General features: G+C 55.1%; 50 protein-coding genes, 2 tRNA genes and 1 pseudogene (1 of these 53 running past the window's edge). 16 read left to right on the top strand and 37 right to left on the bottom strand.

Going from position 1 to position 57,671, the window contains the following annotated elements:
• Nucleotides 1-13 precede the first annotated feature (13 nt).
• The 8 genes from BM373_RS20140 to mltB all read right to left on the bottom strand — a co-directional run bounded on the left by BM373_RS20140 (nucleotide 14) and on the right by mltB (nucleotide 7,179).
• Nucleotides 14-90, bottom strand: a tRNA-Arg gene (locus BM373_RS20140).
• 4 nt (nucleotides 91-94) lie between these two features.
• Nucleotides 95-187 (bottom strand) — tRNA-Ser (locus BM373_RS20145).
• A gap of 347 nt (nucleotides 188-534) precedes the next feature.
• On the bottom strand, nucleotides 535-720 hold the full coding sequence (csrA, locus tag BM373_RS20155) for a carbon storage regulator CsrA (RefSeq protein WP_000906486.1): 186 nt from the start codon (nucleotides 718-720) through the stop codon (nucleotides 535-537).
• 242 nt (nucleotides 721-962) lie between these two features.
• Nucleotides 963-3,590 carry an alanine--tRNA ligase gene (alaS, locus tag BM373_RS20160; RefSeq protein ID WP_090465632.1) on the bottom strand — a complete coding sequence of 876 codons (2,628 nt, stop codon included), beginning with the start codon at nucleotides 3,588-3,590 and terminating at the stop codon, nucleotides 963-965.
• Between the two features lie 130 nt (nucleotides 3,591-3,720).
• The gene (gene recX / locus BM373_RS20165; RefSeq protein ID WP_090465637.1) at nucleotides 3,721-4,221 is read right to left on the bottom strand and encodes a recombination regulator RecX; all 501 of its coding nucleotides are present in this window, start codon (nucleotides 4,219-4,221) and stop codon (nucleotides 3,721-3,723) included.
• A 72-nt stretch (nucleotides 4,222-4,293) separates the two neighbouring features.
• A complete protein-coding gene (gene recA, locus BM373_RS20170; RefSeq protein WP_090465640.1) occupies nucleotides 4,294-5,358 on the bottom strand; it encodes a recombinase RecA in 1,065 nt (354 codons plus the stop codon).
• 88 nt (nucleotides 5,359-5,446) lie between these two features.
• Entirely contained in the window at nucleotides 5,447-5,944 is a 498-nt protein-coding gene (gene pncC, locus BM373_RS20175; RefSeq protein WP_090465642.1) for a nicotinamide-nucleotide amidase, read from the bottom strand.
• A gap of 149 nt (nucleotides 5,945-6,093) precedes the next feature.
• The gene (gene mltB / locus BM373_RS20180; protein WP_177220173.1) at nucleotides 6,094-7,179 is read right to left on the bottom strand and encodes a lytic murein transglycosylase B; all 1,086 of its coding nucleotides are present in this window, start codon (nucleotides 7,177-7,179) and stop codon (nucleotides 6,094-6,096) included.
• A gap of 212 nt (nucleotides 7,180-7,391) precedes the next feature.
• Here mltB and gutQ point away from each other — a divergent pair, with 212 nt between their 5' ends.
• A complete protein-coding gene (gutQ, locus tag BM373_RS20185) occupies nucleotides 7,392-8,357 on the top strand; it encodes an arabinose-5-phosphate isomerase GutQ (protein WP_090465647.1) in 966 nt (321 codons plus the stop codon).
• Here the strand turns inward: gutQ and norR are convergent.
• Nucleotides 8,354-9,868: a nitric oxide reductase transcriptional regulator NorR gene (gene norR, locus BM373_RS20190; RefSeq protein WP_090465651.1), complete on the bottom strand. Its 1,515-nt coding sequence runs from the start codon at nucleotides 9,866-9,868 to the stop codon at nucleotides 8,354-8,356. The two genes, gutQ and norR, sit on opposite strands and share 4 nt — an antisense overlap.
• Before the next feature lie 186 nt (nucleotides 9,869-10,054).
• Here norR and norV point away from each other — a divergent pair, with 186 nt between their 5' ends.
• Both norV and norW read left to right on the top strand, forming a co-directional pair.
• Nucleotides 10,055-11,491, top strand: coding sequence for an anaerobic nitric oxide reductase flavorubredoxin (gene norV, locus BM373_RS20195; protein ID WP_090465654.1), 1,437 nt, complete (start codon nucleotides 10,055-10,057; stop codon nucleotides 11,489-11,491).
• Nucleotides 11,488-12,618, top strand: coding sequence for an NADH:flavorubredoxin reductase NorW (gene norW, locus BM373_RS20200; protein WP_090465656.1), 1,131 nt, complete (start codon nucleotides 11,488-11,490; stop codon nucleotides 12,616-12,618). Before norV ends, norW begins: the two co-directional genes overlap by 4 nt.
• A gap of 74 nt (nucleotides 12,619-12,692) precedes the next feature.
• Here norW and BM373_RS20205 read toward each other — a convergent pair whose 3' ends face one another.
• The gene (locus tag BM373_RS20205) at nucleotides 12,693-13,712 is read right to left on the bottom strand and encodes a LacI family DNA-binding transcriptional regulator (protein WP_090465659.1); all 1,020 of its coding nucleotides are present in this window, start codon (nucleotides 13,710-13,712) and stop codon (nucleotides 12,693-12,695) included.
• A gap of 239 nt (nucleotides 13,713-13,951) precedes the next feature.
• Between BM373_RS20205 and ascF the strand changes: the two genes are divergently transcribed.
• Together ascF and BM373_RS20215 are read left to right on the top strand one after the other, a co-directional pair.
• On the top strand, nucleotides 13,952-15,406 hold the full coding sequence (gene ascF, locus BM373_RS20210; protein WP_090465663.1) for a PTS cellobiose/arbutin/salicin transporter subunit IIBC: 1,455 nt from the start codon (nucleotides 13,952-13,954) through the stop codon (nucleotides 15,404-15,406).
• A gap of 17 nt (nucleotides 15,407-15,423) precedes the next feature.
• The gene (locus BM373_RS20215) at nucleotides 15,424-16,845 is read left to right on the top strand and encodes a 6-phospho-beta-glucosidase (RefSeq protein ID WP_090465666.1); all 1,422 of its coding nucleotides are present in this window, start codon (nucleotides 15,424-15,426) and stop codon (nucleotides 16,843-16,845) included.
• Between the two features lie 117 nt (nucleotides 16,846-16,962).
• On the opposite strand, the gene BM373_RS20220 is transcribed toward BM373_RS20215, so the two are convergent.
• Nucleotides 16,963-17,307 carry a nitrous oxide-stimulated promoter family protein gene (locus tag BM373_RS20220; protein WP_090465669.1) on the bottom strand — a complete coding sequence of 115 codons (345 nt, stop codon included), beginning with the start codon at nucleotides 17,305-17,307 and terminating at the stop codon, nucleotides 16,963-16,965.
• Between the two features lie 178 nt (nucleotides 17,308-17,485).
• Between BM373_RS20220 and BM373_RS20225 the strand changes: the two genes are divergently transcribed.
• The 5 genes from BM373_RS20225 to BM373_RS20245 all read left to right on the top strand — a co-directional run bounded on the left by BM373_RS20225 (nucleotide 17,486) and on the right by BM373_RS20245 (nucleotide 22,491).
• Nucleotides 17,486-18,403 carry a metal ABC transporter substrate-binding protein gene (locus BM373_RS20225; protein ID WP_090465672.1) on the top strand — a complete coding sequence of 306 codons (918 nt, stop codon included), beginning with the start codon at nucleotides 17,486-17,488 and terminating at the stop codon, nucleotides 18,401-18,403.
• A 32-nt stretch (nucleotides 18,404-18,435) separates the two neighbouring features.
• A complete protein-coding gene (locus tag BM373_RS20230; RefSeq protein WP_090465832.1) occupies nucleotides 18,436-19,239 on the top strand; it encodes a manganese/iron ABC transporter ATP-binding protein in 804 nt (267 codons plus the stop codon).
• Nucleotides 19,236-20,096, top strand: a complete 861-nt coding sequence (gene sitC, locus BM373_RS20235; RefSeq protein WP_090465676.1) for an iron/manganese ABC transporter permease subunit SitC — start codon at nucleotides 19,236-19,238, stop codon at nucleotides 20,094-20,096. The genes BM373_RS20230 and sitC overlap by 4 nt, the downstream gene beginning before the upstream one ends.
• Entirely contained in the window at nucleotides 20,093-20,923 is an 831-nt protein-coding gene (gene sitD / locus BM373_RS20240) for an iron/manganese ABC transporter permease subunit SitD (RefSeq protein WP_090465679.1), read from the top strand. Before sitC ends, sitD begins: the two co-directional genes overlap by 4 nt.
• A 377-nt stretch (nucleotides 20,924-21,300) precedes the next feature.
• A complete protein-coding gene (locus tag BM373_RS20245) occupies nucleotides 21,301-22,491 on the top strand; it encodes an EAL and HDOD domain-containing protein (RefSeq protein ID WP_256214707.1) in 1,191 nt (396 codons plus the stop codon).
• Between the two features lie 43 nt (nucleotides 22,492-22,534).
• Here BM373_RS20245 and BM373_RS20250 read toward each other — a convergent pair whose 3' ends face one another.
• Entirely contained in the window at nucleotides 22,535-23,500 is a 966-nt protein-coding gene (locus BM373_RS20250; protein ID WP_090465685.1) for a sensor domain-containing diguanylate cyclase, read from the bottom strand.
• Nucleotides 23,501-23,727: 227 nt separating this feature from the next.
• Between BM373_RS20250 and BM373_RS20255 the strand changes: the two genes are divergently transcribed.
• From BM373_RS20255 to BM373_RS20265, 3 genes are all read left to right on the top strand, one after another.
• A complete protein-coding gene (locus BM373_RS20255) occupies nucleotides 23,728-24,492 on the top strand; it encodes a DeoR/GlpR family DNA-binding transcription regulator (RefSeq protein WP_090465688.1) in 765 nt (254 codons plus the stop codon).
• Between the two features lie 175 nt (nucleotides 24,493-24,667).
• Nucleotides 24,668-27,229 (top strand): DNA mismatch repair protein MutS, encoded by a 2,562-nt coding sequence (gene mutS, locus BM373_RS20260; RefSeq protein ID WP_090465835.1) that lies wholly within the window; start codon nucleotides 24,668-24,670, stop codon nucleotides 27,227-27,229.
• Nucleotides 27,230-27,326: 97 nt separating this feature from the next.
• Entirely contained in the window at nucleotides 27,327-27,755 is a 429-nt protein-coding gene (locus BM373_RS20265; protein WP_090465691.1) for an OsmC family protein, read from the top strand.
• Between the two features lie 174 nt (nucleotides 27,756-27,929).
• Here BM373_RS20265 and rpoS read toward each other — a convergent pair whose 3' ends face one another.
• The 13 genes from rpoS to cysG form a co-directional block, all read right to left on the bottom strand.
• Nucleotides 27,930-28,922 (bottom strand): RNA polymerase sigma factor RpoS, encoded by a 993-nt coding sequence (gene rpoS / locus BM373_RS20270; RefSeq protein ID WP_090465694.1) that lies wholly within the window; start codon nucleotides 28,920-28,922, stop codon nucleotides 27,930-27,932.
• 120 nt (nucleotides 28,923-29,042) lie between these two features.
• Nucleotides 29,043-30,179 carry a murein hydrolase activator NlpD gene (nlpD, locus tag BM373_RS20275; protein ID WP_090465697.1) on the bottom strand — a complete coding sequence of 379 codons (1,137 nt, stop codon included), beginning with the start codon at nucleotides 30,177-30,179 and terminating at the stop codon, nucleotides 29,043-29,045.
• Nucleotides 30,180-30,296: 117 nt separating this feature from the next.
• Nucleotides 30,297-30,923, bottom strand: a complete 627-nt coding sequence (locus BM373_RS20280) for a protein-L-isoaspartate(D-aspartate) O-methyltransferase (RefSeq protein WP_090465700.1) — start codon at nucleotides 30,921-30,923, stop codon at nucleotides 30,297-30,299.
• Nucleotides 30,917-31,678, bottom strand: coding sequence for a 5'/3'-nucleotidase SurE (surE, locus tag BM373_RS20285; protein ID WP_090465702.1), 762 nt, complete (start codon nucleotides 31,676-31,678; stop codon nucleotides 30,917-30,919). The genes BM373_RS20280 and surE overlap by 7 nt, the downstream gene beginning before the upstream one ends.
• Nucleotides 31,659-32,708, bottom strand: coding sequence for a tRNA pseudouridine(13) synthase TruD (truD, locus tag BM373_RS20290; RefSeq protein ID WP_090465705.1), 1,050 nt, complete (start codon nucleotides 32,706-32,708; stop codon nucleotides 31,659-31,661). The genes surE and truD overlap by 20 nt, the downstream gene beginning before the upstream one ends.
• Nucleotides 32,705-33,184 carry a 2-C-methyl-D-erythritol 2,4-cyclodiphosphate synthase gene (ispF, locus tag BM373_RS20295; protein WP_090465709.1) on the bottom strand — a complete coding sequence of 160 codons (480 nt, stop codon included), beginning with the start codon at nucleotides 33,182-33,184 and terminating at the stop codon, nucleotides 32,705-32,707. Before ispF ends, truD begins: the two co-directional genes overlap by 4 nt.
• Nucleotides 33,184-33,894, bottom strand: a complete 711-nt coding sequence (gene ispD / locus BM373_RS20300) for a 2-C-methyl-D-erythritol 4-phosphate cytidylyltransferase (protein ID WP_090465712.1) — start codon at nucleotides 33,892-33,894, stop codon at nucleotides 33,184-33,186. Before ispD ends, ispF begins: the two co-directional genes overlap by 1 nt.
• Before the next feature lie 20 nt (nucleotides 33,895-33,914).
• The gene (ftsB, locus tag BM373_RS20305; RefSeq protein ID WP_090465715.1) at nucleotides 33,915-34,226 is read right to left on the bottom strand and encodes a cell division protein FtsB; all 312 of its coding nucleotides are present in this window, start codon (nucleotides 34,224-34,226) and stop codon (nucleotides 33,915-33,917) included.
• Nucleotides 34,227-34,383: 157 nt separating this feature from the next.
• Nucleotides 34,384-34,707, bottom strand: a complete 324-nt coding sequence (locus BM373_RS20310; RefSeq protein WP_090465717.1) for a DUF3561 family protein — start codon at nucleotides 34,705-34,707, stop codon at nucleotides 34,384-34,386.
• A gap of 49 nt (nucleotides 34,708-34,756) precedes the next feature.
• Nucleotides 34,757-35,362 (bottom strand): adenylyl-sulfate kinase, encoded by a 606-nt coding sequence (gene cysC, locus BM373_RS20315; RefSeq protein ID WP_090465720.1) that lies wholly within the window; start codon nucleotides 35,360-35,362, stop codon nucleotides 34,757-34,759.
• Complete coding sequence (gene cysN, locus BM373_RS20320) at nucleotides 35,362-36,789, bottom strand: sulfate adenylyltransferase subunit CysN (RefSeq protein WP_090465723.1); 1,428 nt, start codon at nucleotides 36,787-36,789, stop codon at nucleotides 35,362-35,364. Before cysN ends, cysC begins: the two co-directional genes overlap by 1 nt.
• A gap of 9 nt (nucleotides 36,790-36,798) precedes the next feature.
• Complete coding sequence (cysD, locus tag BM373_RS20325; RefSeq protein WP_090465726.1) at nucleotides 36,799-37,707, bottom strand: sulfate adenylyltransferase subunit CysD; 909 nt, start codon at nucleotides 37,705-37,707, stop codon at nucleotides 36,799-36,801.
• Nucleotides 37,708-37,716: 9 nt separating this feature from the next.
• The gene (gene cysG, locus BM373_RS20330; protein ID WP_090465837.1) at nucleotides 37,717-39,132 is read right to left on the bottom strand and encodes a siroheme synthase CysG; all 1,416 of its coding nucleotides are present in this window, start codon (nucleotides 39,130-39,132) and stop codon (nucleotides 37,717-37,719) included.
• A gap of 238 nt (nucleotides 39,133-39,370) precedes the next feature.
• On the opposite strand from cysG, the gene BM373_RS20335 reads away from it, so the two are divergent.
• Nucleotides 39,371-40,417: an aminopeptidase gene (locus BM373_RS20335; RefSeq protein WP_090465729.1), complete on the top strand. Its 1,047-nt coding sequence runs from the start codon at nucleotides 39,371-39,373 to the stop codon at nucleotides 40,415-40,417.
• Nucleotides 40,418-40,600: 183 nt separating this feature from the next.
• Here the strand turns inward: BM373_RS20335 and BM373_RS20340 are convergent, their stop codons facing one another.
• The 5 genes and pseudogenes from BM373_RS20340 to cysJ form a co-directional block, all read right to left on the bottom strand.
• On the bottom strand, nucleotides 40,601-41,620 hold the full coding sequence (locus tag BM373_RS20340; RefSeq protein ID WP_090465732.1) for an acyltransferase family protein: 1,020 nt from the start codon (nucleotides 41,618-41,620) through the stop codon (nucleotides 40,601-40,603).
• Nucleotides 41,621-42,182: 562 nt separating this feature from the next.
• Nucleotides 42,183-42,454 (bottom strand): annotated as a pseudogene (locus BM373_RS20345) (tyrosine-type recombinase/integrase); the annotation flags it as partial.
• A 48-nt stretch (nucleotides 42,455-42,502) separates the two neighbouring features.
• Complete coding sequence (gene cysH, locus BM373_RS20350; protein WP_090465735.1) at nucleotides 42,503-43,237, bottom strand: phosphoadenosine phosphosulfate reductase; 735 nt, start codon at nucleotides 43,235-43,237, stop codon at nucleotides 42,503-42,505.
• Between the two features lie 121 nt (nucleotides 43,238-43,358).
• A complete protein-coding gene (gene cysI / locus BM373_RS20355; protein ID WP_090465738.1) occupies nucleotides 43,359-45,071 on the bottom strand; it encodes an assimilatory sulfite reductase (NADPH) hemoprotein subunit in 1,713 nt (570 codons plus the stop codon).
• On the bottom strand, nucleotides 45,071-46,876 hold the full coding sequence (cysJ, locus tag BM373_RS20360; RefSeq protein WP_090465741.1) for an NADPH-dependent assimilatory sulfite reductase flavoprotein subunit: 1,806 nt from the start codon (nucleotides 46,874-46,876) through the stop codon (nucleotides 45,071-45,073). Before cysJ ends, cysI begins: the two co-directional genes overlap by 1 nt.
• A gap of 305 nt (nucleotides 46,877-47,181) precedes the next feature.
• Here cysJ and queD point away from each other — a divergent pair, with 305 nt between their 5' ends.
• Nucleotides 47,182-47,544, top strand: a complete 363-nt coding sequence (gene queD, locus BM373_RS20365; protein ID WP_090465744.1) for a 6-carboxytetrahydropterin synthase QueD — start codon at nucleotides 47,182-47,184, stop codon at nucleotides 47,542-47,544.
• Between the two features lie 142 nt (nucleotides 47,545-47,686).
• On the opposite strand, the gene queE is transcribed toward queD, so the two are convergent.
• The 3 genes from queE to BM373_RS20380 are packed head-to-tail and all read right to left on the bottom strand — an operon-like array spanning nucleotide 47,687 to nucleotide 50,674.
• Nucleotides 47,687-48,358: a 7-carboxy-7-deazaguanine synthase QueE gene (queE, locus tag BM373_RS20370; protein ID WP_090465745.1), complete on the bottom strand. Its 672-nt coding sequence runs from the start codon at nucleotides 48,356-48,358 to the stop codon at nucleotides 47,687-47,689.
• A 55-nt stretch (nucleotides 48,359-48,413) separates the two neighbouring features.
• Nucleotides 48,414-49,121, bottom strand: coding sequence for an N-acetylmannosamine-6-phosphate 2-epimerase (locus tag BM373_RS20375; RefSeq protein ID WP_090465749.1), 708 nt, complete (start codon nucleotides 49,119-49,121; stop codon nucleotides 48,414-48,416).
• Nucleotides 49,118-50,674 carry a maltose/glucose-specific PTS transporter subunit IIC gene (locus BM373_RS20380; protein WP_090465751.1) on the bottom strand — a complete coding sequence of 519 codons (1,557 nt, stop codon included), beginning with the start codon at nucleotides 50,672-50,674 and terminating at the stop codon, nucleotides 49,118-49,120. The genes BM373_RS20375 and BM373_RS20380 overlap by 4 nt, the downstream gene beginning before the upstream one ends.
• Nucleotides 50,675-50,845: 171 nt before the next feature.
• On the opposite strand from BM373_RS20380, the gene BM373_RS20385 reads away from it, so the two are divergent.
• Complete coding sequence (locus tag BM373_RS20385) at nucleotides 50,846-51,670, top strand: MurR/RpiR family transcriptional regulator (RefSeq protein WP_090465753.1); 825 nt, start codon at nucleotides 50,846-50,848, stop codon at nucleotides 51,668-51,670.
• Between the two features lie 55 nt (nucleotides 51,671-51,725).
• Here BM373_RS20385 and eno read toward each other — a convergent pair whose 3' ends face one another.
• The 4 genes from eno to relA all read right to left on the bottom strand — a co-directional run.
• On the bottom strand, nucleotides 51,726-53,021 hold the full coding sequence (gene eno / locus BM373_RS20390; RefSeq protein WP_090465756.1) for a phosphopyruvate hydratase: 1,296 nt from the start codon (nucleotides 53,019-53,021) through the stop codon (nucleotides 51,726-51,728).
• Between the two features lie 78 nt (nucleotides 53,022-53,099).
• Nucleotides 53,100-54,737 carry a glutamine hydrolyzing CTP synthase gene (gene pyrG, locus BM373_RS20395; protein ID WP_090465759.1) on the bottom strand — a complete coding sequence of 546 codons (1,638 nt, stop codon included), beginning with the start codon at nucleotides 54,735-54,737 and terminating at the stop codon, nucleotides 53,100-53,102.
• Nucleotides 54,738-54,964: 227 nt separating this feature from the next.
• Nucleotides 54,965-55,756 (bottom strand): nucleoside triphosphate pyrophosphohydrolase, encoded by a 792-nt coding sequence (gene mazG, locus BM373_RS20400; protein WP_090465762.1) that lies wholly within the window; start codon nucleotides 55,754-55,756, stop codon nucleotides 54,965-54,967.
• 174 nt (nucleotides 55,757-55,930) lie between these two features.
• Nucleotides 55,931-57,671, bottom strand: partial view of a GTP diphosphokinase gene (gene relA, locus BM373_RS20405; protein ID WP_090465764.1) — the 3' portion only. The gene runs 503 nt beyond the window's last position; 1,741 of the gene's 2,244 nt are visible here — the last part of the coding sequence; the start codon falls outside the window, past its right edge; it ends in the stop codon at nucleotides 55,931-55,933.

Here is a 57,671-nt window from a genome sequence, read left to right on the forward strand (position 1 = left end):
ACACTGATGAAGATGGTGCATCCGGGAGGATTCGAACCTCCGACCGCTCGGTTCGTAGCCGAGTACTCTATCCAGCTGAGCTACGGATGCAAAATGGCGGTGAGGCGGGGATTCGAACCCCGGATGCAGCTTTTGACCGCATACTCCCTTAGCAGGGGAGCGCCTTCAGCCTCTCGGCCACCTCACCACACGCCTCTTGCGAGTGCTTCGAAGAACTTGTTTCTGCTCATCGTCGCTGCGTGGCGCACATATTACTTTCTGGGACTTATAAGTCAAACAATTTTTCCCACCCCTGAATCGATTGCACACTTCGCAGGCAATTCGGGCGTAAAAAGGTCAAAAAGGATGTTTTATCAGCAGAATATCTGCATCGTGAATACAAAAGACGACAGGCGCTGTGGCTTGTGGAAGGCAAGAAAAGCGATCGGGAGAAGAAGAAATTAAAGGTGAAATGCAGAAGCAATGAAAGTGTAACGGGAGAGGAGGACAATCTGAAAAGAGCCGCGTCTCGCGGTTAAGCGAGACGCGATAATATCAATAACTGGACTGCTGCGATTTTTCAGCCTGGATACGCTGGTAGATCTCTTCACGGTGAACAGATACTTCTTTAGGGGCGTTAACACCAATACGTACCTGGTTACCCTTCACGCCTAAAACAGTCACAGTGACCTCATCCCCAATCATGAGGGTCTCACCAACTCGACGAGTCAGAATCAGCATTCTTTGCTCCTTGAAAGATTAAAAGAGTCGGGTCTCTCTGTATCCCGGCATTATCCATCATATAACGCCAAAAAGTAAGCGATGACAAACACGCTACGTGTAAGCAGTCACGGCATTACATTCTGTTAAACGTAAGTTTAGCCGATATACACAACTTCAACCTGACTTTATCGTTATCAATAGCGTAGTGGCAATCACGCCACAACCCGAAGGTTATGGCGTTTGCATACGCTTTGTAATTATTACAACTTCGCGCTTACCCAGCCTTTTACAGTAGCAAGTGCTGCCGGAAGGGCTGACGCATCAGTGCCGCCAGCCTGGGCCATGTCTGGTCGACCGCCCCCTTTGCCACCCACTTGCTGAGCAACCATTCCTACCAGTTCCCCTGCTTTGACGCGATCTGTCACGTCCTTAGACACACCCGCAATCAGAGAAACCTTACCTTCTGCGACCGTAGCCAGCACGATAACTGTTGAACCAAGCTGATTCTTCAGATCGTCAACCATAGTACGCAGCATCTTAGGCTCAACGCCCGCCAGTTCACTGACCAGCAGCTTCACGCCATTGATATCTTCCGCCTTACCGGACAAGCTGGCGCTCTCCAGTGCGGCCTGTTGTTCTTTAAGCTGTTGCAGCTCTCTTTCTAACTGACGGGTTTTATCCAGAACGCTACGCACTTTTTCGCCCAGGTTCTGGCTGTCGCCTTTCAGCAGTTGCGCGATGTCGTGCAATTGATCGCTTTGCGCATGCAGACTTTCAATTGCCCCCTGCCCTGTGACGGCTTCAATACGACGTACGCCCGCTGCGGTGCCAGACTCAGACACAATGCGGAACAGGCCGATGTCACCGGTACGGGAGGCGTGGATACCGCCGCACAGTTCAGTTGAGAAATCACCCATGCTGAGTACGCGTACGCGCTCGTCATATTTCTCGCCAAACAGCGCCATTGCGCCCTTCGCCTTCGCGGCATCGAGATCCATGATGTTGGTTTCGATTGGCAGGTTACGGCGAATTTGCGCGTTAACCAGATCTTCTACCGCACGGATTTCCGCAGGCTTCATCGCTTCGAAATGCGAGAAGTCAAAGCGCAGTGCTTTATCGTTGACCAGAGAACCTTTCTGGGCAACATGCGTACCCAGCACTTCGCGCAGGGCGGCGTGCATCAGGTGGGTGGCGGAGTGGTTAAGACGAATGCGATCGCGGCGCGCGTTATCCACTTCCGCTTTCACACCATCGCCCACTTTCAGAGAGCCGTTCGCGAGCTTGCCCTGATGACCAATCGCCTGGCCGTATTTCTGTGTATCGTTAACGGTAAAGCTAAAGCCGTTACCGTTCAGTTCGCCTTTATCACCTACCTGGCCGCCGGATTCTGCATAGAATGGCGTTTCGTCCAGCACGACAACGGCGTCCTGGCCTGCGCTGATGGCATCAACCGCTTTGCCATCCACAAACAGCGCGGTCACTTTACCGGTCAGTTCAGTGTGATCGTAACCTTTAAATTCTGAGCTGCCGTCTACGCGGATCATCGCATTGTAGTCAGCGCCAAAACCGCTGGATTCACGCGCCCGACGGCGCTGCTCTTCCATTGCGGCTTCAAAACCGGCTTCGTCTACTTTCAGATTACGCTCACGGCACACATCGGCGGTGAGATCCACCGGGAAGCCGTAGGTGTCATACAAGCGGAAGGCGGTTTCACCGTCCAGCGTATCGCCGGTCAGTTTTGCCAGCTCTTCGTCCAGCAGCGCCAGACCACGCTCCAGCGTGCGGGCAAACTGTTCTTCTTCCGTTTTCAGGATCTGCTCGACCTGCATCTGCTGGCGTTTCAGATCCTCACCCGCGGCACCCATCACGCTAACCAGCGGACCAACGAGTTTATAGAAGAATGTGTCTTTTGCGCCCAGCATGTTGCCGTGACGAATCGCGCGACGAATGATGCGACGCAGCACGTAGCCACGGCCTTCATTGGACGGGGTTACCCCATCAGCGATCAGGAATGCACAGGAACGAATGTGATCGGCGATAACGCGCAGGGATTTATTACCCAAATCCGTTGCGCCCGTGACTTGTGCCACAGCTTTAATCAGCGTGCTGAACAGATCGATTTCGTAGTTGGAGTTAACGTGCTGCAGCACAGCCGCGATGCGCTCCAGACCCATGCCGGTGTCCACAGACGGCTTCGGCAGCGGTTCCATGGTGCCATCAGCCTGGCGGTTAAACTGCATGAAGACGATGTTCCAGATCTCAATGTAGCGGTCGCCATCTTCTTCCGGGCTACCCGGCGGGCCACCCCAGATGTGATCGCCATGATCGAAGAAAATCTCGGTGCACGGACCGCACGGTCCGGTGTCGCCCATCTGCCAGAAGTTATCTGAGGCATACGGCGCGCCTTTGTTATCACCGATGCGGATAATGCGCTCACGCGGAATACCGACTTCTTTTTCCCAGATTTCGTAAGCTTCGTCATCCGTTTCATACACGGTCACCCACAGGCGCTCTTTCGGCAGGGCAAACCAGTTTTCACCCGTCAGCAGTTCCCATGCGAACTGAATGGCCTCGTGCTTAAAGTAATCACCGAAGCTGAAGTTACCCAGCATTTCGAAGAAGGTGTGGTGACGCGCGGTGTAACCGACGTTTTCCAGATCGTTGTGTTTACCGCCCGCACGCACGCAGCGCTGCGAGGTGGTTGCGCGGGAATAATTACGTTTGTCGAGGCCAAGGAACACGTCCTTGAACTGGTTCATCCCGGCGTTGGTAAACAGCAGAGTTGGATCGTTGTTAGGGACCAGGGAGCTGCTGGCAACTACCTGATGTCCTTTACTATGGAAAAAGTCGAGAAACGCCTGACGGATCTCAGCGGTGCTCTTGCTCATAATTATCCTGAAATCAAGCTAACGAAATGTCGCAGCCAGCGTCTACCTCTTTACAGGGCAGCTGCCAACTACTGGAAAAAGTGGGAATAAGATAAGTTTTCTTTGATACGAAGTAAAATCCCGTATGCAGTCAATCGTCAAAATTTAGCCACACGGCCTGAATATCTTCCATCATAAAGCCGCGATACATCAAAAAACGCTGAACTTTCACTTTTTCCGCGAAGGTGGTCGGCAAGGGTTCACCAAATTTGCGGTACGCCTGTTCACGGGCAATAGCGACCCAGTCGATCTCGCATTCGCGCATCGCGGTTTCTCCCGCTTCGCGCCCGATACCTTTCTGATTTAACTCCTGGCGAATGCGCGATGGGCCATAGCCTTTGCGGCCACGGCTGGCGATAAACTGCCGGGCAAAGCGGGCATCATCGAGGTAGTTATTTTCATAGCACCAGTCGACAACTTTATTGATGTCGTCCTCGGTGGCGTCTACAGGTTCAGGGCCGGTTTTGGTGATGATGGGGGCGGTGAGTTTACGGCGAAACTCCTGCTCGCTGTGGTCGCGCATCGCCAGAATACGCATTGCCCTGTCCAGCAGACGGGCGTAGGCAGAACGGCGGGGTGAGGTCTCAGACATGGTAAACCTACCTGGAATTCAATAGCAAAAGGGCTGCAGAAGCAGCCCTTGTTTTAACAGAGTGTCAGAGTGTTAAAACTCTTCGTCGCCATCTTTAGCGTGTTCGTCTTTATCATCAACGGTGAAATCTGGCTTGGTGTCAGGATTAGTAAGCAGCATTTCGCGCACTTTTTTCTCGATTTCCTTCGCCGTCGCCGGGTTCTCTTTCAGCCAGGTGGTAGCGTTCGCTTTACCCTGACCGATTTTTTCGCCGTTGTAGCTGTACCAGGCACCCGCTTTTTCGATCAGCTTCTCTTTCACGCCCAGGTCAACCAGTTCGCCATAGAAGTTGATACCTTCGCCGTACAGGATCTGGAATTCAGCCTGTTTAAACGGTGCCGCGATTTTGTTCTTCACGACTTTAACGCGGGTTTCACTACCCACCACGTTATCGCCCTCTTTCACCGCACCGATACGGCGGATGTCGAGACGCACAGAAGCGTAGAATTTCAGCGCGTTACCGCCAGTGGTGGTTTCCGGGTTACCGAACATCACACCAATTTTCATACGGATCTGGTTGATGAAGATCAGCAGGGTGTTGGACTGCTTCAGGTTACCGGCCAGCTTACGCATCGCCTGGCTCATCATACGTGCTGCGAGGCCCATGTGAGAGTCACCGATTTCGCCTTCGATTTCCGCTTTCGGCGTCAGCGCCGCAACGGAGTCGACCACCAGCACGTCAACCGCACCAGAGCGCGCCAGCGCGTCACAGATTTCGAGCGCCTGCTCACCGGTATCCGGCTGCGAACACAGCAGGTTGTCGATGTCGACACCCAGTTTGCGGGCATACACCGGGTCCAGTGCGTGCTCGGCGTCAATGAACGCACAGGTTTTACCTTCGCGCTGTGCTGCGGCAATAACCTGCAGCGTCAGGGTGGTTTTACCTGAGGATTCCGGCCCGTAGATCTCTACGATACGGCCCATTGGCAGGCCGCCTGCGCCCAGTGCGATATCCAGTGAAAGCGAACCGGTAGAGATGGTTTCCACATCCATAGTGCGGTCTTCACCCAGTCGCATGATGGAGCCTTTACCAAATTGCTTTTCAATCTGGCCCAGTGCTGCCGCCAACGCTTTCTGTTTGTTTTCGTCGATAGCCATTATTACTCCTGTCATGCCGGGTAAAGCCGAAATGCTCACCGGGGATTACTGTTTTGTTGCCGCAATTATACTGTATGAGCATACAGTATCAAGTGTTTTGTAGAAATTGTTGCCACAAGGTTTTCAGGGCATAAGCTGTGGCCTGACGACGCACGCTTTCGCGGTCACCGGCGAAGCATTCGCAGCGCGTAATGCCCTCGCCTGCGGCGCTGGCAAAGCCAAACCACACGGTGCCGACAGGTTTTTCCGCGCTGCCACCGTCGGGTCCGGCGATGCCGCTAATCGAAATCGCATAGGCTGCGCGCGCGGCTTTAATGGCACCAATGGCCATCTCAACCACAACCGGTTCGCTCACTGCGCCATGCGCCTCAAGCGTCGTAGGTTTTACGCCAATCATTTGCGCTTTTGCTTCATTACTGTAGGTGACAAAGCCGCGCTCAAACCAGGCGGAACTGCCCGCCACATCGGTGATCACTTTCGCCACCCAGCCGCCGGTGCAGGATTCAGCGGTAGTAAGCGTAGCGCCGCGTGCCTTAAGCGCAAGCCCGATGCGCTCGCTCAGTTGCATTAACTCGCTGTCCGTCATCATGACTCCGTAAGTGAATAAAAACATGGCGCACAAGATAGCACCTTCTCAGTGTAGATGGGGACGGGATGCCGATTTTACGAGGAGGCTTCAGAAAAAAGGCCAGCAAGCGCTGGCCTTCGTCATTTTGTGCTGCGGGCGGGCAACGTTTACTTCACGCGCGACAACGCCACTGTTTGCCCCAGTTGCCAGACCGCCATCGCATAGTGCGTACTGTGGTTATAGCGGGTGATGGCGTAGAAGTTTGGCAGGCCGTACCAGTATTCGTAGCCTGTTCCCACGTCGAGACGTAACAGGCTGGCTTCCTGGTGATTGCCCAGCGACTGCTGCGGGGTTAACCCGGCAGCGGCCAGTTGCGACACGCTGTATTTGGTTTTGAAGCCGTTCTCCAGTCCCGGAGCCTGACCGAAAGCCGGTACCGCCACCACATCACCTTTCACCCAGCCGTGGGCTTTAAAGTAATTCGCTACGCTGCCAATCGCATCCACCGGGTCCCACAGGTTGATGTGGCCGTCGCCATTAAAATCAACCGCATACTCTTTATAGGAGGAGGGCATAAACTGCCCGTAGCCCATCGCCCCCGCAAAAGAGCCTTTCAAATCGAGCGGATCGTCACGCTCATCGCGCGCCATTAACAGGAAGGTTTCCAGTTCACTGGAGAAATATTCCGCACGACGTGGATAGGCAAAGGAGAGTGTTGCCAGCGCATCAAGAATGCGGGTTTTCCCCATCACGCGGCCCCAGCGGGTTTCCACGCCGATAATGCCGACGATAATTTCCGGCGGCACGCCATACACCTGCCAGGCGCGGGTCAGCGCATCTTCATATTGATTCCAGAAAGCGACACCGTTTTGCACGTTGTCCGGGGTAATAAACTGTTTGCGGTAGCGCAGCCAGGCCCCGTTCGGCCCTGACGGCGGCAGTCCGGTTGTCGGAGCCTGCCTGTCCATCAGACGCAGCACGGAATCGAGGCGCTTCGCCTGCGAGAGGATCTCCTGCAACTGCTGGCGATCGAAGCCGTGCTTGCTCACCATTTTATCGATGAACTGTTCTGCCGCCGGGTTATTGGCAAAATCACCGCCCAGCAGCATCACATTATGCTGCGGCTCCAGCAGGAATCCGCCAGAAGGTGCGGGACTGGTGGTGGTTTCTGCCTGAGTCAATTTGGGTTTGCTGCTACATGCGCTGAGCAACACGACGAGAGGTAAAAGAGCTGCGTAACGACGCTTAAACATGAGACATCCATATAACGAATTCGGCCAGAGAGAATTATGGTAAAGCATCTGACTATCCACAAGGAAGCGGCATCACAACGCAAATTTCTTTCATTCTGTAAGGCGAAGTCCGGGGATTACCCGATGATTTGATCTTTCCCTCTGATAAGCGCAGGCAAATCCACTATCATCGACAGCTTCAAAAATAAGGGACTTTTTTGCCGGAGAGAGCCATGAGTGAGTTTCTGTTAAATACCGCCCGTCAGACACTGCTGCTGGAGTTGCAGGAAGCCAGCCGCCTGCCTGAGCGCCTTGGCGAGGATTTTATCCGCGCCGCCAACGCCATCATCCACTCCGAGGGCAAAGTGATTGTCGCCGGGATCGGCAAGTCCGGGCACATCGGTAAAAAAATCGCCGCCACGCTCGCCAGCACCGGCACGCCGTCGTTTTTCGTCCATGCGGCTGAAGCCCTGCACGGCGATTTAGGCATGATTGAACCGCGCGACGTGATGCTGTTTATCTCTTACTCCGGCACCGCTAAAGAGCTGGATTTGATCATCCCGAACCTGAAAGACAAAGGCGCAAAACTGCTGGCGATGACCGGGAAATTACGCTCCCCGCTGGCGCTGGCCGCCGATGCGGTGCTGGACATTTCCGTTGAACGCGAAGCCTGCCCGATGCGTCTTGCGCCGACCTCCAGCACGGTTAACACCCTGATGATGGGCGACGCGCTGGCGATGGCGGTCATGCAGGCGCGCGGCTTTAACGAAGAAGATTTTGCCCGCTCCCACCCGGCAGGCGCGCTGGGTGCCCGGCTGTTGAATAAAGTGCATCACCTGATGCGCACCGGCGACGCACTCCCACAGGTGCAGGACAACACCAGCGTAATGGACGCCATGCTGGAACTCAGCCGTACCGGGTTAGGCCTGGTGGCGATATGCAATGCCGCGCGTAACGTCGAAGGGGTGTTTACCGACGGCGATTTACGTCGCTGGCTGGTCGGCGGCGGGAATTTAAACGCGCCGGTGGTGGAAGCCATGACCAAAGGCGGCGTGACGCTCCAGGCGCAAAGCCGCGCCATCGATGCCAAAGAGATCATGATGAAACGTAAGATCGCCGCCGCCCCGGTCGTGGACGAAAACGGCGTTCTCACGGGCGCAATTAACCTCCAGGACTTCTATCAGGCGGGCATTCTCTAGCCCTTCAGCCCCAGACGCTTCGCCAGCCGGTGCAGGTTGGCGACGTCTGTTTCCAGCGCGCGGGCGCAGGCCGCCCAGTTACCGCCGTGCTCACGCAGCGCCGTACTTATCATCTCCCGCTGAAAGGCTTCGGTGGCGTCACGTAAATTTTGTGCCGTCACCAGCGGCGCTTTCGGCGGCGTGACGGTAACCGGCGCATCACGCAGCGCAAAATGATTCACATCCAGCACCACGTCGTCATCGCGTGCGGTAGCACGGGCCAGCACCACCGCGCGATGTACCGCATGTTCCAGTTCGCGCACGTTGCCAGGCCAGCCATACTCCAGCAGTTGCGCCCGTGCGCCAGCACTCAGCACCACCCGTGCCAGCCCCAGCCGCAGACGGCACTGCTCGCAGAAATAGCCCGCCAGCAACACCACATCTTCCCCACGCTCGCGCAGCGGCGGCACCGACAGCGGGAACACGCTCAGGCGATGGAACAGATCGGCGCGAAAACGCCCGGCCAACACTTCGTCACGCAGATCGCGGTTAGTCGCCGCCAGCACCCGCACGTCCACGCGCAGGCTGCGATCGTCCCCGACGCGCTGAATATCGCCATACTGCAACACCCGCAACAGCTTGGCCTGCAACGCCAGCGACAGCTCGCCGATCTCATCGAGAAACAGCGTGCCGTTGTCGGCCATCTCAAATTTACCGCTGCGGTTGCTGATAGCCCCGGTAAACGCGCCCTTCACATGGCCGAACAGTTCACTTTCAGCAACGCTCTCCGGCAATGCGGCGCAGTTTAAATACACCAGCGGATTGACCGCGCGCGGCGATCCCTCGTGGATGGCCTTCGCCACCAGCTCTTTACCGGTACCAGTTTCGCCGCTGATCAGCACGTTGAGATCCGACGCCGCGACGATTTCAATCGCCTTTTTCAGCTCGCTCATGCCGGGCGACAGGCCGATCATCTCGCCGTGCGGCACAGGTTCAAACGCCGCTGGCGTGCCGGGCAGCATGTTCTGGCTCTCCAGTTGCTCGATGAGCAGCGCGTTATTCAGCGCCCCCGCCGCCAGCGCAGCAATCAGGCGCAGTTCTTCATTACTGAAGGTATCAAACTGGTCGGGGTCCATGCCGTCGAGCGTCAGCGCGCCAATCAGATGCTGTCCGGCAAACAGCGGCAGGCCGATACAGGCGTGCACCTTCAGACTTTCGTTACCGGGGATCAGGCCGTCATAAGGATCGGGCAGATCGCTGTCCGCCGGGAAGCGCACCACGTCCCCGGCGCGGGCGATAGCCTCAAGTCTGGGATGGCCCTCCAGAGTAAAACGGCGGCCTAAAACGTCGCGCGCCAGTCCGTCGATAGCGAGCGGAATAAACTGCCGCGCCTCATAGCGCAGCAGCGCCGAGGCATCACAGCCCAGCACCTGACGCAGTGTGGTGATCAGCCGCTGAAAGCGATCCTGATGCCCCACCCCGCTTTGCAGTTCAATGGCGATAGCCGCCAGCACCTCAACAGAAAAACTCATTATCGCCTCGCAGTCATTTTGACAATGCATAATGTCATATTGACTGTACTTATGATAGTCATTTTGACGTCACCCGTTTTGTCATAAATATATAAACCATTATAAATCAAATACTTAAAAAACTGGCACGCATCTTGATATAAGCAAGTTATCTGAAAAAATAACTGCACGGGAATTAAGACGATTATGACTATTCATGTAAAAAATAATATTCACTGGGTTGGCCAACGTGACTGGGAAGTGCGTGATTTTCACGGCACCGAATACAAAACCCTGAAAGGCAGCAGCTATAACAGCTACCTGATCCGCGAAGGGAAAAATGTGCTGATTGATACCGTCGATCATAAATTCAGCCGCGAATTCGTGCAGAACCTGCGCAATGAAATCGACCTCGACGCCATCGACTACATCATTATTAACCACGCCGAAGAAGATCATGCGGGCGCGCTGACCGAGCTGATGTCATACATCCCGAACACGCCGATTTACTGCACCAACAACGCCATTGATTCTATTAACGGCCACCATCATCACCCGGAATGGAATTTCCACGTGGTCAAAACCGGGGATTCGCTGGATATCGGCAACGGCAAGCAGTTGATCTTCGTTGAAACACCGATGCTGCACTGGCCGGACAGCATGATGACCTACATGACCGGCGACGCGGTGCTGTTCAGCAACGACGCGTTCGGTCAGCACTACTGCGACGAGCGCCTGTTTAACGACGAAGTGGATCAGGCCGAACTATTCGAGCAGTGCCAGCGCTACTACGCCAACATCCTGACGCCGTTCAGCCGCCTGGTGACGCCAAAAATCATGGAAATTCTCGGCTTCAACCTGCCGGTCGACATGATTGCCACCTCGCACGGCGTGGTCTGGCGCGATAACCCGACGCAAATCGTCGAGCTGTACCTGAAATGGGCGGCGGATTATCAGGAAGATCGCATTACGATTTTCTACGACACCATGTCGAATAACACCCGCATGATGGCTGACGCTATCGCCCAGGGCATCAACGAAGTCGATCCGCGCGTGGCGGTGAAAATCTTCAACGTCGCCCGCAGCGATAAAAACGACGTCCTGACCAATGTGTTCCGCTCCAAAGGCGTACTGGTGGGCACCTCCACCATGAACAACGTGATGATGCCGAAAATCGCCGGGCTGGTGGAAGAGATCACCGGGCTGCGCTTCCGTAACAAACGCGCCAGCGCTTTTGGCTCGCACGGCTGGAGCGGCGGCGCGGTAGACCGTCTTTCCACCCGTTTGCAGGATGCCGGGTTTGAAATGTCATTAAGCCTGAAAGCGAAATGGCGACCGGATATGGACGCGCTGGAAATCTGCCGCCAGCACGGGCGTGATATTGCACGTCAGTGGGCGCTTACCCCGCTGCCGGAAGCCGCTCCGCAACAGGAAGCCTGTGCCTGTGCTGCCGCCGCTGCCGCCGAACTGGGGCCGCAAATGCAGTGCAGCGTCTGCCAGTGGATTTACGATCCGGCAAAAGGCGAACCGATGCAGGATGTCGCCCCCGGCACGCCGTGGTCAGAGGTCCCGGATTACTTCCTCTGCCCGGAATGCTCGCTGGGTAAAGACGTGTTTGACGAACTGGCGATGGAGGCAAAATGAACGCAGGCATCGTGATTATCGGCTCGGGCTTCGCCGCCCGCCAGCTGGTGAAAAACATCCGTAAACAGGATGCGAACGTGCCGGTGACGCTGATCGCCGCCGACAGCATGGACGAGTACAACAAGCCTGATTTAAGCCATGTGATTAGCCTTAACCAGCGGGCGGGCGATCTCACCCGCCAGTCAGCGGGAGAATTTGCCGAGCAGTTTAACCTCAGCCTGCACCCGCACACCCGCGTCACCGATATCGATGCGGGCGCACAGGTGGTGAAAAACGCTGATAAAACCTGGCACTACGACAAGCTGGTGCTGGCCACAGGCGCGGCGGCGTTTGTGCCGCCGGTGCCGGGCCATGAGCTGATGCTGACGCTAAATAGCCAGCAGGCGTACCAGGCCTGTGAAGGGGAATTACGCGATGCGCAGCGGGTACTGATTGTGGGGGCGGGACTGATTGGCACCGAACTGGCGATGGATTTTTGTCGCGCGGGCAAAGCGGTAACGCTCATCGACACTGCCGCCAGCCTGCTCCCCTCGCTGATGCCACCGGAAGTGAGCAGTCGCTTACAACATCGCATCACTGAGATGGGCGTGCATCTGCTGTTGAACTCGCAGTTGCTGTCGCTTGAGAAAACCAGCACAGGCATCCGGGCGACGGTTAACGGCAATCGCCATGTGGAGGTAGATGTGGTGATTGCCGCCACCGGCCTGCGCCCGGAAACCGCGCTGGCACGGCAGGCGGGCGTGACAATCCATCGCGGCGTGGCGGTAAATCGCTATCTGCAAACCAGTGACGCGAATATTTACGCGCTGGGCGATTGTGCGGAGATCGACGGCCAGCTACTGCCGTTTTTGCAGCCGATTCAGTTAAGCGCGATGACCCTGGCGAAGAACCTGACCGGCAGCAACGCCCCCCTGACCCTGCCGCCGATGCTGGTGAAAGTCAAAACGCCCGCCCTGCCGCTGCATCTGGCCGGTGAAACAGCGCGGGGCGATTTGCACTGGCAGATTGAAACCCGCCCGGACGGGATGCTGGCGAAGGGGTTTGACGGTGAGCAGTTGCGCGCGTTTGTGGTGAGTGAGGATCGGATGAAAGAGGCGTTTGGGTTGTTGAAGCAGTTGTCAGTGTAGTTTCACCCTCACCCCGGCCCTCTCCCTGAGGGAGAGGGGGAAAGGCGGGATTGTGCTCGATCTGTCCCCTCTCCCTAAGGGAGAGGGTTAGGGTGAGGGGTCATCGACTCCCGCTGCATTAACTCCCCTGCGAAAATCTGCTGATATTTAAACTCCCCACCATCCAGCATAAAGATTAATCGGTTGATGGTTTCTTTAATCATCTCCGTGACCGGAATACGCACGCTGGACAGCGCCGGGACAATATAGGGCGCGAGCGCGATATCATCAAAACCAATTACCGAAACATCCTCCGGCACCTTTATTTCGCAGGCATGCAACTGTTTTATCGCGCCTATCGCCATATCGTCATTGCTGGCGACCAGCGCAGTGAAATCCACACCGCGGGATAATAACGTCGACACCCCGGCGGCACCGCTGGCGGGGGTCCATTTCCCTTCGGCAATCAATTCATTACGCACGTTCACGCCGTGCTGCGACAGCGCATCTTTATAGCCTGATAAACGCTCGATGCCGGTCGGGGAATCCAGTGAACCGGTAATAAACGCAATATCCCGATGCCCCTGCGCTAATAACGTCGACACAGCCATAAAACTTGAGGCTTTCTGATCGGAATAAATACAGTGGCTGCTATTTTTACGCAGGCGGCGATTGAGCACCATAATAGGCTGAGAATGGCTGTCGATAATCTCATCCATTTCATCGACGCTGAGAAAACGCGGATAAATAATAATCGCGTCGCAGCGTAAATCGAGTAAATACTGAATCGCCTGGCGCTCTTCCTCCGCGCTGTGTTTCCCGTCGGCAAGAATAAGCTGCCGCCCGCTGTCTTCAGTCATTCTGGCGGCGTGAAATAACAGCTCGCTGAAATAAACTCCGTGATAGAGGGTGTTGGTCACCACGAGACCGAGCGTCTGCGTTTTTTTGGTCGCCAGATTACGCGCCAGCAAATTGGGCCGATAGCCGCTCTCTTCGATGGCCTGAAACACCCGGTCTTTGGTTTCCTGGCTGACGTAGCCGTTGCCCGTCAGCACCCGGGAAACCGTCGCCTTAGACACTCCCGCCCGCTTTGCGACCTCAAGCATCGTGGTCATTATGATCGTCCCTTTAATTTCGATAAGCCGAAGTGTACGCAGATTGCCGATTGCCCTGCAACATTTTGCCTGGACAACAAATCTTCAAGTTTTTGGTGATGAACCTCACGAAACCAAATCACGTTTATTGAATCATTTTTTAGATCTCATCATGCTTTTGTGGAACCGGTTTCCTATGTAATGTTTCATCGCTTGCGCGGTGCAACGGTATCTTCTTGATAAAACAGGATAACAATCCGATGGCAAAGAATTACGCAGCGCTGGCCCACTCTGTGGTTGACGCTCTGGGCGGGGTGGACAATATCGCCGCCGTCACGCACTGCATGACACGTTTGCGCTTTGTAGTGAAGGATGAAACCCGTATCGACGCGTCAGCGCTGAAAAGCATCAGCGGCGTAATGGGCGTGGTGCGCAACGATAACCAGTGCCAGGTGATCATCGGCAACACCGTATCGCAGGCGTTCAGGGAAGTGGTGAGTCTGCTGCCGGAAGGTATGCAGCCGGTTGAGGTGCAGAGCACGCAAAAACTGACGCTGAAACGCATTGGCGCAGGCATTCTGGATGCGCTGATCGGCACCATGTCGCCGCTGATCCCGGCGATCATCGGCGGCTCCATGGTCAAGCTGCTGGCGATGATCCTCGAGATGACCGGTGTGCTGGAGAAAGGCGCGCCCACGCTGACCATCCTGACCGTGATCGGTGACGGCGCATTCTTCTTCCTGCCACTGATGGTGGCGGCCTCGGCAGCGGTGAAATTCAAAACCAATATGTCGCTGGCGATTGCCATTGCGGGCGTGCTGGTGCACCCAAGTTTTATCGAGCTGATGGCGAAAGCTGCCCAGGGTGAGCACGTGGAATTTGCCTTTATCCCGGTGACGGCGGTGAAATACACCTACACGGTGATCCCGGCGCTGGTGATGACCTGGTGCCTGTCCTACATCGAGCGCTGGGTCGATAAAATCACCCCGGCGGTAACGAAAAACTTCCTCAAACCGATGCTGATCGTGCTGATTGCCGCCCCGATCGCCATTGTGCTGATAGGCCCTGTCGGGATCTGGATCGGCAGCGCGATCTCAGCGCTGGTGTACACCATTCACGATTATCTCGGCTGGCTGTCGGTCGCCATTATGGGTGCGCTGTGGCCGCTGCTGGTGATGACCGGGATGCACCGCGTATTTACCCCGACTATCATTCAGACTATCGCCGAAACCGGCAAAGAAGGCATGGTAATGCCGTCGGAAATCGGCGCAAACCTGTCCCTCGGCGGCTCGTCGCTGGCGGTGGCGTGGAAAACCAAAAACCCGGAACTGCGCCAGACGGCGCTGGCGGCGGCGGCCTCTGCCATTCTCGCCGGGATCTCTGAACCAGCGCTGTACGGCGTGGCGGTGCGGCTTAAACGCCCGCTGATCGCAAGCCTTATCAGCGGCTTTATCTGCGGCGCGGTGGCGGGGATTGCGGGGCTGGCCAGTCATTCCATGGCGGCACCAGGGCTGTTTACCAGCGTCCAGTTCTTCGATCCGGCGAACCCGATGACCATTGTTTGGGTGTTCGGCGTGATGGCGCTGGCGGTGGTACTGTCGTTCGTACTCACCCTGCTGCTGGGCTTTGAAGATATTCCGGTTGAAGAAGACGCGGCGAAGGCGCGCGCGTTGCAGGCGGCACAGCCGACCCCGGCAACAGAAGCCCGGGCCTGATAAAAAAGAGGTAGTGAATGTCTGTATTTCCCGAAGGATTTTTATGGGGCGGCGCACTGGCCGCCAACCAGTCGGAAGGCGCGTATCGTGAAGGCGGAAAGGGCTTAACCACCGTTGATATGATCCCGCACGGCGCAAACCGTTTGCCGGTGAAGCTCGGTCAGGAAAAACGCTTTGCCCTGCGCGACGATGAGTTTTACCCAAGCCACGAGGCGATCGATTTTTATCATCGCTACAAAGAAGACATCGCCCTGATGGCGGAGATGGGCTTCACGGTGTTTCGCACCTCGATTGCCTGGGCGCGTCTGTACCCGAACGGCGATGAGCTGACGCCAAACGCCGAGGGCATCGCCTTCTATAAAGCGGTGTTTGCGGAGTGCAAAAAGTACAATATCGAACCGCTGGTAACGCTGTGCCACTTCGATGTGCCGATGCATCTGGTGGTGGAATATGGCTCCTGGCGCAACCGCAAAATGGTGGAGTTTTTCACCCGCTATGCACGCACCTGTTTTGAGGAATTCGACGGGCTGGTGAAATACTGGCTGACGTTCAATGAAATCAACATCATGCTGCACAGCCCGTTCTCCGGCGCAGGTCTGGTGTTTGAAGAGGGCGAAAATCAGGACCAGGTAAAATATCAGGCTGCGCATCACGAACTGATTGCCAGCGCGCTGGCGACCCAAATCGCCCATGAGGTGAACCCGCAAAACCAGGTCGGCTGTATGCTGGCGGGCGGCAATTTCTACCCGTACTCCTGCAAGCCGGAAGACGTGTGGATGGCGCTGGAGAAAGATCGCGAGAACCTGTTCTTTATCGATGTGCAGGCGCGTGGGGCGTACCCGTCTTACTCCGCCCGCGTGTTCCGCGAAAAAGGTGTCAGCATTGAGAAAGCGCCGGGCGATGATGAGATCCTGAAAAACACCGTCGATTTTGTGTCGTTCAGTTATTACGCCTCCCGCTGCGCTTCGGCGGAGATGAATGCGGGCAACACCAGCGCGGCGAACATCGTTAAATCGCTGAAAAACCCGCACATTCAGGCCAGCGAATGGGGCTGGGGCATCGACCCGCTTGGGCTGCGTATCACCATGAATATGATGTACGACCGCTACCAGAAACCGCTGTTCCTGGTGGAAAACGGGCTTGGCGCACGCGATGAAATGATTGATGGCGAGATCAACGACGACTACCGCATCAGCTACCTGCGCGAGCACATCCGCGCGATGGGCGACGCCATTGAAGACGGCATCCCGGTGATGGGTTACACCTCCTGGGGCTGCATCGATCTGGTCGCCGCCTCCACCGGGGAGATGAGCAAGCGCTACGGCTTCGTGTACGTGGACCGCGACGACGCGGGTAACGGCACGCTGGCGCGCACGCGTAAGAAATCGTTCTGGTGGTATAAGAAGGTGATTGCGAGTAACGGGGCGGATTTGGAGTGATGGTGGCGTAATACCCCTCACCCCGGCCCTCTCCCCAAAGGAGAGGGAGAAAATCAAGTCCGTGCTCGGTCTGTCCCCTCCCCTGCGGGAGAGGGTTAGGGTGAGGGGAAACCCGCCCTACTTCTTCGCCCGGTACTTCTCCGGTAACGCCGGCACCGGGCGCTTATCATCAATTAAATGCCGCACCGTCAAAATCGGGTGACGCCACAGCATTCGCGGCCCCGCCCAGCGCATAATCGTTTTCATCTCTTCGCGTTTTGCCGGTTGATAACAGTGCACCGGGCACTGCTTGCAGGCGGGCTTTTCCTCACCAAACACGCACTTCTCCAGCCGCTTTTCCGCATACGCGTACAGCGCATCGTAGTGCCCTGCCTGCGTTGAAGCTGCCGGGGATTTTGCCTGATACAGCGCAATCATTTTCCGAATGGTGAGTTTTTCACGCGCGATGCGTTTGCCGCTCATGACGAAATCACTCCTTAAAGAAAGATGCATTCATTCTACGCCTTTATATATTCCGGCAAAAGACGCCCTTTTTAGCGTGCAGATAGAATATTTTTCGCTCAGTGCCATAGCGTGTGCTATATAACTTAGCAAAGGCTATATCTGATGATTAATTAACCATAATGTAAAGAGGGACACTATGCCGCATTTGCCACGCCTGACCGTCGCGCTTTTTGCCGTTGCGTCTTCATTCATATTTATGCATTCCGCACAGGCGAAAGAGAAATTCAACGTCATCACCACCTTTACCGTGATCGCGGATATGGCGCAGAACGTGGCGGGCGATGCGGCGGAAGTGCACTCCATCACCAAACCGGGGGCGGAGATCCATGAATATCAGCCGACGCCGGGGGATATCAAACGCGCGCAGGGTGCACAGCTTATCCTCACTAACGGGCTCAACCTGGAGCTGTGGTTCGCTCGCTTTTATCAGAATCTGAAAGGCGTGCCGGAAGTGGTGGTCTCCAGCGGCGTAAAACCGATGGGGATCAGTGAAGGCCCCTATAACGGCAAACCGAATCCCCACGCGTGGATGTCGGCGGAAAACGCGCAGATCTACGTCGATAACATTCGCGATGCGCTGGTGAAATACGATCCCGACAACGCGGCGATCTATCGCCAGAACGCGCAGGCCTATAAAGAGAAGATCCAGCAGACGCTTGCGCCGGTGCGCACAAAACTCGACGCGCTGCCGGAAGACAAGCGCTGGCTGGTGACCAGCGAAGGCGCATTCTCCTATCTGGCGCGGGATTACGGACTGAAAGAACTCTATCTGTGGCCGATCAACGCCGATCAGCAGGGCACGCCGCAGCAGGTAAGAAAAGTGATCGACGCGATCAAGAAAAATCACATCCCAACGATCTTCAGCGAAAGCACCGTGGCCGATAAACCGACGAAGCAGGTGGCGCGCGAAACGGGAGCGCACTACGGCGGCGTGCTGTATGTCGATTCACTGAGCGCCGCGAACGGCCCGGTGCCGACCTTTATCGATTTACTGCGCGTGACCAGTGAAACCATCGTCACCGGCATTCAGGCCGGTGTGGAGGCGCAAAAATGACGGCCATTAACGCAGAGAACCTGCCGGGGCTGATGATCCAGGACGTCACGGTCACCTACCGCAACGGCCACACGGCATTGCGCGATACCACCTTTTCCGTGCCGCGCGGTTCCATTGCCGCACTGGTGGGCATCAACGGGTCGGGTAAATCCACCCTGTTTAAAGCGCTGATGGGCTTTGTCCGCCTGGCGCACGGCGAAATCACCATTCTCCAGCAACCGGTCAAACAGGCGCTGCGTCAGAATCTGGTCTCTTACGTGCCGCAGTCCGAAGAGGTGGACTGGTCGTTTCCGGTGCTGGTGGAAGACGTGGTAATGATGGGCCGTTACGGTCATATGGGCATGTTACGCCGCCCGAAGGAGGCGGATCATAACGCGGTAAATGCGGCGCTGGCGCGGGTCGGCATGACGGAGTTCCGCCACCGGCAGATTGGCGAGCTTTCCGGCGGGCAAAAAAAGCGGGTCTTTCTCGCCCGCGCCATCGCCCAGAACGGGCAGGTTATTCTGCTGGATGAGCCCTTCACCGGCGTTGATGTGCAGACCGAAGCCAGAATCATCGAACTGCTGCGCGAGCTGCGTGACGAGGGGCGCACCATGCTGGTATCGACGCACAATTTAGGCTCAGTCACTGAGTTTTGTGATTACACGGTGATGGTCAAAGGCACGGTGCTCGCCAGCGGACCAACGGAAACCACCTTTACCGCCGCCAATCTGGAACAGGCTTTCAGCGGCGTGCTGCGCCACGTGGTGTTAAGCGGCGGTGAAGAGCAGATCATCACCGACGATGAGCGCCCGTTTGTGGCCCGCAGGCTGCCGACGCAAGGAGAGCAACCGTGAACTGGCTGCTGGAACCCTTTAGCTATGAGTACATGCGCAACGCCATGTGGGTGTCGGCGCTGGTGGGCGGCGTCTGCGCGTTCCTGTCGTGCTACCTGATGCTGAAAGGCTGGTCGCTGATTGGCGATGCGCTGTCGCACTCCATCGTGCCAGGCGTGGCGGGCGCGTATATGCTCGGCCTCCCCTTCTCCCTCGGCGCGTTTTTATCCGGTGGGCTGGCGGCGGGGGCCATGCTGTTTCTTAATCAGCGCTCGCGCCTGAAAGAAGATGCGATTATCGGCCTCATCTTCTCCTCCTTTTTTGGCATCGGGCTGTTTATGGTGTCGCTCAATCCGATGTCGGTAAATATTCAGACCATTATCCTCGGCAATATTCTGGCGATTGCGCCGGAAGACATTCTGCAACTGGCGATTATCGGCGTGGTGTCGCTGGTGATTTTGTTCATCAAATGGAAAGACCTGATGGTGACCTTTTTTGATGAAAACCATGCGCGATCCATTGGGCTTAATCCGGCGCGGCTGAAAGTGCTGTTTTTCACCCTGCTCTCGGTTTGCACCGTTGCGGCTCTGCAAACTGTCGGCGCATTTCTGGTGATTTGCCTGGTGGTCACGCCGGGCGCAACCGCGTGGCTTCTGACCGACCGTTTTCCGCGCCTGTTAATGATTGCCGTGGCGATTGGCAGTCTCACCAGCTTTGCCGGAGCGTGGGTCAGTTATTACCTCGACGGAGCAACCGGCGGGATTATCGTGGTGGCGCAAACGCTGTTGTTTTTACTGGCCTTTGTGTTTGCCCCGAAGCACGGTTTGCTGGCCAACCGCCGCCGCGCGAAACAGTCCAGCCAGGAGGTCGCATCATGATGGAACCCTTCCAGTTTGATTTTATGGTCAACGCGCTGATGATTTCGGTGATTGTCGCCGTGCCCTGCGCGTTGCTCTCCGTATTTCTGGTGCTGAAAGGCTGGGCGCTGATGGGCGATGCAATGAGTCACGCGGTCTTTCCCGGCGTGGTCATCGCCTGGATCATCGGTATTCCTGTTGCCATCGGCGCGTTTATCGCCGGGCTTTTTTGCGCCATCGTCACCGGTTATCTCGACGATAACAGCCGGATCAAACGCGACACGCTGATGGGGATTGTCTTTTCCGGCATGTTTGGCGCGGGGCTGATTCTTTATATTTCCATTCAGTCGGAGGTGCATCTCGACCATATTCTGTTTGGCGACATGCTCGGCGTGGCGGTAGCCGACATCGTACAAACCAGTCTGATTGCCGCCGGAGTCACGCTGGTGATGTTACTGAAGTGGAAAGATTTTTTGCTGCACGCCTTCGATCCGCTGCAGGCGAAAGCGAGCGGCCTCAACACCACGCTTTTGCACTACGGCCTGCTGTGCATGATCGCGCTGACGATTGTTGCCACGCTTAAATCGGTGGGCATTATTTTGTCGATTTCCCTGCTTATCGCGCCGGGCGCTATCGCCGTTCTGCTGACGCGCCGCTTTGCGCAGGCGATGTGGCTGGCGGTCGGGCTGGCGGTGAGTGTTTCATTCGCGGGCGTTTATCTCTCTTTCTGGCTCGACAGCGCCCCCGCGCCCACGATTGTGGTGCTCTTTACCGCTGTCTTTGTGGTGGCGTTCATTGTGGCCAGTGTGAAAGACAGGCAGGCCCTGAACCGGCCTTCTGCATCATGACGATTTAGATAACAGCACAATAGTTTCATAATGCAATTTATTGTTTTGCAACGATAAAAAAATAGCTGCCTGATGGTGACGTAACTTTACAAAACAGGGCCTAAGGCAGCAAAATGCTCCCTGACTTAAACTTAAATTTGTCGCCGCTTTTTTCAGCGGGCAAGTGATGGATATCGTGTTAACGAACTTAATCACTGGGCGGCTTTTGCTGTTCATGAGATGCTTGTCGTTACAGTAGTTTTACATCATGATTTAAGAAAAGATGATGTAACCAGGGTTTTGCGTGAGGGTGGTGAATGTTTTCTTTTGTCGCAAGGCAGGCAATTTTTGATGAAAAACTCAATATCTTCGGGTATGAGCTTCTCTTCAGGGATAGCATGACAAATCGCTTTCCCGATGTCTCGCCTGAACACGCGACCGCGCAGCTTATCGAAGAGCAATTCCTCGGTGCGCCGACCGGCAGACAAAATGAAGGCAGCGTTGTTTTTGTTAACTTTCCTTATGAACTGCTGATTAAAGGTCTGGCGGAAACGCTGCCCAAAGACCGGGTAATTGTAGAAATCCTCGAAACCGCAGAACCTACGCCCCGCCTGCTGGAATCCATTAAACAGCTTCACAAAAAAGGGTTTCGCATTGCGCTGGATGACTTTTCCCTGAGCAATAACTGGAATGCGTTTATTCCTTATATCGACATCATCAAGTTTGACGTGCATGAAAGCACCCTGCAGGAAATCCAGTCCTATATTTTCCACAATAAGGATTTGCTGAAGGACACGGTATTTCTGGCAGAGAAAGTCGAAACCATTGAAGAGTTTGAAACCTATAAAAATATGGGATTCACGCTGTTTCAGGGGCATTTTTTTAGCAAGCCCATTATTTTTAAAACCAAAAAAATCATTCAGAATCAGATTATTGCGCTGCGGCTTATTCAGGAAGTAAACGCCGAAACGCCCGATTTGATTCAGATTGAAGAGCTGTTAAAACGGGATATCGCGCTGTCGTTTAAAATTCTGCGCTATGCGCAAAATATTCTCTACAACGCGCGCGGGATTCGCGGCAGCCGCAGCCAGTCGATCAAAGATATTGTGGTGTATCTGGGCGTGACCGAACTGCGTCGCTTTGTGCTGGTGGCCTGCCTCACCTCGTTTAATAACGCCAAAACTAACGAAATCTACTATTCGAGTCTTATCCGCGCACGATTTTGCGAGCTGGCGGCCAACCGCCTGCTGGGTATTCACTCGTCAAACGATGCCTTTATGGTGGGCCTGTTTTCATTGCTGGATGTCATTCTTGAGATCCCACAGGAAGAGCTGATCGATCAGGTAGTCATTTCCGCCGATGTCAGAATTGCGCTGCATGAGCGTAAAGGGATGCTCTACCAGTTGGTGAATCTGGTGCAGCTCTATGAAAACCGGGAGTGGGAAGAAGCCAGTCTTGAGGCGAAAAAAGTCGGGCTGACCCGCGGGATTGTGGCTGAAATGATGAATGAAGCCACCAAATGGGCCGACGAAATGCCGTTAAGCAAACCGGCAAGAAATACGTTTGACCGCTCACAGCGCTATCGCTAAGACAGACCAGACGTTGCCGGGCGACGACCGACCCGGCCTCGTATTATCTGCGCTTCATTCGCTTTCTTTCTGAATACATAACCGAATCGCTGTCTTTAAGCATGGCGAGAATATCGGGATATTTATCCGCATCACTTTCCAGCACGCTGTAAGCGTAATTAATGGGATATTTGTTTCCCGGCATACTATTCAGGTCATCAAGGGTGCTCTGTAAATTAAACAGGAATGCGTCGGCATCAAATCCCTTGTCATGAGGCAGCAGCACAGCAAACGCACTGCTATCAATACGCCCGCAGACATCCTCATTACGCAGACAGCTTTTCAGGCTTTTCGCAAAGGTGCGTAAAGTATTATCCCCTTCTTCATGGCCCAGAATATCATTCAGCGACTGTAAGTTACCGACCACAAAATAGAGCAGACTAAAAGGAGCATCAGTCTTTGTCAGTTCAGTAAAACGCTTATCGCCCACACGAAGGAAACCGCGCTTATTCGGCAAATCAGTTAATTTATCGGTCATCGCCTGACTGATAATTAAAAACTCATCCTCGACAATCGATCCCACATCGAGCAGCAGATTGATCTCCTCAGATGAAAATTCGCGTGGCTGATCGTCAATAATGCACACCGTTCCGGCAATAGAGCCATCCGGTAAATGCACCGGGCAACCAGCATAGAAACGCACATAGGGCTCGCCGGTCACAAAAGGATTATGTTCAAAACGCTCATCTTTACGCGCATCTTTCACGATCAACGCGCCTTCCTGCAAAATAGCGTGGGCGCAAAACGAGACATTGCGGGCCGTTTCTTTTATATCAACGCCCGACCGTGAAACCAGCCACTGACGATCGCGATCGAGTAATGAAATAAGGGCAATCGGGACATCAAACGTCGCTTTTGCCAGACGCGTCAGGCGGGACAAGCGCTCGTCATCGTTTTTATCCAACAAATCCATCATATAGAGCGATTTGAGACGTTGGGCTTCATTCTCAGGAAAGGCGGGTAATTTCATAAGCGTCCCTCATCTATAGTCTTACTAATATACGCGAGAATGATGGGTTTAATAGTACCGACGGGTGATTGCGAAATAATATATTCTCAGTTTGAGAACCCCGACAAAATGCGTTTCCGCTGTAGCCTTCTGATATTGACGCCGCCAATGTCTGCGCCCTGTCTGTTGTGCTACCATGCTTCATTGTGAGAGTTAGCGCGATATTATGAGTGATTAAGGGTGATTACGTGACCGACTATGATGCATTTCCTGAGCAGCGCCAGGCCCTGATTGAGCAGATGTTGCTGGATACCGGCAGGGTTGTCGGTGCCGACGCCGCCCGGAAACTGGGCGTCTCTGAACATACGATTCGCCGCGATCTGCAGGAACTGGCGCGTAAAGGATTGTGTAAAAAGGTCTACGGCGGCGCGGTCAGCCAGTTTAAACAGGCCGATAACTTCGAAATCCGCGTCTCACAAAACGTGCAGGAGAAGACCGACGTTGCCCGGCGCTGCGCGCAATTGATCCGCCCGGATAGCTGTATTTTCATTGATTCCGGCTCGACCTATCTGGCGATGGTGGAGTTTATCCCGGCCGATCTGGAACTAACGATTGTCACCAATTGCCCGCAGATCGCCGCCGCGCTGTGCCGACGCACCAATGGCGAGCTGATTTTACTCGGCGGCAAAATGAACGTGCATACCGGCAGCGTGCTGGGTTCTGAGCCGCTCAATCAGATCCGCGATATGCTGTTTGATCAAACTTTTATTGGCGTGTGCGGGCTGGATCCCCAGGCCGGACTCAGCGCGGTTTATTACGAAGATGCCTGCTTTAAAAAAGAAGTGCTTAAGCAGAGTAACGAAGTGATCGCAGCGGTGATTGCCGACAAAATGCCGCAGGTGGCGCGCTATAAAGTGGCGTCCTGTGAGGAAATCGACATCGTGGTGGTGAGCCGCGATACCCACACCGACGCCTTCGCCCACACCAGTTTGCAGATTGAAGTTGCGGAATAAGCCTCGCAACTCGCCCCGCCCGTTGTTTTCCTGCCACAGAGAGTCCGTTATGATACAGCGCACTCATTCATGAACGGGCTTACCGGCGCATGAAATCTAGTGAGACAAGGTGATAACCATTCAAAACAATAAAATCACCGCTCATGACATTAAAGAAAATGGACATCATAAGCTGATGAGTACACAAGAGAATTTCGACGCCCATACCCCCATGATGCAGCAGTACCTGAAGCTGAAAGCACAGCATCCGGACATTTTGCTGTTCTACCGTATGGGCGATTTTTACGAGCTGTTTTATGACGACGCCAAACGAGCGTCGCAGTTGATGGACATTTCGCTGACCAAACGCGGTGCCTCGGCGGGCGAGCCGATCCCGATGGCGGGCGTGCCGCATCACGCGGTAGAAAACTATTTAGCGAAGCTGGTCAGTCTTGGCGAATCGGTGGCGATCTGCGAGCAGATTGGCGATCCGGCCACCAGCAAAGGGCCGGTAGAGCGTAAAGTAGTGCGCATTGTCACGCCTGGCACCATCAGCGACGAAGCGTTGTTACAGGAGCGTCAGGACAATCTGCTCGCCGCAATCTGGCAGGACAGTAAAGGCTACGGTTTTGCCACGCTGGATATCAGTTCCGGGCGTTTTCGCGTCAGCGAACCGGCGGATCGCGAGACGATGGCCGCAGAGTTGCAGCGCACCAATCCGGCTGAACTGTTGTACGCAGAAGATTTTGCCGAGACATCGCTGATTGAAGGCCGCCGTGGACTGCGCCGCCGCCCGCTGTGGGAGTTTGAAATTGACACCGCGCGCCAGCAACTGAATCTGCAATTCGGCACCCGCGATTTAACGGGCTTCGGCGTGGAGAACGCCCCGCGTGGCCTGTGCGCCGCTGGTTGCCTGCTGCAATATGTCAAAGATACGCAGCGCACCTCTCTGCCGCACATTCGCTCCATTACCATGGAACGTCAGCAGGACAGCATCATTATGGATGCTGCCACGCGCAGAAATCTGGAAATCACCCAGAACCTGGCCGGTGGATTTGAAAACACGCTGGCGTCGGTGCTCGACTGCACCGTCACGCCGATGGGCAGCCGTATGCTCAAGCGCTGGCTGCACATGCCGGTGCGTAATACCGATGTGCTGATTGATCGTCAGCAGTCGATCGGTGCCCTGCAGGAAATGACCGCTGAACTGCAACCGGTGCTGCGTCAGGTCGGCGATCTGGAGCGTATTCTGGCGCGTCTGGCGCTGCGTACCGCCCGCCCGCGCGATCTGGCGCGTATGCGTCATACTTTCCAGCAATTACCAGAACTGCGGGCGCTGCTTGCCGACGTTAACAGCAAGCCGGTGCAAAAATTGCGCGAGCAGATGGGCGAGTTTACCGGGCTGCGCGAACTGCTGGAGCGGGCAATTATCGATGCCCCGCCCGTGCTGGTGCGCGACGGCGGCGTCATTGCGCCAGGGTACAACGAGGAACTCGACGAGTGGCGCGCGCTCTCTGCGGGTGCGACGGATTATCTGGATAAACTGGAAATCCGCGAGCGTGAAAAGCTCGGTCTGGACACCCTCAAAGTCGGCTATAACGCGGTGCACGGCTACTTCATCCAGATCAGCCGCGGGCAGAGCCACCATGCGCCGATCCACTATGTCCGCCGTCAGACGCTGAAAAACGCCGAGCGCTACATTATTCCTGAACTGAAGGAATATGAAGACAAGGTGCTGACCTCCAAAGGAAAAGCGCTGGCGCTGGAAAAACAGCTTTATGACGAACTGTTTGATACCCTGCTGCCGCACCTGGCCGATTTACAGCAAAGCGCCGCTGCGCTGGCCGAGCTGGATGTGCTGGTGAATCTGGCTGAACGCGCCGATACGCTCAATTACACCTGCCCGACCTTTATGGATAAACCGGGCATTCGCATCACCGAAGGTCGCCATCCGGTGGTGGAGCAGGTGCTGAACGAACCGTTTATCGCCAACCCGCTGTCGCTCTCCCCGCAGCGTCGGATGCTGATCATCACCGGCCCGAACATGGGCGGTAAAAGTACCTATATGCGTCAGACTGCACTGATTGCGCTGCTGGCGTGGATTGGCAGCTACGTGCCGGCGCAAAAAGTCGAGATCGGCCCGATTGACCGCATCTTTACCCGCGTGGGTGCGGCAGACGACCTGGCGTCGGGCCGCTCGACCTTTATGGTGGAGATGACCGAAACCGCCAACATTCTGCACAACGCTACCGAGCACAGCCTGGTGCTGATGGATGAAATCGGGCGCGGCACTTCCACTTATGACGGTCTCTCCCTCGCCTGGGCCTGTGCCGAAAACCTCGCGAATCGTATTAAGGCACTGACCCTGTTTGCGACTCACTATTTTGAACTGACTCAGTTGCCGGAAAAAATGGAAGGCGTGGCGAATGTGCATCTCGATGCGCTGGAGCACGGCGATACCATTGCCTTCATGCACAGCGTGCAGGACGGTGCGGCGAGCAAGAGCTACGGTCTGGCAGTAGCCGCCCTCGCAGGCGTGCCGAAAGAGGTTATCAAACGTGCGCGCCAGAAGCTGCGCGAGCTGGAAAGCATCACGCCAAATGCGGCAGCCACCCAGATCGACGGCACGCAAATGTCGCTGCTCACCCCGCCAGAAGAGACCAGTCCGGCGCTGGAAGCGCTGGAAAATCTCGATCCCGACACCCTTACTCCCCGCCAGGCGCTGGAGTGGATTTATCGCCTGAAAAATCTGGTCTGATCCTCATGCCGGGAACTGGGAGTGTTCTCAGTTCCCGGGCAAGCCTGGTCTCAGCTTCTATACTTAGGACTTCATTGACGAAAAAAGGAGCGAAGACATGACGATTCATAAAAAAGGTCAGGCACACTGGGAAGGCGATATTAAGCGCGGTAAAGGGACTATCTCTACTGAAAGCGGCGCGCTGAAAGAGCAACCGTATGGCTTTAACACCCGCTTTGAGGGTGCCGCCGGGACCAACCCGGAAGAACTCATTGGTGCAGCACACGCGGGCTGCTTCTCTATGGCGCTGTCGCTGATGCTGGGTGAAGCGGGCTACACCGCCGAAAGCATTGATACCACGGCGGATGTGTCGCTGGATAAATCCGGTGAAGGCTTTGCGATTACGAAAATCGCGCTGACCAGTAAGGTCAAAGTGCCGGGCATCGATCAGGCGGCGTTTGATCCGATTATTAATAAAGCGAAAGCGGGCTGCCCGGTTTCACAGCTGATCAAAGCGGAAATTACGCTGGATTATACGCTGAACTAAGACTGGCAAGACCCTCACCCCGGCCCTCTCCCTCAGGGAGAGGGTGAAAAGCAGCCCGCGCTCGATCTGTTCCCTCTCCCCAGGGGAGAGGGTTAGGGTGAGGGGCCACAACTCAACAAAAAGCACAAAAGAAAAAGGCCAGTCATATGACTGGCCTTTCTGAAATGGTTTTGCTTACTCGCGGAACAGCGCTTCGATATTAAGCCCCTGTGCCTGCAAGATTTCGCGCAGACGACGCAGACCTTCAACCTGAATCTGGCGTACACGTTCACGCGTCAGACCGATTTCACGACCTACATCTTCAAGCGTAGCCGCTTCATAACCCAGCAGACCGAAACGACGTGCCAGCACTTCACGCTGTTTGGCGTTCAGTTCGAACAGCCATTTGACGATACTCTGTTTCATGTCATCGTCTTGCGTGGTGTCTTCCGGACCGTTTTCTTTTTCGTCGGCCAGGATATCCAGCAGCGCTTTTTCAGAATCACCACCCAGCGGGGTGTCTACTGAGGTAATGCGCTCGTTGAGACGCAGCATACGGCTTACATCATCAACCGGTTTATCAAGCTGTTCAGCAATCTCTTCAGCGCTCGGTTCGTGGTCCAGTTTATGGGACAACTCACGCGCGGTACGCAGATAGACGTTCAGCTCTTTAACAATGTGAATCGGCAGACGAATAGTACGGGTTTGATTCATGATCGCCCGTTCGATGGTCTGACGAATCCACCAGGTTGCATACGTTGAGAAACGGAACCCACGCTCCGGGTCAAACTTCTCAACGGCGCGGATAAGCCCCAGATTGCCCTCTTCAATCAGATCCAGCAGTGCAAGACCACGATTGCTATAACGACGGGCAATTTTTACCACCAGACGCAGGTTACTTTCAATCATGCGGCGGCGGGAGGCAACATCTCCACGCAGTGCGCGACGTGCAAAATAAACTTCTTCTTCAGCTGTTAACAGCGGAGAGTAACCGATCTCTCCAAGGTAGAGCTGAGTCGCGTCCAACACACGTTGTGTTGCACCCTGCGATAACAGTTCTTCTTCAGCTAAATCGTTATCACTGGGTTCCTCTTCATTCAAGGCTTTCTCGTCGAAAACCTCAACTCCGTTCTCATCAAATTCCGCGTCTTCATTTAAATCATGAACTTTCAGCGTATTCTGACTCATAAAGGTGGCTCCTACCCGTGATCCCTTGACAAAGCGACTGCACACTCTTCATTTCGCGTTAGCAGCAATCTTTAAGACGCCGCAACGACACCATGGGAGTGTCTCAACAACTTTGCCGAATTATCGCTGCGGCAAATAACGCAGCGGGTTTACGGATTTCCCCTTGTAACGAATTTCAAAATGCAAACGTGTAGAACTGGTTCCGGTGCTACCCATGGTAGCTATCTTCTGCCCCGCCCTGATTTCTTGTTGTTCCCGGACCAGCATTGTATCGTTATGGGCGTAGGCACTCAGGTAATCATCGTTGTGTTTGATGATGATTAGATTACCGTAACCGCGCAGGGCGTTACCGGCATATACAACGCGTCCGTCTGCGGTCGCAGTGATAGCCTGTCCCTTACTTCCCGCGATATCGACCCCTTTGTTACCGCCTTCGGTAGCAGAGAAGTTGTCGATAACTTTGCCTTCAGTCGGCCAGCGCCATGCTGATATCGGCGCACTGGTAGACGAGCTGCTGGCTGTCGGTTCGGTGGTGCTAACAGGTGGTGCCGTTACTGGCGCAACAACCGTAGTCGAAGGCTTATTGTTCGGCAACATTTTGTTAGCACTTTGTTCACCTGAATCCTCAGAATACGTAATTGTCGGAGTGGACGCAACCACTACGGTGGAATTTTGTGCAGGTTTGGTCACGATTCCTTGCGCTGAAGCATCAGCCTGAGTGATAGCATTTCCGCCAGTTATCGGTGTACCGGATGCGCTACCCACCTGAAGAACCTGGCCGACATTCAGGCCATACGGGGCGGCAACGCTGTTTCGCTGCGCCAGGTCACGGAAATCGTTCCCGGTGATCCAGGCAATGTAAAAGAGTGTGTCGCCTTTTTTCACAGTGTAAGTACTGCCGCCGGTATAGCTACCTTTCGGAATGTTCCCATACTTGCGGTTGTACACAATACGCCCATTTTCCGTTTGTACGGGTGTTTCAACGACCGGCTGCATTTGTGTCGGTTGTGTTTGCACAGGGGTCATTGCTGGCGGAGTCTGCACAGGCTGAACAGGTTGAATCGGCTGTGACTGCGAGCCCATTTTAGGCGGTGGCGTGATTAACATCCCGGAACTGGAGCTGGAGCTGCTTTCGCCACCAACGGAGCTGACCGGCGCAGGTGCATTATCGGAATTCGTACAGCCCGCCAGCCAAAGCGAAACCAGTGATACTGCCGCAATGCGGCTTACGGTGAATTTAGGGCTTCCCGCGCTCATTTATCCCCCAGGAATGTGTTAACTGCCAGTGACGTAATAATGACCGTGAGGGCCAATTTAAAAATTTTCCCCACCCTACGCTGTTATACGCTGAAATCCCTAAGAAAATTCCAGGAATCAGGCCAGTTCCCCTTTCACAAGCGGAACGAAGCGCACGGCTTCCACGGTATCGATGATAAATTCGCTTCCCCGACGACGTACACGTTTAAGGTGCTGGTGTTCGTCCCCCACAGGTAAAACGAGAATGCCGCCTTCATCCAGTTGCGACATAAGAGCCGCAGGAATTTCCGGCGGTGCTGCTGTCACAATGATGGCATCAAACGGGGCGCGGGCCTGCCACCCCTGCCAGCCATCACCATGACGGGTAGAAACATTATGCAAATCAAGCTGCTTGAGACGACGACGCGCCTGCCACTGCAACCCTTTGATGCGCTCAACGGAACAGACGTGATGCACCAGATGCGCCAGAATTGCCGTCTGATAGCCGGAACCGGTACCGATTTCCAGCACCCGTGACTCCGGCGTTAACTCCAGCAACTCGGTCATTCGCGCCACCATATAGGGCTGCGAAATGGTTTGTCCTTGTCCGATAGGTAGAGCGACGTTTTCCCACGCTTTGTGTTCAAACGCTTCATCAATGAATTTCTCACGGGGCACCTGAGCCAGTGCCTCAAGCACTTTTTCATCTTTGATGCCCTGATGACGTAATTGATCGAGAAGCGCTTGTACGCGTTTACTTACCATTGCGTGTTCATCCCGGCGCGCGTCAGCCAGTCCGATACAACATCTTGAGCACTGTACGCGGTGAGATCGACATGCAGCGGCGTGACAGACACGTAGCCTTCATCCACCGCCGCAAAATCGGTATCCGGCCCGGCGTCATACTTTTCACCCGGCGGACCAATCCAGTAGAGCGTATTCCCGCGCGGATCTTCCTGCGGGATCACCTGATCGGCGGGATGGCGACTGCCGCAGCGGGTGACGCGAATGCCTTTAATTTCACTTAACGGCAGATCCGGCACATTGATATTCAGAATGCGTCCGGTGCGCAGCGGCTCGCGGCTTAACGCGCGTAATATAGAACAGGTGACGGCGGCGGCTGTCTCATAATGCTGATAGCCGTTAAGCGACACGGCCAGCGCCGGAAAGCCGAGGTGACGGCCCTCCATGGCGGCGGCGACCGTACCAGAATAGATGACATCGTCGCCCAGATTGGCCCCGGCGTTAATGCCGGAAACCACCACGTCCGGGCGCGGGCGCATCAGCGCATTCACGCCCAGATAAACGCAATCGGTCGGCGTGCCCATCTGTACGGCGATATCGCCGTTTTCATGGGTGAAAGTACGCAATGAAGATTCGAGCGTCAGTGAATTAGAGGCACCGCTGCGGTTACGATCGGGCGCGACAACCTGCACGTCGGCAAATTCCCGTAAAGCCTTCGCCAGCGCCTGAATACCAGGCGCGTGGACTCCGTCATCGTTACTCAGCAATATGCGCATATTCACCCGAAGTATTGATTAGTTCCCTTACGACGCTGGTGGCAAAACTTCCCGCTGGCAGCCAGAAGCGTAACTCAACGGTGACGTCATCCCACCAGTTCCAGCTTAACTGTTGCACATTGAGCAGCATCGCCCGGCGCGCGGCCTCGACCTTTTCGCGCAGCAATAAAGACTGAAGCTCAGGCATATCGGCCACGGCGGTCTGCTCAAAGGCCAGTGCGTCGCGCTGCGTTCCCCAGTCACCGGTCCCCGGCAGCGCGGCGGTAATCATCACATCGCGCTCGTTGACGCGCGTTTGCAGCGCAGGCAGCTCGTCAGCGGTCGCCACGAACCAGCTCCCGCGCCCCGCTAATTGTAGCGCATCGCCGTCAACAACTTGATTAAAGTCTGTTTTTTTCAGCCGCTCGCTGACGATCTGATTAAACAACGCGCTGCGGGCTGCCGACAACATAAAACTGCGTTTATTGCGATCCCGCACCGGCGCATTGCTTTGCGCCCAGCGCAGTGCGCCTGACAGGTTGCTGCCGCCCAGACCAAAGCGCTGTGCGCCGAAATAGTTGGGTACACCCGCGTTAACGATGGCCTGCAAACGCCCTTCAACATCTGCGCGATCGCTGACTTCACGCAGCACCAGCGTAAACTGGTTGCCTCTGAGCGCGCCCAAACGCAGCTTGCGCTTGTGCCGGGCATACTCCAGTACCTGACAACCCTCAAGCTGAAAGGCGCTGAGATCCGGCATCCCGTTACCCGGCACTCTTGCGCAGAGCCACTGCTCGGTGACTGCATGTTTATCTTTTTGCCCGGCGAAGCTGACTTCACGGGCGGGTATTTTAAGGAATTTTGCCAGCGCATCAGCCACAAAACGGGTATTGCAGCCGTTTTTCAGAATACGCACCAGAATATGCTCGCCTTCGCCGTCGGGCTCAAAACCCAGGTCTTCCACTACGACGAAATCTTCCGGGCTGGCTTTGAGTAAACCTGAACCCTGCGGCTTGCCGTGCAAATACGTCAGGTCGTCAAAATCGGTCATTGCGCCGCCTTCACGATCAGCGCGACCGCTTCACAGGCGATGCCCTCCCCGCGCCCGGTAAAGCCGAGCTTTTCGGTGGTCGTGGCTTTCACATTCACATCATCCATATGACAACCCAGATCTTCAGCGATAAACACGCGCATCTGCGGAATGTGCGGCAGCATTTTCGGGGCCTGGGCGATGATAGTGATATCGACGTTACCCAGCGTATAGCCTTTGGCTTTAATGCGCTGCCAGGCTTCACGCAGCAGCACGCGGCTGTCAGCGCCTTTAAACGCCGGATCGGTGTCCGGGAACAGCTTGCCGATGTCGCCTAATGCCGCCGCGCCCAACAGCGCATCGGTCAGTGCGTGCAGCGCCACATCGCCATCAGAGTGCGCCAGCAGTCCTTTTTCATAAGGAATTCGCACGCCGCCAATAATAATCGGGCCTTCTCCGCCAAACGCGTGTACGTCAAAACCGTGTCCTATGCGCATTACGCCTTCTCCTGGAGGGTGGTACGGGTAAGATAAAATTCAGCCAGTGCCAGATCTTCAGGCTGCGTGACTTTAATATTGTCCGCGCGCCCCGGTACAAGGCTGGGGTGATAGCCGCAATGCTCCAGCGCCGACGCTTCATCGGTGATAGTCGCGCCATCGTTCAGGGCGCGGATCAGACAGTCGTGGAGCAGTTCGCGGGGGAAGAATTGAGGGGTGAGCGCATGCCACAAATCGTTACGATCGACGGTGTGGGCAATGGCGTTTTTACCAGGTTCCGCGCGCTTCATGGTGTCGCGCACCGGGGCGGCAAGAATGCCCCCTACCCGGCTGGTGTCACTCAGCGCCAGTAAGCGGCTGAGATCGTCCTGATGCAGGCACGGGCGGGCGGCGTCGTGCACTAGCACCCAGGCGGCGTCGCCTGCGGCTTTCAGGCCCGCCAGTACGGAGTCGGCGCGTTCTGCGCCGCCGTCGACCACCACAATCTGCGGATGACCCGCCAGCGGTAACGCGGCAAAACGCGCGTCACCGGGGCTGATCGCAATGACGACTTTCGCCACGCGGGGATGCGCCAGAAGCGCCGCCACCGCGTGTTCGAGGATCGTCTTGTGACCAATAGAGAGATATTGCTTAGGACATTCCGTTTGCATGCGGCGGCCAAATCCTGCGGCCGGCACAACGGCACATACGTCCGGAATTATTGCTGCCATGTCGTAAACCTGGGTTGCGTTTATCGATTATTTTGTAGTGTCCCTGGGCTGCGTTTAGACGCATCCGGTACCAGCCGGTAAAAGGTTTCACCCGGTTTGGTCATACTGAGTTCGTTACGCGCACGCTCTTCAATCGCTTCCTGCCCGCCATTGAGGTCATCAATTTCGGCAAAAAGCTGATCGTTACGCGCTTTTAATTTAGCGTTTGTCGCCTGCTGCGCGATCACATCGTCGTTGACACGGCTGAAGTCGTGCAGGCCATTCTTGCCGAACCACAGCGAATACTGTAGCCAGACCAGCAATGCCAGCAACAGCAGCGTTAATTTACCCATCGTGCCCCCTGAAAATCGGCTTCATCATCCCATAACTTCTGCGAAGACTCCACTCTAAGCCGACACCGCGTCATTGCGGCCAAATGTACCATATTTGCATTCAGGCGCACACGCCTGGTCCCTGACAACGTAGTGTAAAAGAAGTCGCGGCCCCGGGCTAACCCATCAGCCACAAAAATAAGACGCCGAAGATGGCGACGACGATAAGCACGGTGGCGACGCTGGTGTAGATCAGCCTGCCGCCGGTCAGCGAGTGCAGCGCGATCCCCACAACCACCGCAACGGGCATCAGCGCGAGGAAAAAGGGCCAGGTGTATAAGAAGAAAAAGAGGGTATTCGGACCATAAAGCAGAAAGGGAATGCCCAGCGCCAGCAACCACGCAATAAAGCCAACGAGCGCCCCTGGAAATGACCAGGTGGTTTCCTCGTTGGCAGTAACGGGGTCAGACCCTGACATAATGATGTTCTGGCTATTACGCATATCGAATCCTGTAACCTGACTGTCCGCGATGGCGAAATCGGACGGCGTCTCAGGATCTGATAATATCGTTATGTCTTAACAGATCTAATAATTGGCCCACTAAATTTGTTACCAATTGTTCACCATCCAGGTGAACTTCTGGCGATTCCGGCGCTTCGTAAACCGAATCGATCCCGGTGAAATTGCGTAATTCCCCCGCCCGCGCTTTCTTATACAGGCCCTTGGGATCGCGCGCTTCACAGGTCGCCAGCGTGGTATCCACAAAGACTTCGAAGAAGCGGTCATCACCCACGCGCTCGCGTACCATCTGGCGTTCAGCCCGGTGCGGAGAGATAAACGCGGTCAATACCACCAGCCCGGCATCGACCATCAGACGCGCGACTTCCCCGACGCGGCGGATGTTCTCTTTGCGATCGGAGTCGCTAAAGCCCAGATCGCTGCACAATCCGTGACGCACATTGTCACCATCCAGCAGATAAGTGCTGACGTTCAAACGATGCAACGCCTCTTCCAGCGCCCCGGCCACGGTGGATTTCCCTGAGCCGGAGAGCCCGGTAAACCACAGCACAACCCCACGGTGACCGTGGAGTTGCTCGCGCTGTTCCGCCGTCACGGGATGAGGATGCCAGACGACGTTTTCATCATGCGCCGCCATTATTTGCCTCCCAGCAAATCGCGCGCGCCCCAGTGCGGGAAGTGCTTACGCACCAGTGCATTCAGTTCCAGCTCAAAGGCGCTGAACTCAGACGGCACGTGGTCAGCCTGGGTTTTCGGTTCATTGACCATGCCCGCGCCGACGGTCACGTTGGTCAGACGGTCGATAAAGATCATCCCGCCGGTCACCGGGTTTTCCTGATATTTGTCGAGCACCAGCGGCTCGTCAAAGGTCAGATCCACCAGCCCAATGCCGTTAAGCGGCAGATTTTCCACCACATTCTGCGTCAGGTTATTGATGTTAACCTGATACTGGACGGCATCCACGCGCGCACGGGTTTTCTTCCCGGCGATTTTAATGTCGTAGCTCTGGCCTGCGGTCAGCGGCTGTTCCGCCATCCACACCACATCAACCGACGCGCTCTGTACGGCGGGCAGCGCGTCCTGCGCATCCAGCAGCAAATCGCCACGGCTGATGTCGATTTCATCTTTTAATACCAGCGTCACCGCTTCGCCAGCGCCCGCTTCCTGCAAATCGCCATCAAAGGTCACAATGCGCGCGACGGCAGATTCCACGCCGGACGGCAGCACTTTGATGCGCTGGCCGACTTTTACCACGCCTGAGGCGATAGTGCCGGAGAACCCGCGGAAATCGAGATTCGGACGGTTAACGTACTGCACCGGGAAGCGCATCGGCTGCGTTTCGACAACGCGCTGGATCTCAACCGTTTCCAGCACTTCGAGCAGCGTCGGGCCGCTGTACCACGGCATGTTGCTGCTACCGAGAGCGACGTTATCCCCTTCCAGCGCCGACAGCGGCACAAAACGGATATCCAGATTGCCCGGCAGTTGTTCTGCGAAGGTCAGGTAGTCCTGGCGAATTTGCTCAAACGTCGCTTCGCTAAACTCCACCAGATCCATTTTGTTGACCGCCACCACCAGGTGCTTAATGCCCAGCAGCGTGGAGATAAAGCTGTGACGACGGGTCTGATCGAGCACGCCTTTGCGCGCGTCCATCAGCAGGATCGCCAGATCGCAGGTCGATGCGCCGGTCGCCATGTTGCGGGTGTACTGCTCATGTCCCGGCGTGTCAGCGATAATAAATTTACGCTTTTCGGTGGAGAAATAGCGGTATGCCACATCGATGGTGATGCCCTGCTCGCGCTCGGCCTGTAAACCATCCACCAGCAGCGCCAGGTCGAGTTTCTCGCCCTGAGTACCGTGGCGCTTGCTGTCGTTATGCAGCGAAGAGAGCTGATCTTCATAAATCTGGCGGGTATCGTGCAGCAGTCGCCCGATTAGCGTACTTTTGCCATCATCCACGCTGCCGCAGGTTAAGAAGCGCAGCAGGCTTTTATGCTGTTGCGCGTGCAGATAGGCTTCCACGCCGCCTTCGTTGGCAATTTGTTGTGCAATAGTCGTATTCATGGCGGCTCCTTAGAAATAACCCTGGCGTTTCTTCAGCTCCATGGAGCCTGCCTGGTCGCGGTCAATCACGCGTCCCTGACGTTCACTGGTGGTGGAAACCAGCATCTCTTCGATGATTTCCGGCAGCGTCTGCGCGTGAGATTCCACCGCGCCGGTCAGCGGCCAGCAGCCGAGGGTACGGAAACGCACCATCTGTTTTTTGATCATCTCGCCTGGCTGCAAATCGATGCGATCGTCGTCGATCATCATCAACATGCCGTCGCGCTCCAGCACCGGGCGTTCAGCCGCCAGATACAGAGGAACGATTTCGATGTTTTCCAGGTAGATGTACTGCCAGATATCCAGCTCAGTCCAGTTGGAGAGCGGGAACACGCGAATGCTTTCGCCTTTGTTAATCTGGCCGTTGTAGTTGTGCCACAGCTCCGGACGCTGGTTTTTCGGGTCCCAGCGGTGGAAGCGGTCGCGGAAGGAGTAAATACGCTCTTTCGCGCGGGACTTTTCTTCATCGCGGCGCGCGCCGCCGAATGCGGCATCAAAACCGTATTTATTCAGCGCCTGCTTCAGCCCTTCGGTTTTCATGATATCGGTATGCTTGGCGCTGCCGTGCACGAACGGGTTAATCCCCATCGCCACCCCTTCCGGGTTCTTATGCACCAGCAGCTCACAGCCGTAGGCTTTGGCGGTACGATCGCGGAACTCATACATCTCACGGAATTTCCAGCCGGTATCCACGTGCAGCAGCGGGAAAGGCAGCGTGCCCGGATAGAACGCCTTGCGTGCCAGATGCAGCATCACGCTGGAATCTTTCCCGATGGAGTACATCATCACCGGATTGGCGAATTCGGCGGCCACCTCGCGAATAATATGGATGCTTTCCGCCTCCAGTTGTCGCAGGTGAGTGAGTCGTTTTTGATCCATAACCGTTCCTTAAGCCAGATTGACCACAGCGCCATCAAACGCGTCTGTGCCTGAAGAATGTTGGAACCAGGCGAGTGCGTCATGCAGTTGCACTACTTCGCCCACCACCAGCAGCGCTGGCATCGGGGCGTTTTTCGCCAGGTTTTCGAGTTGTTCTAATGTGCCGGTATTGACCTGCTGATCGCGTCGCGTACCACGCGAGATCACCGCCACCGGTGTCGCTTTGTCGCGACCGTGTTGAATAAGCTGCTCGCTGATTTCCGCCGCTTTCATGGTGCCCATGTAAATCGCCAGCGTCTGTCGACTCTGCGCCAGGTGCGACCAGTCAAAAGGCACGCTGTCCGCTTTGTAATGTCCGGTAACAAAGGTCACACTCTGGGCGAACTCGCGGTGCGTAAGCGGAATGCCCGCGTAAGCCGTCGCGCCGGATGCCGCCGTGACGCCAGGCACCACCTGAAACGGCACGCCCGCCGCGGCAGCAGCCTGTAACTCTTCACCGCCGCGCCCAAAAATAAACGGGTCACCGCCTTTCAGCCGCACCACGGTTTTGCCCGCGCGCGCTTCGGCGATCAGCATCTGGTTGGTGTCGTGCTGGGCAACGGCATGCCTGCCCGCGCGTTTACCGACGCAGATTTTGTCGGCGTCGCGACGCACCAGTTCCAGCACCTCGTCACTGACCAGATGATCGTAAAACACCACGTCAGCCTGCTGGATCACCTGCAACCCGCGTAGCGTCAGCAAACCGGCATCACCAGGGCCTGCCCCTACCAGAATAATTTCACCCTGCGTGCTACCCGGTTCGGCCATTTCCTGCGCCAGGACTTCCTGCGCCGCCTGCTCGTTTCCGGCCGCCATCAGGCTTGCAAAGCGCCCGCGAAACGCGGCTTCCCAGAAACGACGACGCGCATCGGTAGTGGTACGAAACGCTTTAATCCGCTCGCGCCACTCGCCCGCGACCTGCGCCATGCGGCCTAAATTACCCGGCAGCAGCGCTTCAATTTTTTCGCGCAGCAGACGGGCCAGCACCGGCGCATTACCGCCGGAGGAGATGGCCACCAGAATCGGGCTCCGGTCGACAATCGACGGGAAGATGAACGAGCACAGCGGCTGGTCATCCACCACATTGACCAGCCGGTGACGGGCGTTCGCCGCTTCAAACACCTGGCGGTTTAACGCCCGGTCATTGGTCGCGGCAATCACCAGAAAAACGCTGTCCAGTTGTGATTCGTCAAAGGCGGTGGCAAACCAGGTCAGCTTCTGCTCATCGGCAAGCTGCTGTACCTCTGCATTAAGCGCTTTCGCAACGACCTGCACCTTCGCGCCTGCCCGCAGCAAAAAGGCAATCTTGCGCGCGGCGATTTCACCGCCGCCAATTACCAGAACAGGTCGGCCTTTTACGGCAGCAAATACAGGAAGGTGATCCACAACGTAATAACTCACTCACAACCAGGAATAGTGGGACTATAGGGGGGGCTGATGAGTGAATGAAATTACGAATTGGAATGAGTAGTTCCTCAAAGGAATAACGCTATGAAAAAGCAAATTACAAAAAGTGCTTAACGCCAGAAATATCGGGCATTTAAGCGTAAATGAAATTGTGTAACCCCGGTCACAGTTTCATACTAGGCGGGTCAAAAATTTGCTGCATGTTTAAGGACTCACTATGTTTTCCGCATTGCGCCGCCGTACTGCTCTTCTGGCGCTCAGCGTATGCCTTTCCCTCTCCGCTCAGGCGCAGTCCTCAAAGCCTGGCGAGATGGCGAATCTTCAGGCACGTTACATTGCCACCTATTTTCCAGGACGAATGACCGGCTCCCCGGCAGAAATGCTTTCAGCAGATTATGTGCGCGAACAGTTCGCGCTGATGGGCTATGAAAGTAATATTCGCAAATTCACCAGCCGTTATGCTTACACCACCAAAAATAACCAGCGTAACTGGCTTAATATCGCGGGAAATACCGTGATTGCGGCGCATGAAGGTAAACAGCCGGAGCAAATTATTGTGATGGCGCATCTGGATACCTACGCCCCGCGCAGTGATAGCGATACCGACCATAATCTTGGCGGTCTGACGCTTCAGGGCATTGACGATAATGCGGCGGGCGTCGGCGTGATGCTCGAACTGGCCGATGCGCTGAAAAATATTCCCACCGAGTACAGCATTCGTTTTATCGCCACCAGCGGTGAAGAAGAGGGATTGCTGGGCGCTGAGAATCTCCTTAACCGGATGAGCGCGGCAGAAAAGAAAAACACCTTACTGGTGATTAATCTCGATAACCTGATTGTCGGCGATAAGCTCTATTTTAATAGCGGTAAAAGCACACCGGCATCGGTGCGCAAGTTAACCCGCGATCGGGCGCTGACCATTGCGCACAGCCGGGGCATTACCGCGACCCTCAATCCGGGGCTGAATCCGGCGTACCCAAAAGGCACGGATTGTTGTCATGACGTGGATGTGTTTGATAAGGCGGGCATTCCGGTGCTGTCTGTCGAAGCGACAAACTGGTCACTCGGTAACAAAGATGGTCAGCAGCAGCGCGCAAAATCCCGCGCATTCCCGCAGGGCACAAGCTGGCACGACGTTCGGCTGGATAATCAGCAACACATCGACAGCGCGCTGCCGGGACGCATAGAGCGCCGCACGCGCGACGTGGTGCGCGTTATGCTGCCGCTGATGAAGGAACTGGCGAAGGCGGGGAAAGCGTCTTAATGGTGGTAATGCGACGGGAATGTATCTGGAAACATGGTTTCATTCCCTGATTCAATAACACAGGCAGATGGGGGCATTAGAACCTACGATGGAACATTACATCGGGTGTAACTAATGCCTCACTTTCGGGAATTCATTGGATTATTAACACTGTAGCGGCAGTTACAACAACTGCCGCTACAATTACGCTATGACAGGAGAGGGCTTCTTAAGCATGTGCTTTGAGAGGCTTCCTATTGGTCGCTCTATAAATTTGTAGCTTAAAAAAGAAACGGCCAAAGTTAATGGTACGCAAAGAACCGAGACGATATATTCCTGGTTATGTACGCCCTTAAAAGCATAAAGAAGGCTGCAAATTACAATTACATGGCATAAATAAGTCGAGTACGAGTAATCCCCAAGTTTAATAAGTGCTTTTGTAATTTTATTATCTTTAAGTGAGGACTCAAGACCTACGAAACATGCCACCACTACCGCGCAGGGCACTCCAATATATAAAATATCATGGTCCTCTGGTCTGTTGTAAATGAAGACCATTGCCGCTACAGACAGGCTGATTAAAATTACTGGATTTATTTTTTCCAGCATCCCGTTTTTGTGGAAGTCAGCGATAAAGATGCCAAGAAGGAACTCAAGCATTATACCATTGCTATAAAACGGCATGGCTGACAATGATGGCTTAAGGTACTCGTAGCTGAAAATTATTACTAAGGATATCAATACTATAAATCGTTCCCTGGAAATCAAAATTACCAGGCACGCCAGAAGGTAGAAGAACATCTCATAGTTAAGTGTCCATCCTACAGTAAGGAATGGAATATAACCCATTATGTCTGAACGTTCAGTCGGTAAGAAAAGAAGGCTTCTTATTAGAAGCTCCGGGTTAGTCGTGGTAGCAAACATTAACCCGTTGAAATAAATAGCAAGAAAGGCAACGATACCCGTAAATAACCAGTATGCCGGCACAATGCGCATCACTCTATTTAACGCAAACTGGGCAGCACTAATGCGCTTTGTGTAGATGGATTGATAAATGATAAACCCGCTAATTATAAAAAACAGATCAACGCCTGCCGCGCCTTTGTGGGCAAGCTTATCCATAAAGGAATTAGAGAAGTGATCTGAGAATACAATCTGCTTCACGTGGTGCAGGACTACAAGCCAGACAGCAAGAGCCCTAAGCATCTGAATTGATCGAAACATGAGCTTACCGAAAGAAAATTTTTCATTAAGGATAATCTCATAGACAGACTTTGTCTATGTTCCTGAATAGAGTTTAATATCATGAAATTCTCTGCGCCTATTGGTTAAAAAAAATACTAATAAATACATGGCACTGAATCATCAAACGTCATTTAATGAGGCAAACCGACTGGTCGATATGTATTCGCACACGTTCCGCGATGCATCCACCACTAAAGGTGAGGATTAGCAATGTTTTCCGTTCATTCCTTATGGGGGCGCTGGCGTGGGCTCTACTTCACCAGTTGCTAAAGTAACAATAATGGCGGATAGCATCTGCGGTATGGCGATGCAATAGAAGGGGATGTCCTGAATGAACGTCAGGCGATCGGCGTCATCACGCACTTCATTACCGACACATGCGGTGGGATGAATGAGACTGCCCGATGATGTGATGGGGCATATAAGAGGCAAAAAATTAGCGCAATACGACTCAACACTTCTTAAGGTGTCGATTCGCCTTACGCTAATATATTGTTTTACTTCTATTTATTCCGACTGAATCGTTGGAGTGAAAGCTTTTTTACCTTACAGCGAAGATACCGGGGGCATCGACTTTAAAATTAGCGCTTACAATGCTCATCTGATCGCCGTTGTTACCGCTATCCATTTTCCGTAAACGTTGTAAACCACTTGAATTAATGTGTGACCCATCTGTGCGGCGATAAAATTGTGGTTAGATCCTACACTTAGCACCCAGCATGCAAATGAGTGTCGTAACTTATAAGCTTTGCAGTGTCGGATACCTGCGCGTTGCAGCATCAAATTCCAGGTAGCTCTAAATGAGCCAGGCGCGGTTTATCCCCGCTCTCGCGGGGAACACGGCTCTTATTAATGGAACAATTAACCTTCGTGCAATCCGCACTCGCGTTTAAGCCCGAAGAAGCGGGTTTCTTCTTCTGCCATGCCGGGCTCCCATTTGCGGGTGGTGTGCGTGTCGCCCACCGACAGATAGCCCTGATCCCACAGCGGGTGATATTTCAGTCCGTGCTTTTGCAGGTACTGATAAACGGTGCGGTTGTCCCAGTCGATAATCGGCAGCACTTTGAATACACCGCGCTGAATACCCAGCACCGGCAGTGCGGCACGACTGCCGGACTGCTCTCGGCGCAGGCCCGCAAACCAGGTTTGCGCGTTTAGCGTTTCCAGCGCGCGATTCATCGGTTCGACTTTGTTGATGTCATTGTATTTCTCAATGCCCTCAACGCCCTGCTCCCATAGTTTGCCATAGCGCGCTTCCTGCCACGCCGGACTTTCTTTGGCGCGGAAAACGTGCAGGTTCAGGTTGAGTTTGTCCGTTAGCTCATCAATGAACTGATAGGTTTCCGGGAACAGGTAGCCGGTATCGGTGAGGATCACCGGAATATCCGGACGGATTTGGTTTACCAGATGCAGACTGACCGCCGCCTGGATGCCAAAGCTCGACGAGAGAACATATTCACCCGGCAGGTTTTCCAGCGCCCATGCCACGCGATCTTCGGCGCTGAGCTTTTCCAGGCGATCGTTGGTTTCCGCAAGCGCGTTGACGCGTTCTTCTTTTGGGAGAGCGTTAAGCGCAGTGAGATCGAGTATGGACATAGTTACCTCTTATTGGTTTTTCCCCTCACCCTAACCCTCTCCCAAAGGGAGAGGGGACAGATCGAGTGCGGGCTGCCCTTCCCCCTCTCCCTGGGGAGAGGGCCGGGGTGAGGGGGAAAAATTACTCCCAGAAATCCCGTGCCGGATCCAGTACCGGGCGGATAATGCCCGCGCGCACGGTGAAATCACCAAAGCCTTCGCCCGCGTCACGCTCTCTTGCCCAGCGCCCCACCAGTTCATCGATCGAATCTAAAATCTCGGACGCGTTGATGTTCTCGCGGTACATGCGCGGGATGCGGGTGCCCATGCGGTTGCCGCCGAGGTGCAGGTTGTAGCGGCCCGGCGCTTTACCGACAAGCCCCATTTCAGCCAGCAGCGCACGACCACAGCCGTTCGGACAGCCGGTGACGCGCAGAACAATGTGCTCGTCGCCCACGCCGTGCTTTTCCATCACCGCTTCGACTTTATCAACGAAAGACGGCAGGAAACGCTCGGCTTCGGCCATCGCCAGTGGACAGGTCGGGAAGGCAACGCAGGCCATGGAGTTTTCACGCTGTGGTTTGACCGCATCCATCAGGCCATGATCGCGCGCCAGTTTCTCGATCTTCGCCTTCTCGCTTTCCGGTACACCGGCGACGATCAGGTTCTGGTTAGCGGTCAGACGGAAATCGCCTTTGTGGATCTTCGCGATCTCCACCAATCCGGTTTTCAGCGGACGATCCGGGAAATCAAGAATACGACCGTTTTCAATAAACAGCGTCAGGTGCCATTTATCATCGATGCCTTTCACCCAGCCGATGCGATCGCCGCGTCCGGTGAATTCATACGGGCGTACCGGCGCAAACTTGATGCCCGCGCGACGCTCCACTTCTGCCTTGAACGTCTCAACGCCAACGCGCTCAAGGGTGTATTTGGTTTTGGCATTTTTACGATCGGTACGGTTACCCCAGTCGCGCTGGGTAGTTACTACCGCTTCGGCCACCGCCAGGGTATGTTCCAGCGGCAGGAAACCAAATTCGCTCGCGGTGCGGGCGTAGGTTTTTTTGTTGCCGTGCTCAATCGACAAACCGCCGCCCACCAGCAGGTTAAAGCCCACCAGCCTGCCGTTCTCGGCGATGGCGATAAAGTTCATGTCGTTGGCGTGCAGATCCACATCGTTCTGCGGCGGGATCACCACGGTGGTTTTGAATTTACGCGGCAGATAGGTCGCGCCGAGGATCGGTTCTTCATCGGTGGTGGCGACTTTTTCCGCGTCGTGCCAGATCTCCGCATAAGCGCGAGTACGCGGCAGCAGGTGCTCTGAGAGTTTTTTCGCCCACTCGTACGCGTCAGCGTGCAGTTGCGACTCCACCGGGTTCGAGGTGCAGAGCACGTTACGGTTCATGTCGTTCGCCGTGGCGAGCGCGTCCAGCCCCACTTCATGCAGCATCTGATGCGCCGGTTTCACGTTCTTTTTCAGAATGCCGTGATACTGAAAAGTCTGGCGGTTAGTCAGACGGATGCTGCCGTAAATGGTTTTTTCGCTGGCGAACTTATCTACCGACAGCCACTGTTTCGGGGTGATGATCCCCCCCGGCAGGCGGCAGCGCAGCATCATCGCATGACGCGGCTCCAGTTTTTGCTCGGCGCGTTCGGCACGAATATCGCGGTCATCCTGCTGATACATGCCGTGAAAGCGGATCAGCAGGAAGTTGTCTCCCTGAAAACCGCCGGTGAGACCATGGTTTAAATCTTCGGCAATCGTACCGCGCAGGTAGTTGCTCTCGCGTTTCATGCGCTCGGCGTCGGTCAGTTTACCTTCGACCACCAGCGGGCCTGGATGTTTTTCGTTCATTAGTAGACATCTCGCTGATAACGGCGCTCAACGCGCAGCTCACTTAAAAATTCATCCGCTGTTTCAGCGTCCATCGCGCCGAATTCAGCAATCACGTCCAGCAATGCCTGCTCAACGTCTTTCGCCATGCGATTGGCGTCGCCGCAGACATAAATGTGGGCACCGTCATTAATCCAGCGCCACAGCTCTGCGCCCTGTTCGCGCAGTTTGTCTTGTACGTATATTTTTTCTTTCTGGTCGCGGGACCAGGCAAGATCGATGCGCGACAGCACGCCCTCTTTGACGTAACGCTGCCACTCAACCTGGTATAAAAAGTCTTCGGTAAAGGTCGGGTTACCAAAGAACAGCCAGTTTTTACCCGGCGCTTCATCGGCGGCACGCTGCTGCATAAAGGCGCGGAACGGCGCGATACCGGTGCCTGGCCCAATCATAATCACCGGCGTTTCCGGGTTGGCGGGCAGGCGGAAATTGTCGTTGTGCTCGATAAATACCCGCACTTCGCCCTCTTCTTCTACACGGTCGGCGAGGAAGCTGGATGCGCCACCGGCGCGGGCACGGCCTTCTACGTCAAAACGCACGGCACCGACGGTGATGTGCACTTCGCTTTCAACTTCAGCCTGTGAGGAGGCGATAGAGTAAAGGCGCGGCGTCAGCGGGCGCAGCAGGCCAATCAGCGCGTCGGCGCTAAGCTGGGCCGGTGAGAAGCGCACCATATCCACAATAGGAGTGGTGGTGGCGTAATGCTGCAATTTGGCTTTATCGCCCACCAGCGGCAGCAGAGTTTCACTGCGGGAAAGCGTGGCGTAATTCTCAACGATGTTGGCGGTATTGACCGTCAGCTCGAAGTGCCATTGCAAAGCCTCAGCCAGCGGCAGGGTTTTGCCCTCAACCGTGACGCTTTCGTCGCCTTTCAGCCACAGCAGTTCTGTTAACTCTTTGACTAATGCCGGATCGTTCTGGTACCAGACGCCGAGCGCGTCACCCGGCTGATAGCGCAGACCGGAATCACCGAGATCGATTTCGATATGTCGCACATCTTTAACAGAGTCACGCCCGGTAATTTTCTGGTTTACCGACAGACTCGCCACCAGCGGCGCTTCTTTGGTGTAAGGGCTGGAATGAACTTCATTGACCGCACCGGTTGCCGTGATTGCCGCCTGTGCCGGGGTTTCTTTCGGTACGCGGGCTTTTAACACCTCAACAATGCGGGCGCGCCATTCGCTGGCGGCGGGCTGGAATTCAACATCGGCATCGACGCGATCGAGCAGGCGTTCCGCGCCCAGTTCCGCCAGTTTGCTGTCAAAATCTTTCCCGCTCTGGCAGAAGAATTCGTAGGAGGTATCGCCGAGACCAAACACGGCAAAGGCCGCGCCGTCGAGTTTGGGCGCTTTTTTCGAGAACAGGAACTTATGCAGCGCCACCGCTTCTTCCGGCGGCTCCCCTTCACCCTGAGTGGACGCCACGACAACCAGCAGTTTTTCCTGACCGATTTGTTTGAATTTATAGTCGCCCGCGTTCACCAGATTGACGTTAAGTTTTGCGGCCAGCAGATCGTCGCGCAACGCTTCAGCCACGCGGCGGGCGTTGCCGGTTTGCGAGGCGGAAATCAGGGCGATGGTCGGGACGTCAACGGCAGGTGCGGGCGTGCTCACCGCAGCAGCAGGCTGCTGGTTCAGTACACCCCAGAAATAGCCTGAAACCCAGGCAAGCTGGTTGGGCGTTAAATCAGTGGTCGCAGCCTGAAGGCGCGCCAGTTGCTCCGGGTTCAGCGGAAGCAAAGCGGTAGGTGGGGCCTGTGTCGTCATGCGTCGTCAAGTTCCAGTAAGCAAAGCTATTTTTATAAGGTGAAAAACAGAACAGAGTGTAAGGTTAACGGCGGGGATAATAACAATTAAAGAAGGGATGGAAATAATAAATAACCAAAAGCACTAACCTGTTTTAGTTATAGTTGTTAACACTAAAACTGGTTGGTTAACTCTATGATTTTTAATGCTAAATATGACGATAATTTACCTTTATGGCGGCCTTACCGGATTTACCGGTTTTAGTTAATGCCAAAAAAGGTCAATTCCGGTAGTATTCGCCGGTTTTTTAAGCCAGAGAGCCTGTCATGCCTACCACGTTATTTAAAGATTTTACCTTCGAAGCCGCTCACCGCCTGCCGCACGTACCAGAAGGGCATAAATGCGGTCGTCTGCACGGCCACTCTTTTATGGTTCGTCTGGAAATTACCGGTGAAGTCGATCCTTATACAGGCTGGATCATGGACTTTTCCGAGCTGAAAGCGGCGTTTAAGCCGACTTATGATCGACTGGATCACTATTATCTGAATGATATTCCGGGCCTGGAAAATCCCACCAGCGAAGTGCTGGCCGCATGGATCTGGAATGAAATGAAACCGCTTGTGCCGCTGTTGAGTGCAGTGATGGTGAAAGAGACCTGTACGGCGGGTTGTGTGTATCGCGGGGAGTAATGCCCCCTCACCCCGACCCTCTCCCTAAGGGAGAGGGAGAAAGGCGGGACCGTGCCCAACTCAGGGAGAGTGATAAAGGCGGGTACGCACTCGGGCGGTTCCCTCTCCCTCAGGGAGAGGGTTAGGGTGAGGGTGATTCCCGTCAGGCAATATTCAAATACTTATGCGTCTGCATCGACAGCCGCCAGTTGCGGGCAATACACGTCTCAATACACAAACGCGTCGCGTCCTCTTTCTGACTGATCGGTTGCAGCGCAATCACCCGTGCTTTGTCGTCGTGCAGACGAGCCAGCAGTTCATCCAGCGCTTCGATATCACGTACGCGGCCCACCGGGTGTTTGATCTCATCAGCACGCTCCAGCGCCTGCGTCAGCACATCATAGCCACCGCGCATGTTCACTTTCGGCGATACCGTCACCCAGGTGCTGTGAGAACAGCGCACTTCATGCGTGCCGCTGGTTTCGATCTGGCAGCTAAAACCGTTTTTTTCCAGCAGTGAGGTCAGCGGGATCAGGTCGTGAATGCAGGGTTCGCCGCCGGTGATCACCACGTGACGCGCGGTATATCCCTGACGGCCAATCACTGCCAGCAGATCTTCGCTGCTTGCTGCGCCCCATTTGTCGCTCTCTTTGGTCTTGGCGACAACGGTATAGAGCGACACTTCCCGATCGGCGAGTTTGTCCCACGTGTGTTTGGTGTCGCACCAGGCACAGCCAACCGGGCATCCCTGCAAACGAATAAAAATGGCAGGAACGCCGGTAAAGTAACCCTCACCTTGCAGGGTCTGGAACATTTCATTAATCGGGTACTGCATACTCATCTCTGTTTTAGCGGGTAAAGACTAAGTATCGCAGATCCCCGGCATCCGATCATGTGCCATTCGCGCCCTGCGCATTTACCGCGCTGGCAAATCGCTGGGTGATTTGCAGGGGACGGGTAATCGCCCCGCCCACGACCACCGCGTGTGCGCCCAGTGCCAGACAGCGTGCGGCAAGCTCCGGCGTCTCGACGTTGCCTTCAGCAATGACCGGGATCGTGGAGAGTGCCACTGCATCTTTCAGAAATTGCAGATCGTTTTCCGGAAGTTTATGCCCCGTCGATGCCGCCGTGTAGCCATAAAGCGTGGTACCGACACAGTCAAAACCGAGCTCGCAGGCGACGCGCACATCTTCAAGGCTGGCAATATCCGCCATCAGCAACACCTGCGGATAGCGGCGGCGGACCTCTGCGACCAGCGCGGGAAGCGTGTCGCCGCCCGGTCGTTGACGCTGCGTGGCGTCCAGGGCAATCATCTCCGGCGCGACCGTCATCAGTTCGTCGATTTCACGCAGCGTGGCGGTGATGAACACTTCGCTGTCCGGGTAGTCGCGCTTAATGATGCCGATAACCGGCAGCGATACCGTCGCTTTGATAGCTTCGATATCCGCCACGCTGTTCGCGCGGATCCCTGCCGCGCCGCCCTGGGCTGCGGCAAGCGCCATCCGCGACATAATAAACGGGCTGTGCAGGGGTTCATTTTCCAGCGCCTGACAGGAGACCACCAGCTTGTGTTTAATTTGCTCTAACATCACATTCATAACGCTAACATCTCTTCCATTTCATTTTTAATGATGGTGACATGCGGGCCGTAAATCACCTGCACCCCATTGCCACGCACGATCACGCCGCGCGCGCCGGTCGCTTTCAGGGCGGCTTCGTCCACTTTACTGCCCTCTTTCACCGTCACGCGTAACCGTGTGGCGCAGCAGTCAACTTCATCCAGATTCTCTCGTCCGCCAAGCCCGCGCACGATGGCCTGCGCGCGTTCACTGCCGTTGACGGCGACCATCTCAACCTGCTCTTTTTCACGCCCTGGCGTGAGGAAATTAAAGCGGTTAATCAGATAACGGAACGTAAAGTAGTAGAGGAAGAACCACGGAATGCCGACCATCGGCACGTACAGCCAGTGGGTTTTTGCTTCGCCCTGCAACACGCCAAACAGGATGAAATCGATAAAGCCGCCGGAGAAGGTCTGCCCGATGGTGATGTGCAGCATATGCGCCAGCATAAAGGCCAGCCCGTCGAAGAAGGCGTGCAGGACGTACAGCACAGGGGCGACAAACAGGAACGAGAACTCAATCGGCTCGGTAATACCAGTGAGGAATGAAGTCAGGGCGGCGGAGAGCAGCAGCCCGGCAACGCGTTTTTTATTCTCCGGTTTAGCGGTGTGGTACATCGCCAGACACGCGCCAATCAGCCCGAACATCATGGTAATGAAGCGACCCGACATAAAGCGTGAGGTGCCTTCGTAAAATTGCTGAGTATTCGGATCGGCAAGCTGGGCGAAGAAAATGCGCTGCGTCCCTTCCACCAGTTGCCCGTTAACGATTTCGCTGCCGCCGAGCGCCGTGGTCCAGAACGGCAGATAGAAAATATGGTGCAGGCCGAACGGGCCAAGCATACGCAAAATAAAACCGTACAGCAGCGTACCGAGATAACCCGTCGCGTCTACGAGGCCACCAAGACCAAAAATCAGCTTCTGGAAATGCGGCCACACCACCGTCATGATGGCTCCGACCAGGATCGCCACCAGCGAGGCAATAATGGGCACAAAGCGCGATCCGCCGAAAAAGCCTAAAAACTGCGGCAGCGCGATTTTATTGAAGCGATGGTGTAACGCACAGGTCACAAGACCAATCACTACGCCACCGAAGACGCCCGTTTCCAGCGTCTGAATGCCCAGCGTCATCCCCTGCCCTACTGCACCCGGATTGGTGGTGGCAAGCGTACCGGTGAGCGTCAGCAAGGCGTTGATGGTGGCGTTCATGACCAGGAACGCTAACAGTGCCGCCAGTCCTACGGTGCCTTTATCGGTTTTCGCCAGTCCTACCGCTACGCCCACGGCAAACAGCACGGACAAGTTGGCAAACACAATCGCCCCGGCGCTGCTCATAATCGTGAAAATCGCCTGAAGCCAGCCCACATCCAGGAAAGGATAGGCCGTTAAGGTATTCGGGTTCGACAGTGCCCCGCCGATCCCCAGCAGCAGGCCCGCCGCTGGCAGTACCGCAATCGGCAACATGAAAGATTTACCAAACCGCTGTGCTTTTTCAAACCAGCCCCCGGAGGAGGCCCCACTAAAAATTGACATTGTTTTTCTCCGCTCACCGTCGTGTTGATGAAAATTATTACCACATTAAATATTAATAGTGAAAATTATCATCATAAAAGCGGAAGTGGATCATACTATTTTAAAATGACTGGCAACCTGTCCCCTCTTTCCGCCACACTAGCGGGCATCAACGGCGTTAAGGATTATGCGATGTCTGACAATGAAAACGTGTTGCTCCGCCTGCGGCAGGGCACCTCGGGCTACAGCCCCACTCAGCAAAAGCTGGCGGAATATGTGCTGGCTGAGCCGTCGCGGGTGCTCTACCAGACCATTACCGAACTGGCCCGCGAGAGTGAAACCAGCGAAGCCAGCGTGACGCGCCTGTGCCGGGTGCTGGGCTGCAAGGGCTATACCGAATTCAAAATGGCGCTGGCGCTGGACGTGCAGCGTTCAGACGTGCCGCGTGAGCACGGCGATGAGATTGATACGCTGGTGGAAGAATCGGTGCTGGCCTTGCGCGACACAGCTAAACTGCTCGACCGCGAGGTGCTCGCTCAGGCGGCAACGGCGCTGCATCAGGCCCGTTCGGTGCAGATTTATGGCGTGGCGGCCAGCGCGATCGTCGGCGATTATCTGCACTACAAGTTGTTACGCCTCGGTAAAACGGCGCAGGTTTTCAGCGACATGCATCGCGCGGCGATGAACGCCACTACGCTTGGCACGGATGAACTGGTGATCGCCATTTCCAGCTCCGGCTCCACGCGCGATTTGCTGCATGTGGTGAAACTCGCGCGAAAACGCGGTGCAAAGGTGCTGGCGTTAAGCAATACGCCCCGTAGCCCGCTGGCGTCGATCAGCGATATGCTGCTGGTCGCTGCCAAACCCGAAGGCCCGCTGAGTGCCGGGGCGCTGAATGCCAAAGTGGGGGCGATGCTGCTGGTGGAGCTGCTGATGACTTCGCTGATGTCACACGATACGGGTTACAGCGAAACCAGCCAGCAAACCGCCAGCGCGACGCTGCCGCTGCTGCTGTAGAAACAAAAAAACCCGCCGAAGCGGGTTTTTTTATAAGAGCGAAGAGACAGTAATATTACTGACCTTTGATCTCTTTACGACCGTTGTACGGTGCTTTTTCGCCCAGCGCTTCTTCGATACGAATCAGCTGGTTGTATTTAGCAACGCGGTCAGAACGGCTCATGGAACCGGTTTTGATCTGGCCTGCAGCGGTACCTACTGCCAGGTCGGCAATGGTCGCATCTTCAGTTTCGCCAGAACGGTGAGAGATCACCGCGGTGTAGCCAGCGTCTTTCGCCATTTTGATCGCAGCCAGAGTTTCGGTCAGAGAACCGATCTGGTTGAATTTGATCAGGATGGAGTTAACGATGCCTTTCTCGATGCCTTCTTTCAGGATCTTGGTGTTGGTTACGAACAGATCGTCACCAACCAGCTGGATTTTGTCGCCCAGCACTTTGGTCTGGTAAGCAAAACCAGTCCAGTCAGATTCGTCCAGACCATCTTCGATGGAAACGATCGGATACTGTTTGGTCAGATCTTCCAGGAAGTGGGTGAATTCTTCGGAGGTGAAGGCTTTGTTGCCTTCGCCAGCCAGAACGTATTTGCCGTCTTTGTAGAACTCAGAAGCTGCACAGTCCATCGCCAGGGTGATGTCGGTGCCCAGCTCGTAGCCTGCTGCTTTAACCGCTTCAGCGATAACAGCCAGTGCTTCGGCGTTGGAACCCAGGTTCGGCGCGTAGCCACCTTCGTCGCCAACAGCAGTGTTCATGCCTTTCGCTTTCAGAACTTTTGCCAGGTTGTGGAACACTTCAGAACCCATACGCACGGCTTCTTTCAGTGATTTCGCGCCAACAGGCTGAATCATGAATTCCTGGATATCAACGTTGTTATCAGCGTGCTCACCGCCGTTGATGATGTTCATCATCGGAACCGGCATGGAGTATTTGCCTGGGGTGCCGTTCAGTTCAGCGATGTGTTCGTACAGCGGCTGACCTTTAGAAGCAGCAGCGGCTTTGGCGTTTGCCAGAGACACAGCCAGGATGGCGTTAGCACCAAAGTTGGATTTGTTTTCAGTACCGTCCAGGTCGATCATGATCTTATCGATGCCAGCCTGATCTTTGGCGTCTTTGCCAAGGATTGCCTGAGCGATCGGGCCGTTAACCGCGCCAACAGCTTTGGTTACGCCTTTACCCAGGAAACGGGATTTGTCGCCATCGCGCAGTTCCAGCGCTTCACGGGAACCAGTAGAAGCACCTGACGGAGCAGCAGCCATACCAACGAAACCACCTTCCAGGTGTACTTCGGCTTCAACAGTCGGGTTACCACGGGAGTCGATAATTTCACGACCGATGACTTTAACGATTTTGGACATTAGGATTTCCTCAGTACAAGTTAAACTAAAACTCCAGACAAACAATGCACCCATCTGGGTGCATTGTCGTTCTAACGCTTACTTCGCCTGACGCTTCTGGTAATCGCTGGCGGCTTTCACGAAGCCTGCAAACAGCGGATGCCCATCACGCGGCGTTGACGTAAATTCCGGGTGGAACTGACAGGCAACAAACCACGGATGGTTCGGCACCTCGATGATCTCGACTAACTGATCATCGCCGGAACGGCCCGCAATACGCAGACCCGCAGCTTCAATTTGTTTCAACAGCATATTGTTGACTTCATAGCGGTGACGATGGCGTTCAACAATCGTTGGCGCACCGTACAACTGACGAACGAGGCTGTCTTCACCCAGTTGGCATTGCTGCGCACCCAGACGCATCGTACCACCCAGATCGCTCTTTTCAGTGCGGACTTCGACGTTGCCATCTTCATCACGCCACTCGGTAATGAGCGCCACGACAGGGTACTTACAGTCTGGCACAAATTCCGTTGAGTTGGCGTTGTCCATCCCCGCCACGTTGCGCGCAAACTCAATCAGCGCAACCTGCATACCCAGGCAAATACCCAGATAAGGAATATTATTTTCACGTGCAAAGCGTGCGGTGGCGATTTTGCCTTCCACACCGCGGTAGCCGAAGCCACCCGGGATCAGAATCGCATCGAGACCTTTTAAGATTTCAACGCCGCGCGTTTCGACATCCTGCGAATCAATCAGCTTGATGTTGACGGTCACGCGATTTTTCAGACCACCGTGTTTCAGCGCTTCGATCACTGATTTATAGGCATCCGGCAGTTCAATGTACTTGCCGACCATACCGATAGTGACTTCCCCTGCCGGGTTCGCTTCTTCATAAATAACCTGTTCCCATTCAGACAGGTTAGCTTCCGGACAGTTCAAGCTGAATCGTTTACAAATATAATCGTCCAGTCCCTGAGATTTCAACAGGCCCGGGATTTTATAAATTGAATCGACGTCTTTCAGAGAAATAACGGCTTTTTCTGGAACGTTACAGAACAAAGCAATTTTCGCACGTTCATTGGCAGGAACCGCGCGATCGGAGCGGCAAATCAGCACATCCGGCTGGATACCGATGGAAAGCAGCTCTTTTACAGAGTGCTGTGTCGGTTTGGTTTTCACTTCACCGGCGGCCGCCATGTACGGAACAAGGGTCAGGTGCATATACATGGTGTGTTCGCGGCCCACTTCAACGGCCATCTGGCGAATCGCTTCGAGGAACGGCAGGGATTCGATATCACCTACGGTACCGCCGATTTCAACCAGCACCACGTCGTGGCCTTCGCCACCCTGAATGATGCGCTCTTTAATAGCGTTGGTGATGTGCGGAATAACCTGAACGGTCGCGCCCAGATAGTCGCCACGGCGCTCTTTACGCAGAACGTCGGAGTAGATACGACCGGTAGTGAAGTTGTTGCGGCGGCTCATTTTGGTGCGAATGAAACGCTCGTAGTGGCCGAGGTCCAGATCGGTTTCAGCGCCGTCTTCGGTAACGAACACTTCCCCGTGCTGGATCGGACTCATGGTACCTGGATCGACGTTAATATACGGATCCAGTTTCATCATGCTTACGTTGAGGCCACGGGCTTCAAGGATGGCTGCGAGGGAGGCGGCTGCAATGCCTTTACCCAGAGAGGATACAACCCCGCCGGTCACAAAAATATAGTTCGTTGTCATGCTGAACCTGAGAAGTTAGGTTTAAAAGACGATGGAATAACCAGGACGGGAAAGTAGTATACCGGAACTGTGCAGTTGCGACAAACTTTCATTCTCCCTCCTCTTCACCAGGTTCTGACATTCATAAGGAGTGAGAAAATAGCCGCTTTTGGCTAAATGTTTTTGACGCAAATCAAGCGCTTGTTATTTAAAAAATCACACAAAAAGCGCTTGATCGGTAAAAGTCGTTAGAGATCATATTCCTGGCGTTTTACCTGCTGCCAGACTTCTTCCATTGTTTCCAGGTCAACGCCCGTCATTGTTAGTCCGCGCTCGGCAACGATGCGTTCAACTTCCCGGAAACGACGCTCGAATTTCTGATTGGCTTTTTGCAGCGCAACTTCGGCTTTTACACCTAAATGACGGGATAAATTGACGGTAGCGAAGAGTAAATCGCCCATCTCTTCTTCCACCCGCGCCTGATCGACCACCGCCTGTTTAGCCTCATCCATGACCTCGTCGATTTCTTCGTAAACTTTTTCGACCACCGGGCCGAGCGAGGTCCAGTCAAACCCCACGGTTGAGCAGCGTTTCTGGATTTTTTGCGCGCGCATCAGCGCCGGGAAGCTCAGAGGAATATCATCCAGAGCGGAGTGCTGTTCTTTTTGCGCCCGCTCTTCGGTTTTAATCTTTTCCCAGCGAGCCAGCACTTCGGTGCTGTCGCCCGCTGTAGCATCGCCGAAAATATGCGGGTGGCGGCGTTCGAGTTTGTCGCTGATGGCCGCGCAAATATCGTTGAAGTCAAAGCGCCCTTCTTCCTGCGCCATCTGGGCAAAAAACACCACCTGGAACAGCAGATCGCCCAGTTCACCGCGCAGATCGTCAAAATCTTCGCGCGCAATGGCGTCCAGCACTTCGTAGGTTTCTTCCAGCGTATAGGGGGCGATGGTACTGAAGGTTTGCTCTTTATCCCACGGGCATCCGTTTTCCGGGTCGCGCAGGCGTTGCATGATGCCCAGCAGGCGATCGATTTGAGTCATGTCTGTTCCTTGAAAATTAAAAGCGGGTGGCGGGATTTCCCCTCACCCTAACCCTCTCCCGCCGGGAGAGGGGACAGATTGTGCATCCACTCTTTTGGGGAGAGGGGACAGATTGTGCGCCGGCCAGGCTTTTCCCCCTCTCCCGTGGGGAGAGGGTCGGGGTGAGGGGTAAACTTAACTCCCGTGCAGACGGCGGGCGTCAATCACATCCGGTACCTGGTTGAGTTTACCCAGCACGCGGCCAAGCACCTGCAGGTTATAGATTTCAATATTCATATCAATAGTGGCCAGTTGCTGTCTGGTATCACTGCGACTCGCCACGCCCAGCACGTTGACTTTTTCGTTCGCCAGAATAGTGGTGATATCGCGCAGCAATCCGCTGCGATCGTTGGCGGTGACGCGCACCACCAGCGAGTAGCCCGCCGAGTAACTTTCGCCCCACACCGCGTCGACGATGCGTTCCGGCGCGTGAGACTGCAGTTCGGTGAGCTGATCGCAATCCGCGCGGTGAATGGAAATCCCCCGCCCCTGGGTAATAAAACCGACAATTTCATCGCCGGGGATCGGCTGGCAGCAACGTGCAATGTGGTGCATCAGATTGCCCACGCCTTCCACCACCACGCGCCCGTTATCTTTGCGGCCGCTGCGGTTTTGCGGCGTGTAGGTTTTCTGCTGGAGCTGTTTCAGCGCGGCGGCATCCTGCTCGGCGGCGCTCGGTTTGTTGAACTGCGCCTGCAGGAAATTCACCATCTGATTGAGACGGATATCCCCGCCGCCAATCGCGGCCAGCAACTCGTCCAGCTCGTTAAAGTTGTAGCGCGGCAGAAGTTGTTTTTCCGCCTCTTTCAGGCTGATGCCCAGATGCTCCAGCTCGTCATCGAGGATCTGCCGTCCTGCCAGGATGTTCTTGTCGCGATCCTGCTTGCGGAACCAGGCGTGAATTTTTGAGCGCCCGCGGCTGGTGGTGACGTAGCCGAGGTTCGGGTTCAGCCAGTCGCGGCTCGGGTTGGGCTGCTTCTGGGTGATGATTTCAATCTGATCGCCCATCTGTAGCTGATAGGTAAAGGGCACGATGCGCCCGCTGATTTTCGCCCCGATGCAGCGGTGCCCGACGTCGCTGTGGATGTGATAAGCAAAGTCGAGCGGCGTGGAGCCTGCCGGCAAGTCCACCACGTCGCCCTTCGGCGTAAACACATACACGCGGTCGTCGAAGACCTGACTGCGCACTTCGTCTAGCATCTCGCCGGAATCGGCCATCTCTTCCTGCCAGGCGATCAGCTTACGCAGCCATGCGATGCGATCTTCATGGCCTGTGGCGCGTGGGCCCGCAGCGGCAGCACCCTCTTTGTACTTCCAGTGTGCGGCGACGCCCAGTTCGGCATCTTCGTGCATCTGTTTCGTGCGGATCTGGATTTCGACGGTTTTCCCGCCAGGCCCCAGCACCACGGTATGAATCGACTGGTAGCCGTTAGGCTTCGGGTTCGCCACGTAGTCGTCGAACTCATCCGGCAGGTGGCGATAGTGAGTGTGCACTATCCCCAGCGCGGCATAGCAGTCCTGCAAGCGTTCCGCGACGATGCGCACCGCGCGCACGTCAAACAGCTCGTCAAACGCGAGGTGTTTTTTCTGCATTTTGCGCCAGATGCTGTAGATGTGTTTTGGCCGTCCGTAGACTTCTGCCTTCACGCCTTCGGTTTTCATCTCCGCGCGCAAATGGCCGACAAACTCATCAATATAATGCTCGCGGTCGATGCGGCGTTCGTGGAGCAGCTTGGCGATACGTTTGTATTCATCCGGGTGCAGGTAGCGGAAGCAGTAATCTTCCAGCTCCCATTTCAACTGCCCGATGCCTAAGCGGTTCGCCAGCGGCGCATAAATGTTGGTGCACTCTTTTGCCGCCAGCACCCGTTCATCT

The organism is Enterobacter sp. kpr-6, assembly GCF_900116015.1.
GTDB lineage: Bacteria > Pseudomonadota > Gammaproteobacteria > Enterobacterales > Enterobacteriaceae > Enterobacter_D.

Bases quoted from the DNA above. Each gene is read 5' to 3' on its own strand.
- BM373_RS20375 (WP_090465749.1), bottom strand. From the start codon at position 49,121: ATGAATGTGATGTTAGAGCAAATTAAACACAAGCTGGTGGTCTCCTGT.
- pncC (WP_090465642.1), bottom strand. From the start codon at position 5,944: ATGACGGACAGCGAGTTAATGCAACTGAGCGAGCGCATCGGGCTTGCG.
- surE (WP_090465702.1), bottom strand. From the start codon at position 31,678: ATGCGCATATTGCTGAGTAACGATGACGGAGTCCACGCGCCTGGTATT.
- BM373_RS20380 (WP_090465751.1), bottom strand. From the start codon at position 50,674: ATGTCAATTTTTAGTGGGGCCTCCTCCGGGGGCTGGTTTGAAAAAGCA.
- nlpD (WP_090465697.1), bottom strand. From the start codon at position 30,179: ATGAGCGCGGGAAGCCCTAAATTCACCGTAAGCCGCATTGCGGCAGTA.
- BM373_RS20230 (WP_090465832.1), top strand. From the start codon at position 18,436: ATGATCCAGGACGTCACGGTCACCTACCGCAACGGCCACACGGCATTG.
- BM373_RS20265 (WP_090465691.1), top strand. From the start codon at position 27,327: ATGACGATTCATAAAAAAGGTCAGGCACACTGGGAAGGCGATATTAAG.
- sitD (WP_090465679.1), top strand. From the start codon at position 20,093: ATGATGGAACCCTTCCAGTTTGATTTTATGGTCAACGCGCTGATGATT.
- BM373_RS20205 (WP_090465659.1), bottom strand. From the start codon at position 13,712: ATGACCACGATGCTTGAGGTCGCAAAGCGGGCGGGAGTGTCTAAGGCG.
- ftsB (WP_090465715.1), bottom strand. From the start codon at position 34,226: ATGGGTAAATTAACGCTGCTGTTGCTGGCATTGCTGGTCTGGCTACAG.
- gutQ (WP_090465647.1), top strand. From the start codon at position 7,392: ATGAGTGAGTTTCTGTTAAATACCGCCCGTCAGACACTGCTGCTGGAG.
- BM373_RS20225 (WP_090465672.1), top strand. From the start codon at position 17,486: ATGCCGCATTTGCCACGCCTGACCGTCGCGCTTTTTGCCGTTGCGTCT.
- BM373_RS20215 (WP_090465666.1), top strand. From the start codon at position 15,424: ATGTCTGTATTTCCCGAAGGATTTTTATGGGGCGGCGCACTGGCCGCC.
- BM373_RS20335 (WP_090465729.1), top strand. From the start codon at position 39,371: ATGTTTTCCGCATTGCGCCGCCGTACTGCTCTTCTGGCGCTCAGCGTA.
- queE (WP_090465745.1), bottom strand. From the start codon at position 48,358: ATGCAGTACCCGATTAATGAAATGTTCCAGACCCTGCAAGGTGAGGGT.
- pyrG (WP_090465759.1), bottom strand. From the start codon at position 54,737: ATGACAACGAACTATATTTTTGTGACCGGCGGGGTTGTATCCTCTCTG.
- ascF (WP_090465663.1), top strand. From the start codon at position 13,952: ATGGCAAAGAATTACGCAGCGCTGGCCCACTCTGTGGTTGACGCTCTG.
- cysC (WP_090465720.1), bottom strand. From the start codon at position 35,362: ATGGCGGCGCATGATGAAAACGTCGTCTGGCATCCTCATCCCGTGACG.
- BM373_RS20280 (WP_090465700.1), bottom strand. From the start codon at position 30,923: ATGGTAAGTAAACGCGTACAAGCGCTTCTCGATCAATTACGTCATCAG.
- norV (WP_090465654.1), top strand. From the start codon at position 10,055: ATGACTATTCATGTAAAAAATAATATTCACTGGGTTGGCCAACGTGAC.
- cysD (WP_090465726.1), bottom strand. From the start codon at position 37,707: ATGGATCAAAAACGACTCACTCACCTGCGACAACTGGAGGCGGAAAGC.
- BM373_RS20250 (WP_090465685.1), bottom strand. From the start codon at position 23,500: ATGAAATTACCCGCCTTTCCTGAGAATGAAGCCCAACGTCTCAAATCG.
- cysN (WP_090465723.1), bottom strand. From the start codon at position 36,789: ATGAATACGACTATTGCACAACAAATTGCCAACGAAGGCGGCGTGGAA.
- mazG (WP_090465762.1), bottom strand. From the start codon at position 55,756: ATGACTCAAATCGATCGCCTGCTGGGCATCATGCAACGCCTGCGCGAC.
- recX (WP_090465637.1), bottom strand. From the start codon at position 4,221: ATGTCTGAGACCTCACCCCGCCGTTCTGCCTACGCCCGTCTGCTGGAC.
- queD (WP_090465744.1), top strand. From the start codon at position 47,182: ATGCCTACCACGTTATTTAAAGATTTTACCTTCGAAGCCGCTCACCGC.
- ispF (WP_090465709.1), bottom strand. From the start codon at position 33,184: ATGCGCATAGGACACGGTTTTGACGTACACGCGTTTGGCGGAGAAGGC.
- mltB (WP_177220173.1), bottom strand. From the start codon at position 7,179: ATGTTTAAGCGTCGTTACGCAGCTCTTTTACCTCTCGTCGTGTTGCTC.
- mutS (WP_090465835.1), top strand. From the start codon at position 24,668: ATGAGTACACAAGAGAATTTCGACGCCCATACCCCCATGATGCAGCAG.
- cysJ (WP_090465741.1), bottom strand. From the start codon at position 46,876: ATGACGACACAGGCCCCACCTACCGCTTTGCTTCCGCTGAACCCGGAG.
- truD (WP_090465705.1), bottom strand. From the start codon at position 32,708: ATGACCGATTTTGACGACCTGACGTATTTGCACGGCAAGCCGCAGGGT.
- BM373_RS20220 (WP_090465669.1), bottom strand. From the start codon at position 17,307: ATGAGCGGCAAACGCATCGCGCGTGAAAAACTCACCATTCGGAAAATG.
- rpoS (WP_090465694.1), bottom strand. From the start codon at position 28,922: ATGAGTCAGAATACGCTGAAAGTTCATGATTTAAATGAAGACGCGGAA.
- alaS (WP_090465632.1), bottom strand. From the start codon at position 3,590: ATGAGCAAGAGCACCGCTGAGATCCGTCAGGCGTTTCTCGACTTTTTC.
- BM373_RS20245 (WP_256214707.1), top strand. From the start codon at position 21,301: ATGACAAATCGCTTTCCCGATGTCTCGCCTGAACACGCGACCGCGCAG.
- eno (WP_090465756.1), bottom strand. From the start codon at position 53,021: ATGTCCAAAATCGTTAAAGTCATCGGTCGTGAAATTATCGACTCCCGT.
- BM373_RS20310 (WP_090465717.1), bottom strand. From the start codon at position 34,707: ATGCGTAATAGCCAGAACATCATTATGTCAGGGTCTGACCCCGTTACT.
- recA (WP_090465640.1), bottom strand. From the start codon at position 5,358: ATGGCTATCGACGAAAACAAACAGAAAGCGTTGGCGGCAGCACTGGGC.
- norR (WP_090465651.1), bottom strand. From the start codon at position 9,868: ATGAGTTTTTCTGTTGAGGTGCTGGCGGCTATCGCCATTGAACTGCAA.
- BM373_RS20385 (WP_090465753.1), top strand. From the start codon at position 50,846: ATGTCTGACAATGAAAACGTGTTGCTCCGCCTGCGGCAGGGCACCTCG.
- cysH (WP_090465735.1), bottom strand. From the start codon at position 43,237: ATGTCCATACTCGATCTCACTGCGCTTAACGCTCTCCCAAAAGAAGAA.
- ispD (WP_090465712.1), bottom strand. From the start codon at position 33,894: ATGGCAGCAATAATTCCGGACGTATGTGCCGTTGTGCCGGCCGCAGGA.
- norW (WP_090465656.1), top strand. From the start codon at position 11,488: ATGAACGCAGGCATCGTGATTATCGGCTCGGGCTTCGCCGCCCGCCAG.
- csrA (WP_000906486.1), bottom strand. From the start codon at position 720: ATGCTGATTCTGACTCGTCGAGTTGGTGAGACCCTCATGATTGGGGAT.
- cysI (WP_090465738.1), bottom strand. From the start codon at position 45,071: ATGAACGAAAAACATCCAGGCCCGCTGGTGGTCGAAGGTAAACTGACC.
- BM373_RS20340 (WP_090465732.1), bottom strand. From the start codon at position 41,620: ATGTTTCGATCAATTCAGATGCTTAGGGCTCTTGCTGTCTGGCTTGTA.